This window comes from Sediminibacterium soli (assembly GCF_009939225.1).
In the GTDB taxonomy this organism is placed as follows: Bacteria; Bacteroidota; Bacteroidia; order Chitinophagales; family Chitinophagaceae; genus Sediminibacterium; species Sediminibacterium soli.
Genome location: NZ_JAACJR010000003.1, coordinates 461371 through 519041 on the forward strand (window position 1 = coordinate 461371; position 57671 = coordinate 519041).

General features: G+C 50.3%; 50 protein-coding genes (2 of these 50 only partly in view). 28 read left to right on the forward strand and 22 right to left on the reverse strand.

Annotation, left to right across the window (positions count from 1 at the left end; translation table 11 throughout):
- Positions 1–434, forward strand: partial view of a uroporphyrinogen-III synthase gene (locus GWC94_RS02095; protein ID WP_161833338.1) — the 3' portion only. The gene continues 358 nt to the left of window position 1, outside the view; the window shows 434 of its 792 coding nt (coding positions 359–792); its start codon lies off the left edge, out of view; it ends in the stop codon at positions 432–434.
- Positions 435–498: 64 nt separating this feature from the next.
- On the opposite strand, the gene GWC94_RS02100 is transcribed toward GWC94_RS02095, so the two are convergent.
- Genes GWC94_RS02100 through GWC94_RS02110 form a run of 3 tightly spaced genes read right to left on the reverse strand, consistent with a single transcriptional unit; the run spans position 499 to position 1510 of the window.
- A complete protein-coding gene (locus GWC94_RS02100) occupies positions 499–900 on the reverse strand; it encodes a hypothetical protein (protein WP_161833339.1) in 402 nt (133 codons plus the stop codon).
- Between the two features lie 4 nt (positions 901–904).
- A complete protein-coding gene (locus GWC94_RS02105) occupies positions 905–1243 on the reverse strand; it encodes a hypothetical protein (RefSeq protein WP_161833340.1) in 339 nt (112 codons plus the stop codon).
- 12 nt (positions 1244–1255) lie between these two features.
- Positions 1256–1510, reverse strand: a complete 255-nt coding sequence (locus GWC94_RS02110) for a hypothetical protein (RefSeq protein ID WP_161833341.1) — start codon at positions 1508–1510, stop codon at positions 1256–1258.
- A gap of 146 nt (positions 1511–1656) precedes the next feature.
- Between GWC94_RS02110 and GWC94_RS02115 the strand changes: the two genes are divergently transcribed.
- From GWC94_RS02115 to porN, 5 genes are all read left to right on the forward strand, one after another.
- Positions 1657–3687, forward strand: coding sequence for a thioredoxin domain-containing protein (locus tag GWC94_RS02115; protein WP_161833342.1), 2031 nt, complete (start codon positions 1657–1659; stop codon positions 3685–3687).
- Positions 3688–3892: 205 nt separating this feature from the next.
- On the forward strand, positions 3893–5179 hold the full coding sequence (gene porK / locus GWC94_RS02120) for a T9SS ring complex lipoprotein PorK/GldK (protein WP_161833343.1): 1287 nt from the start codon (positions 3893–3895) through the stop codon (positions 5177–5179).
- A gap of 110 nt (positions 5180–5289) precedes the next feature.
- The gene (porL, locus tag GWC94_RS02125) at positions 5290–6063 is read left to right on the forward strand and encodes a type IX secretion system motor protein PorL/GldL (RefSeq protein ID WP_161833344.1); all 774 of its coding nucleotides are present in this window, start codon (positions 5290–5292) and stop codon (positions 6061–6063) included.
- Positions 6064–6117: 54 nt separating this feature from the next.
- The gene (gene porM / locus GWC94_RS02130) at positions 6118–7671 is read left to right on the forward strand and encodes a type IX secretion system motor protein PorM/GldM (RefSeq protein WP_161833345.1); all 1554 of its coding nucleotides are present in this window, start codon (positions 6118–6120) and stop codon (positions 7669–7671) included.
- A gap of 8 nt (positions 7672–7679) precedes the next feature.
- Positions 7680–8726 carry a type IX secretion system ring subunit PorN/GldN gene (gene porN / locus GWC94_RS02135; protein ID WP_161833346.1) on the forward strand — a complete coding sequence of 349 codons (1047 nt, stop codon included), beginning with the start codon at positions 7680–7682 and terminating at the stop codon, positions 8724–8726.
- A 170-nt stretch (positions 8727–8896) separates the two neighbouring features.
- Here porN and uvrC read toward each other — a convergent pair whose 3' ends face one another.
- The 4 genes from uvrC to GWC94_RS02155 all read right to left on the reverse strand — a co-directional run bounded on the left by uvrC (position 8897) and on the right by GWC94_RS02155 (position 13436).
- Positions 8897–10723, reverse strand: coding sequence for an excinuclease ABC subunit UvrC (uvrC, locus tag GWC94_RS02140; RefSeq protein WP_161833347.1), 1827 nt, complete (start codon positions 10721–10723; stop codon positions 8897–8899).
- A 36-nt stretch (positions 10724–10759) separates the two neighbouring features.
- The gene (locus tag GWC94_RS02145) at positions 10760–11338 is read right to left on the reverse strand and encodes a hypothetical protein (protein WP_161833348.1); all 579 of its coding nucleotides are present in this window, start codon (positions 11336–11338) and stop codon (positions 10760–10762) included.
- Between the two features lie 67 nt (positions 11339–11405).
- The gene (locus tag GWC94_RS02150) at positions 11406–12833 is read right to left on the reverse strand and encodes a porin family protein (protein ID WP_161833349.1); all 1428 of its coding nucleotides are present in this window, start codon (positions 12831–12833) and stop codon (positions 11406–11408) included.
- A gap of 21 nt (positions 12834–12854) precedes the next feature.
- The gene (locus GWC94_RS02155) at positions 12855–13436 is read right to left on the reverse strand and encodes an RNA polymerase sigma factor (RefSeq protein WP_161833350.1); all 582 of its coding nucleotides are present in this window, start codon (positions 13434–13436) and stop codon (positions 12855–12857) included.
- 178 nt (positions 13437–13614) lie between these two features.
- Between GWC94_RS02155 and GWC94_RS02160 the strand changes: the two genes are divergently transcribed.
- From GWC94_RS02160 to GWC94_RS02180, 5 genes are all read left to right on the forward strand, one after another.
- Entirely contained in the window at positions 13615–15273 is a 1659-nt protein-coding gene (locus GWC94_RS02160) for a DUF1800 domain-containing protein (RefSeq protein ID WP_161833351.1), read from the forward strand.
- Positions 15274–15283: 10 nt separating this feature from the next.
- Positions 15284–16846, forward strand: coding sequence for a DUF1501 domain-containing protein (locus GWC94_RS02165; RefSeq protein ID WP_161833352.1), 1563 nt, complete (start codon positions 15284–15286; stop codon positions 16844–16846).
- 116 nt (positions 16847–16962) lie between these two features.
- Positions 16963–17487 (forward strand): hypothetical protein, encoded by a 525-nt coding sequence (locus GWC94_RS02170; RefSeq protein WP_161833353.1) that lies wholly within the window; start codon positions 16963–16965, stop codon positions 17485–17487.
- Positions 17488–17547: 60 nt separating this feature from the next.
- Complete coding sequence (locus tag GWC94_RS02175; RefSeq protein ID WP_161833354.1) at positions 17548–17892, forward strand: hypothetical protein; 345 nt, start codon at positions 17548–17550, stop codon at positions 17890–17892.
- 90 nt (positions 17893–17982) lie between these two features.
- Complete coding sequence (locus GWC94_RS02180) at positions 17983–20415, forward strand: TonB-dependent receptor (RefSeq protein WP_161833355.1); 2433 nt, start codon at positions 17983–17985, stop codon at positions 20413–20415.
- Between the two features lie 140 nt (positions 20416–20555).
- Here GWC94_RS02180 and GWC94_RS02185 read toward each other — a convergent pair whose 3' ends face one another.
- The gene (locus GWC94_RS02185) at positions 20556–23012 is read right to left on the reverse strand and encodes a TonB-dependent receptor (RefSeq protein WP_202628606.1); all 2457 of its coding nucleotides are present in this window, start codon (positions 23010–23012) and stop codon (positions 20556–20558) included.
- Positions 23013–23091: 79 nt separating this feature from the next.
- Positions 23092–23871, reverse strand: coding sequence for a 5'-nucleotidase, lipoprotein e(P4) family (locus tag GWC94_RS02190; protein ID WP_161833356.1), 780 nt, complete (start codon positions 23869–23871; stop codon positions 23092–23094).
- Positions 23872–23946: 75 nt separating this feature from the next.
- On the opposite strand from GWC94_RS02190, the gene GWC94_RS02195 reads away from it, so the two are divergent.
- Positions 23947–24390, forward strand: a complete 444-nt coding sequence (locus tag GWC94_RS02195; RefSeq protein ID WP_161833357.1) for a DUF2721 domain-containing protein — start codon at positions 23947–23949, stop codon at positions 24388–24390.
- A gap of 188 nt (positions 24391–24578) precedes the next feature.
- On the opposite strand, the gene GWC94_RS02200 is transcribed toward GWC94_RS02195, so the two are convergent.
- Positions 24579–26360, reverse strand: coding sequence for an ABC transporter ATP-binding protein (locus GWC94_RS02200; RefSeq protein WP_161833358.1), 1782 nt, complete (start codon positions 26358–26360; stop codon positions 24579–24581).
- 203 nt (positions 26361–26563) lie between these two features.
- Between GWC94_RS02200 and GWC94_RS02205 the strand changes: the two genes are divergently transcribed.
- From GWC94_RS02205 to GWC94_RS02215, 3 genes are read left to right on the forward strand one after another with little or no spacing between them, the layout of a single operon-like run.
- Entirely contained in the window at positions 26564–27613 is a 1050-nt protein-coding gene (locus tag GWC94_RS02205) for a glycosyltransferase family 4 protein (protein ID WP_161833359.1), read from the forward strand.
- A 10-nt stretch (positions 27614–27623) separates the two neighbouring features.
- Positions 27624–28409: an FkbM family methyltransferase gene (locus GWC94_RS02210; RefSeq protein ID WP_161833360.1), complete on the forward strand. Its 786-nt coding sequence runs from the start codon at positions 27624–27626 to the stop codon at positions 28407–28409.
- A complete protein-coding gene (locus GWC94_RS02215) occupies positions 28406–29281 on the forward strand; it encodes a hypothetical protein (protein WP_161833361.1) in 876 nt (291 codons plus the stop codon). Before GWC94_RS02210 ends, GWC94_RS02215 begins: the two co-directional genes overlap by 4 nt.
- Positions 29282–29309: 28 nt before the next feature.
- On the opposite strand, the gene GWC94_RS02220 is transcribed toward GWC94_RS02215, so the two are convergent.
- The gene (locus GWC94_RS02220) at positions 29310–30185 is read right to left on the reverse strand and encodes a glycosyltransferase family protein (RefSeq protein ID WP_161833362.1); all 876 of its coding nucleotides are present in this window, start codon (positions 30183–30185) and stop codon (positions 29310–29312) included.
- 165 nt (positions 30186–30350) lie between these two features.
- Here GWC94_RS02220 and GWC94_RS02225 point away from each other — a divergent pair, with 165 nt between their 5' ends.
- Complete coding sequence (locus GWC94_RS02225; protein WP_161833363.1) at positions 30351–30824, forward strand: ribonuclease H-like YkuK family protein; 474 nt, start codon at positions 30351–30353, stop codon at positions 30822–30824.
- Positions 30825–30904: 80 nt separating this feature from the next.
- On the opposite strand, the gene yihA is transcribed toward GWC94_RS02225, so the two are convergent.
- A complete protein-coding gene (gene yihA, locus GWC94_RS02230; RefSeq protein ID WP_161833364.1) occupies positions 30905–31534 on the reverse strand; it encodes a ribosome biogenesis GTP-binding protein YihA/YsxC in 630 nt (209 codons plus the stop codon).
- Between the two features lie 135 nt (positions 31535–31669).
- A complete protein-coding gene (gene gpmI / locus GWC94_RS02235; protein ID WP_161833365.1) occupies positions 31670–33190 on the reverse strand; it encodes a 2,3-bisphosphoglycerate-independent phosphoglycerate mutase in 1521 nt (506 codons plus the stop codon).
- A 115-nt stretch (positions 33191–33305) separates the two neighbouring features.
- Between gpmI and GWC94_RS02240 the strand changes: the two genes are divergently transcribed.
- The 3 genes from GWC94_RS02240 (at position 33306) to GWC94_RS02250 (ending at position 34970) form a co-directional block, all read left to right on the forward strand.
- Positions 33306–33686 carry a DUF4783 domain-containing protein gene (locus GWC94_RS02240; RefSeq protein ID WP_161833366.1) on the forward strand — a complete coding sequence of 127 codons (381 nt, stop codon included), beginning with the start codon at positions 33306–33308 and terminating at the stop codon, positions 33684–33686.
- A gap of 63 nt (positions 33687–33749) precedes the next feature.
- The gene (gene nadC / locus GWC94_RS02245) at positions 33750–34610 is read left to right on the forward strand and encodes a carboxylating nicotinate-nucleotide diphosphorylase (RefSeq protein ID WP_161833367.1); all 861 of its coding nucleotides are present in this window, start codon (positions 33750–33752) and stop codon (positions 34608–34610) included.
- Between the two features lie 15 nt (positions 34611–34625).
- On the forward strand, positions 34626–34970 hold the full coding sequence (locus GWC94_RS02250; RefSeq protein WP_161833368.1) for a translation initiation factor: 345 nt from the start codon (positions 34626–34628) through the stop codon (positions 34968–34970).
- 15 nt (positions 34971–34985) lie between these two features.
- Here the strand turns inward: GWC94_RS02250 and GWC94_RS16980 are convergent, their stop codons facing one another.
- From GWC94_RS16980 to dnaB, 5 genes are all read right to left on the reverse strand, one after another.
- Entirely contained in the window at positions 34986–35426 is a 441-nt protein-coding gene (locus tag GWC94_RS16980; protein ID WP_161833369.1) for a (4Fe-4S)-binding protein, read from the reverse strand.
- Positions 35427–35525: 99 nt separating this feature from the next.
- Positions 35526–37343, reverse strand: coding sequence for a DNA polymerase III subunit gamma/tau (locus tag GWC94_RS02260; protein ID WP_161833370.1), 1818 nt, complete (start codon positions 37341–37343; stop codon positions 35526–35528).
- An 86-nt stretch (positions 37344–37429) separates the two neighbouring features.
- Complete coding sequence (locus GWC94_RS02265; protein ID WP_161833371.1) at positions 37430–38602, reverse strand: hypothetical protein; 1173 nt, start codon at positions 38600–38602, stop codon at positions 37430–37432.
- 19 nt (positions 38603–38621) lie between these two features.
- Positions 38622–39332: an RsmE family RNA methyltransferase gene (locus tag GWC94_RS02270; protein ID WP_161833372.1), complete on the reverse strand. Its 711-nt coding sequence runs from the start codon at positions 39330–39332 to the stop codon at positions 38622–38624.
- 72 nt (positions 39333–39404) lie between these two features.
- A complete protein-coding gene (gene dnaB, locus GWC94_RS02275; protein WP_161833373.1) occupies positions 39405–40982 on the reverse strand; it encodes a replicative DNA helicase in 1578 nt (525 codons plus the stop codon).
- A gap of 490 nt (positions 40983–41472) precedes the next feature.
- Here dnaB and pheT point away from each other — a divergent pair, with 490 nt between their 5' ends.
- From pheT to GWC94_RS02315, 8 genes are all read left to right on the forward strand, one after another.
- Positions 41473–43890, forward strand: a complete 2418-nt coding sequence (gene pheT, locus GWC94_RS02280) for a phenylalanine--tRNA ligase subunit beta (RefSeq protein WP_161833374.1) — start codon at positions 41473–41475, stop codon at positions 43888–43890.
- A gap of 115 nt (positions 43891–44005) precedes the next feature.
- Positions 44006–44296, forward strand: a complete 291-nt coding sequence (locus GWC94_RS02285) for a hypothetical protein (RefSeq protein ID WP_161833375.1) — start codon at positions 44006–44008, stop codon at positions 44294–44296.
- Positions 44297–44300: 4 nt separating this feature from the next.
- Positions 44301–44588, forward strand: a complete 288-nt coding sequence (locus GWC94_RS02290; RefSeq protein WP_161833376.1) for a cell division protein ZapA — start codon at positions 44301–44303, stop codon at positions 44586–44588.
- Between the two features lie 268 nt (positions 44589–44856).
- Positions 44857–46422: a ribonuclease Y gene (rny, locus tag GWC94_RS02295; RefSeq protein WP_161833377.1), complete on the forward strand. Its 1566-nt coding sequence runs from the start codon at positions 44857–44859 to the stop codon at positions 46420–46422.
- 139 nt (positions 46423–46561) lie between these two features.
- A complete protein-coding gene (gene rplS / locus GWC94_RS02300; protein ID WP_161833378.1) occupies positions 46562–46912 on the forward strand; it encodes a 50S ribosomal protein L19 in 351 nt (116 codons plus the stop codon).
- 376 nt (positions 46913–47288) lie between these two features.
- On the forward strand, positions 47289–47486 hold the full coding sequence (locus GWC94_RS02305; protein WP_161833379.1) for a Sec-independent protein translocase subunit TatA/TatB: 198 nt from the start codon (positions 47289–47291) through the stop codon (positions 47484–47486).
- A gap of 30 nt (positions 47487–47516) precedes the next feature.
- The gene (gene gatA / locus GWC94_RS02310; RefSeq protein WP_161833380.1) at positions 47517–48962 is read left to right on the forward strand and encodes an Asp-tRNA(Asn)/Glu-tRNA(Gln) amidotransferase subunit GatA; all 1446 of its coding nucleotides are present in this window, start codon (positions 47517–47519) and stop codon (positions 48960–48962) included.
- Between the two features lie 39 nt (positions 48963–49001).
- Complete coding sequence (locus GWC94_RS02315; protein WP_161833381.1) at positions 49002–50060, forward strand: lytic transglycosylase domain-containing protein; 1059 nt, start codon at positions 49002–49004, stop codon at positions 50058–50060.
- Between the two features lie 3 nt (positions 50061–50063).
- Here the strand turns inward: GWC94_RS02315 and GWC94_RS02320 are convergent, their stop codons facing one another.
- The 4 genes from GWC94_RS02320 to GWC94_RS02335 all read right to left on the reverse strand — a co-directional run bounded on the left by GWC94_RS02320 (position 50064) and on the right by GWC94_RS02335 (position 55768).
- A complete protein-coding gene (locus GWC94_RS02320) occupies positions 50064–51260 on the reverse strand; it encodes an anthranilate synthase component I family protein (RefSeq protein WP_235918426.1) in 1197 nt (398 codons plus the stop codon).
- Positions 51261–51377: 117 nt separating this feature from the next.
- A complete protein-coding gene (locus tag GWC94_RS02325) occupies positions 51378–51824 on the reverse strand; it encodes a hypothetical protein (protein WP_161833382.1) in 447 nt (148 codons plus the stop codon).
- A gap of 167 nt (positions 51825–51991) precedes the next feature.
- Positions 51992–53254, reverse strand: coding sequence for an adenylosuccinate synthase (locus GWC94_RS02330; RefSeq protein WP_161833383.1), 1263 nt, complete (start codon positions 53252–53254; stop codon positions 51992–51994).
- Between the two features lie 243 nt (positions 53255–53497).
- Positions 53498–55768, reverse strand: coding sequence for a RelA/SpoT family protein (locus GWC94_RS02335; protein ID WP_161833384.1), 2271 nt, complete (start codon positions 55766–55768; stop codon positions 53498–53500).
- Positions 55769–55971: 203 nt separating this feature from the next.
- Between GWC94_RS02335 and GWC94_RS02340 the strand changes: the two genes are divergently transcribed.
- A protein-coding gene (locus GWC94_RS02340; protein WP_161833385.1) for an ABC transporter ATP-binding protein crosses the window boundary here: on the forward strand, positions 55972–57671 show its 5' portion. The gene runs 115 nt beyond the window's last position; the window shows 1700 of its 1815 coding nt (coding positions 1–1700); it begins with the start codon at positions 55972–55974; its stop codon lies off the right edge, out of view.

Below are 57671 nucleotides of genomic sequence, written 5' to 3' on the forward strand. Positions count from 1 at the left end.
GCAAAGTGTTCTACGGCGCCGACGGCACCAACAAGAGCATGTTCGACGTGATCAATAAACACAAGGAGAACGAGAAATTCCTGTACGTATGCAGCGAGAACCAGCAGGATAACGAGATCGTGAACTGGCTCAAAGCCAACCGCTGCGAACACCAGCTGGGCTTTATGTACCGCACCATCAGCAACGATATTGCGATGAACGTAAAAGAGTTCGACGTGATCTGTTTCTTCACACCAAGCGGTGTAAAAAGCCTCTACGATAATTTCCCCGAATACAAACAGAACGGCACCGTAATAGGCGCTTTCGGAAGCAATACTTCCAAAGCGGTAGAAGAGGCGGGTATGCGTCTTGATATCAAAGTGCCTTCTCCGCAACAACCCAGCATGGTGGCTGCGCTGAACCAATTTCTGTCAAATACACCATCTAAAAAATAGCGCTGTTCTCGTTTGTCTGTTAGCTGCGTGAAAGCTGCAGCCGCCTTGTTTTCATCGTGTAGAATCAATTGGATTTATCCCTACGATTTTTTTGTACTTGTTTCATAAATGTATCCCATTTAGGGTGATTATGAAGCACAACAAAACTTATGTCATGCGAAATCAGATCAAAGTCATCAAATTTACCTTTGTAAATTATTCGTTCAAGTTGGGTGATAGCCTCATCATTATTGGATAGCATTGCCCAGCATGTTGCAGCTCTATACCTATGTATAATTTGGCCAGACCCGTTATTCTTTTCAAAAGCTTTCATATATGTAGAAACGGCTGCTGAGTACTCTTTTTTCAAAAACAGAGAATCGGCGACCTTTGTAAGGGGGAAATAATCACTATTGACCTGCGCGTGTAAAGTTAAAATAATCGGTAAGCAGGCACATGTAACAAGAACCGACTTAAGAATTCGCATAATCCTAATCATTTTTTTTCCATCTATAAAAGAATATATAATGATAACCGGAATTCGAAGTTTCATCTACTATCGTGGAATAAAGCTCCAATGATTTTAGTGGTAATTTTTTGAATTCGGCAGACCCAACACGGTATATCTTGTTGTTAAGGATGCAAAGAGCGGCTCCTGAATCTGTCAGGTTTTTCTGTTGAACAGGTATGCCTGAACTCCAGGATCGCTCTTTGTTATAATAGTAGTTTGCTGAATCTTTTTGAGTTGATTGACTATACAATGCACTGCTGGTTAAACAAGTAATAGCCAGCAACAGTAGTGTCAATTTGATGGAGATTTGAACTGTCACAATAAAAGGTTTTTAACAAAAAGCAGCCCACTCGTCGGGAGGCATGCATTTTTGATAGGCTGTAGCATAGTTGAAAAAATTCATTGGACGTAATTCGGTCACATTGGTCTCAACATTATAATAAGCCGCAAATAAATAATAGCAACCATCATTGAATAATATCCAATAATTGCCGTAATATATGTCATCTTTTATGCGCAGGCCATCTATAACAGCTTTTTGCGAGTTCTTAAAGATTAATTCCTTTAAGCCTTTATTCTTTTTCAAACCGATGATGTTGCACGGTACCGCTGTGGACGAATGGCACCACATCGTGATAAAGAAAAATAGAATAGCAATTTTTTTTATGACGGTATAGTTTTGGTGAAGGCGTACATAAATATAAACATTTTTAAATATAAAAATAAAATTTTGTGCTTAACCATCTTATTCACGAAACCAGCCCTTACCTTCTTCAGCATGCTCATAATCCTGTTGATTGGTACCCCTGGGGTGAAGAAGCATTACAACGTGCGAAAAAAGAAGACAAACCCATTCTAGTAAGCATTGGCTATGCTGCATGTCACTGGTGCCATGTAATGGAACGCGAGAGTTTTGAGAACGCAGAAACGGCCGCGTTCATGAATGAACATTTCATCAATATCAAGATCGACAGGGAGGAGCGCCCAGATCTTGATCATATTTATATGGATGCGGTACAGGCAATGACAGGCAGCGGCGGCTGGCCATTGAATGTATTTCTCACACCCGACGCAAAGCCGTTTTACGGCGGCACTTATTTTCCGCCGCAAAAAGCATTCAACAGACCGAGTTGGATGGATGTATTGCTTGGTGTTGCAAATAGTTACCGTGAAAAAAAACATGAGATCGAATCACAGGCGGAAAACCTGACGGAACATCTTCTGTCTTCAAATGCATTCGGCTTGCAAAAAACAGATACAGGCCAGCTGTTATCAGATAATACATTGCAAACCATAGCCGACAACATATTGGCACAGGCCGATAGACAATGGGGCGGTTTTGGCCGCGCGCCAAAATTTCCGCAGACTTTCTCTATCCAATACCTGCTGAGGCATTACCATTTTACAAAACACCGGCCCTCGCTGGATCAGGCATTATTAAGTCTTGATAAAATGATCGAGGGCGGAATTTACGATCAGCTCGGCGGCGGTTTTGCGCGATACAGTACCGACGCAGAATGGCTGGCCCCCCATTTTGAGAAGATGCTCTATGACAATGCGCTGCTGGTCAATGTGCTCGCCGAAGCTTACCAGGTCACCAAAAAAGAGACCTATGCACGGGCGATCCGCGAAACCATCGCATTTATCGACAGGGAAATGACCAGCCCGGAAAACGGTTTTTACAGTGCACTCGACGCCGACAGTGAAGGTGTGGAGGGAAAATTCTATACCTGGGCGTATGATGAGGTATCCCGGCACCTGGCAGCGGATGCCACGCTTTTCTGTGCCTATTATGATATCAGCGAACAGGGCAATTGGGAGCACACCAATATCCTGCGCACGCTGCAGCCATTGAATGAATTTGCCGCAGCCCGGCAGTTGCCCCCGGAACAGGTGGAAGAACGGCTTGCCGCTTGCAGGAAAAAACTGATGGAGATCCGGTCGGAACGCATCCGCCCCCAGCTGGATGACAAAATACTGCTGGGCTGGAATGCCCTGATGAACACCGCCCTTTCAAAAGCCTATGCGGCGCTGGGCGATGAATCGTTCAGAGAGAAAGCCATCAGTAATATGGCTTTTCTCGAATCCCGGCTGCGGCTGGCAGATGGCAGCTGGCACCATACCTACAAAAAAGAAGCAAAAGTGCCGGCTTTTCTCGATGATTATGCCTTTCTGATACAGGCCTGCCTGCATCTGCAGGAGATCACAGCCGATACCGGTTATCTTTTCAAAGCCCGCGAACTCGCAAACCATGTGATCGGCCATTTTGAAGAAGCGGACACCGGCTTTTTCTTTTATACCCATGCCGCACAGCAGGATGTGATCCTCCGCAAAAAAGAAGTGTACGATGGCGCCACACCCAGCGGCAATGCAGTGATGGCGGGTAACCTGCTGTATCTCTCCATCGTGTTCGATATCCCCGAATGGCAGGAACGGGCGGTGCACCTGGTCCGGTCCCTGGCCAATGCCATCACCAAATACCCGACATCCTTCGGTGTCTGGGCTTCAAACTTACAGTTGTTAGTAAAAGGCAGCAAGGAAATTGCCATCGTCGGGCAGCTTTATCCGGAGTTTTTACGTCCTGTGCTGGAAAGGTATATTCCTAACAAGGTGCTGCAGGCCGCCGCCGACGGAAATTCGGCGCTTCCGCTGATAAACGGGAAATCTCCCGGTGCGGGGGGAGAAACGGCTTTTTACCTTTGTGAGGGATACGCCTGCAAGGCGCCGTTTTTTTCAATTAGTGAGCTTTTAGCAATTGTGTAACAAAGAATTCCCGTAATATTGAGTTTACATTAATGGCCCCAAGTCGTATTTTCAAAAGAACCCATTGTAGTAACCCGACTTTAATTTTGTAGTATCTGAGTTTAAATCTACCCGCATTGTAATTTTATTCGGAACATTTTGTTTAACCGGTCTAACTGCCGGTGTAAAACTTATATTTGTCACTGTCTTAAACCGATATTGCAACATGAAAGGCCACCTGACTACCATAGCTTTAGTTGCCTCTGCCTCATTGTGTCTGACATCGTGCTTCTTCAAAAAAGGAGGAAAAGGAAAGGCGTTGCCCGACGACGGCCAGTTACATGGTGTGGCCCCGAATGCACGCCCCAGCATGAACCCGCCTTTTGGTATGGTGTATGTACCCCCGGGAACTTTTCACATGGGCCCCAGCGATGAAGACATCAGCTACAACTATACCTCCCGTAACAGGCAGGTATCCATGCCCGGTTTCTGGATGGATGCCACCGAAGTCACCAATAACGAATACCGCCAGTTCGTAAAATGGACACGCGATTCGCTGGCTTACAAGATCCTGTTCGGCGGTGGCATCAATAAACCCGATGACACCTCGGCGGTTGACTGGAAAAAAGTAGCCACCATCAAATGGGACAGGGCCACGGTGGAGAAAATGAACGAGCTGAACCTGGCTCCCGACAACCGGCTGTACGGCCGCCCCGAGATCGATCCCGACAAGATCATGTTCCATGTGGAGTATTTTGACCTGAAAGAAGCCGCCAAACGCGAAAATGCCGGTCTGCCCCGCAACAACTTCCTCGTACGTTACGACCAGAAAATATACCCCGATACGCTGGTATGGATAAGGGATTTCTCTTATTCCTACAACGAGCCCATGACAAAACGGTATTTCTCGCATCCTTCTTTTGGCGAGTACCCGGTGGTGGGTGTTACCTGGAAACAGGCCGTGGCCTTCTCTCACTGGAGAACACATTACCAGAACGCCTATCTTGAGAAAAAGAAATTCGCGGTTGACGGCGATTACCGCCTGCCCAGCGAAGCGGAATGGGAGTATGCGGCAAGAGGTGGCCTCACCGCGTCTATGTTTCCCTGGGGCAGCCCTTACCTGCGTAACAAGAAGGGATGCCTGCTGGCCAATTTCAAACCCGGCCGCGGTAATTATGCGGAAGACGGCGGTTTCTATACCGTACCTGCCAACGCCTACTGGCCCAACCAGTATGGATTATACAATATGTCCGGTAACGTATCTGAATGGACAGGCTCCTATTTCTACGAGGGCGCCTACAATTTTATGGCAGATATGAGTCCGGATATCCGTTACGAAGCCAAAGATTCTGACCGCCCGAGAGAAAAACGCAAAGTGGTGCGCGGCGGAAGCTGGAAGGACGTGTCTTATTTCCTGCAGGTAAGCACGCGTAACTACGAGTACCAGGATACCGCCAAATCGTACATTGGTTTCCGTTGTGTGATCGACCTGGCGCCCCGGGCAAAAAAATAATCCGTCTGATTGAAACTGTGAAGTAGAGTATACCAATTATCCGCTGCACCCTGCCGCAACGCAAAGGGTGTTACCTATGAAAACTCAAAAACAACCAAAATAAACAAACAATGGCAGCAGCAATTCCACCTAAAGTCTCCCAATGGTTCGATGTATTCGTTTCTATCGCCGCGGCGGTAGTGCTTTTCGGCGCCCTGCAAAAATTGTTACACTCACCCATTGCCGACCTGATGCTCAAGATCGGTCTGTATACCGAGGCGGCCATCTTCCTTGGTTATGGTGTGTTATATGTGATCTACCCGGCCATCGATGATCACGAAGTGCATTTACCGGGCGGTGCCAAAGTTGCGGCAGCTCCTGCCAACGCAGCGCTGGATAAGCTGAACGATATGTTTGAAGACGCCGGCATCAATGCCGACTCACTTTCCAAACTGAGCGCTGGTTTTACCAAACTGAACACTTCCGTAGACCAGATCTCGCAGATGAGCGAGGTGGTGGCTTCTACCGGCGATTTCTCCGTAAAAGCCAGGGAAGCGGGTGCCGCACTCGGCGGTATCAAAGATGCCGCAACAAATGCCGCACAGTCGCTGGCCGGTTTCCAGAACGCGACCGAAGGCGCAAAAATGTTCCACGAGCAGATGCAGTCGCTCAACAAGAATCTTTCTTCTCTCAATACGATCTATGAACTGGAACTGCAGGAAGGTAATAACCACCTGAAAGCATTGAACCAGTTCTATGGTAAACTGGCCGAGGCATCAAATGCCATGACCAGCAGCGCGGAAGACGCGATCAAGGCAAAAGAACAGATCGCGGCACTGGCCAGTAACCTGGGCAGACTGAACCAGCTGTACGGTAACATGCTTACCGCCATGCAGGGCAGGTAATGACACACGCAACCAAACAACTATTGAGAAATTTTCTAAAATAGCTTAAATCAAATGGCATTACCTAAAGAGCCGCGGCAGAAGATGATCAACATCATGTACCTGGTGCTTACTGCGCTCCTGGCACTGAATGTTTCAGCCGAAATTCTGAACGCGTTCAAAACCGTAGACCGAAGCCTGATGACGGCAAACGAGATTATAGAGAAGAAGAACGAAGACATATTCAAATCATTCAAACAGAAACTGGAAAAACCCGAAACCCGCGAAAAAGCACAGATCTGGCTGCCCAAAGCCGAACAGGCAAAAAAACTGGCAGATGATATGTACACCTATCTCGACGGACTGAAAAAAGAACTGAAGCAGGAATCGGGAGTGCATATGGTGGATGGCGTGGAAGTGTACAAGGAAGACGATCTTGAATCCTCCACCCGCATGTTCGTGGAAGACGCACCGGGCGGCAAGGGCAGAGGCAAGGAATTGTTTCAGCGTTTGACCGAGTTCAAGAAGAAACTGATGGAGATTGACCCCGAGATCAAAAAAGACCTTGAGGCCACTTTGCCGCTGGATCTGTCTATTCCCAAAACCAACAATGCCGCCGGCAAGGATAACTGGGCATACAATTATTTTCACATGACGCCTTCTGTGGCGAGTATCACCATCCTCAGCAAGTTCCAGAACGATATCAAGAACAGCGAGTCGCAGGTGGTTGAATACTGTCACAAAGAGATCGGTGAGGTGGAGCTGATCTACGACGAATTCCAGGCTTTTGCCGGAACCAACAGCCAGTACCTGATGCCCGGTGAACAACTGGTGATCACCGCCGGCGTGGGTGCCTTCAGCAAGGCCGCCAAACCAACCGTTACCGTAGATGGCGCAACCGTACCGTTGAAACCCGATGGTACCGCAGAATATACCGCTACCGTGGGTAATTCGGGTGCGGCCAGCAAAAAAGTGGTGATCACTTTCAAAAAGCCGGATGGTACCATATCGAAAGTGGAGAAAGAAGTGAAATATACCGTTGGCGTTCCCTCCGGCCTGGTGGTATCGACCGATAAAACAAGGGTATTTTACCAGGATCTTGAGAACCCCCTGAACGTAACCGGCGGCGGCGGCGACGAGAAAGTGAACCTGACCGTAGACGGTCCGGGCATCACTTCCCGCAAAGTGGGTGCCGGCCAGTACATGGTGGTACCCAAACAGCTGGGCTCGGCCACGGTGGTGGCTACTGATGGTAAGACCACACAGCGGATCACCATCCCCATCAAACGCGTTCCCGATCCGATCGCTACCGTGGGCGGAAAAGCGGGCGGCCCTATTGCGGCCAACGTATTCCGCGTGCAGCGCGGTGTGGCGGCGGAACTTAGGGATTTTGTGTTTGAAGGTGTTAAATACGATGTGGTGTCCTTCACCTTTGTTTGTACAGGTAAAGGTTTTGAGGAAAGCGGTATGCAGTATGCGGAGGTAAGCGGTGCTTATTTCAGCGGCGAAGCACAGAATTTCATGAAAAGACTGCAGGCGGGCTCAACGGTCGTGATCGATGAGATCAAGGTACGCGGCCCGGGCGGTACAAGAACACTTGACCAGAATATTTCGTTTACTCTTCAATAAATGTGTGTATGAAAAAGTTATTATCAGGCGGTTTGTTGCTGATGGTGCTGGTTACCGGAACGGCTGTGCAGGCACAGAACAGCCGGTACGGCAATAATACAAGAACGGCCTCGCGCCCGGACACCACGGTAAAACCCAATAACAACGGGCAGGGTGTGGTGCAGCAACCGGCGGTGCCGCCTACCACCGTTCCCAACCCCAATGCAGGCGCGGGTGCGGTAACTTTCCGCTTCGATACAACCAATCCCGGTGGCTTTGATGCCAAGCCCGAGATTTCGCTGCGTAATAACTATGCCGTAGACCGCAGTTATGTTAAAGACCGTAAACCGCTGGAATACGAACATATCCGAGATGACGACAATCTCTGGAGCGAATTCATCTGGCGCGAGATCGACGCCAGGGAAAAAGTGAACCAGTCGTTTATGTACCCCGGTAAAGACAACAATGGCGAAGACCAGCGTTTCTTTTCAGTGCTGTTGCAGGCGATCAAATACGACAGCGTTACCGCATTTTCGGCCGATAACGACCGTTTCACCATACCGCTTACCCAGGGCCAGATCACTACCATGACGGCGGGCGTGAACGATACCGTACCCGTACCCGACCCGGTAACCGGCGCGGTTGAAAACGTGATCACCAAGAAACCCAGGTTCAGTCCCGATTCGGTGTACACGTTCCGTCTGAAGGAGCAGGTGATATTCGATAAGGAGTCCAGCCGTTTGTTTACCCGCATCATCGGTATTGCGCCTATCGCAAAACAGGTGGTGGGTGGCAAATCGCAGCCCCGTACGCTTTTCTGGATATATTATCCCGATCTGCGAAAAACCTTAGCCAAAGTGGATGTATACAATCCCAAGAACTTCTCGAGCCGGATGACCTGGGAAGAACTGTTCGAAAGCCGGTTCTTCAGCAGCTATATCATCAAGTCGAGCGCCAATAACCCCGGTGATAAGTATCTGAATGCCATGATAAAAGACCCGTTATTCCGGTTGCTGGAGGGTGAAAACATCAAGACCCGTGTGTTTAACTGGGAGCAGGATCTCTGGCAGTATTAACCAAATAAAAGGGACACAACATAAAAAAGGGCTTAAAAAGCCCTTTTTTTTTATTTAAAATAGAGTATTTGTTAATATTTCGTCAACCTACATCTTGCTAAATTCATTCCAATCCTTAACTTCGTTACGGTTTTTCATAGGATATTGGATTTTAAAACGGGGCTGGATTTTTATCCTGGCCCCTTTTTATTTGCGGTTGCTTCAAAATAAGCCCTTAGTAAACCGGCCCGGGATTTCCCCACCACCGCCGCGAGGTTTTCCTCGCTTTGCTCCCGTATTTTCTTCACCGAGCGGAATTCCTTCAGCAGCAGCGCTATGGTCTGGTCCCCGATGCCGCTGATATTCTCCAGCTCATTCTTAAAGGTTCCTTTTGAACGCTGGTTGCGATGGAAAGTGATGCCAAAACGGTGCACTTCATCCCGTATCCGGCGAACCAGCTTAAGACTGTCGCTGTCCCAGGGAAGTCTGATCGATTCCGTATCGCCCGGGAAAAAAAGCTCCTCTTCGTTCTTTGCCAGGCCTACCACGGTTAGTTCGTGGGCAATACCCAGTTCATTGATGCTTTCCATGGCCGCACCCAGCTGTCCTTTGCCGCCGTCGATAATGACCAGTTTGGGCAGGGGCTCTTCTTCTGCGAGCAGTCTTTTGTAACGGCGGTAGACCACTTCTTTCATCGTGGCAAAATCGTTGATGCCTTCCACCGTTTTTACATGGAAGCGGCGGTAGTCGTTCTTGCTTGGCACACCGTCTTTAAAACAAACCATGGCCGACACCGGAAAGCTTCCCTGGAAATTGGAGTTATCGAAACACTCGATATGATCGGGTACCTCGGGCAGCTGCAGGTACTCCTGCAGTTCGTACAATACTTTCTTTTTCTCCATATCGCTCCTGCCTTCGAGGTGCAGTATCTTTTTCTTCCTGATCTCGTCCTTGAAATACTGCACGTTCTTCTCCGACAGTTCCAGCAGTTTTTTCTTGTCGCCCCCCTTCGGAACCGTAATACTGGTGTTTTCTTCGGGATAATCTATGGCAAACGGTACAATGATCTCCGTGGCAAGGCTGTTGAACGAGGTGCGCAGGTTGCCCATGGCAAAAGCCAGCACTTCTTCTTCTGTTTCTTCGAGCTTGGTTTCCAGCGGCACTGTATGTGTTTGCACAATGGTGCCGTTCTGCACCATCAGGTAATTTACATAGGCCCATTTGTCTTCTTTGAGAATGGAGAACACATCGATATTGGACAAATGGCTGCTGACGATCACCGATCTTGCCTGGTAATTTTCCAGGTGCTCTATTTTTTTGCGTGTGAGTTCCGCTTTCTCGAAACGGAGTTCGGTGGCATGCTGCAGCATTTCTTTTTTGAAATGGTTGATCACCGATCCCAGGTTCCCTTTCAGGATATTCCTTACCTGCTGCAGACCATCGGCATAGTCTGCCGCCGACTGCAGGGCCTCGCAGGGACCTTTACAGTTTCCCAGGTGATATTCGAGACAGACCTTGAATTTTCCTTTCTGGATATTCTGCTCCGTAAGGTTGAGCTTGCAGGTACGCAACGGCACATATTGCCGGATAAAGCTGATCAGCTCCCGCACTTTTCCGGCAGAAGTAAAGGGGCCGAGGTATTCGGAACCGTCGTTGATCCGGTTTCGCGTAAGGAATATACGCGGATAGGGTTCTTTTTTGATGACGATATAGGGATAGCTTTTATCGTCTTTAAGGTTGATGTTGAACCGCGGCTGGTATTCCTTGATCAGCGAATTCTCCAGCAGAAAGGCATCCTGTTCCGAACCCACGATGGTGAATTCTATATGGCGTATGCGCTGAACCAGCTCATGGGTTTTGTAATTGGTAAAAGTTTTGGAGAAATAAGAATTTACCCGTTTGCGCAGGTCCTTTGCCTTGCCTACATACAGCAGGGTTTTGCCGTCATCATAATATTTATAAATGCCGGGCTGCTGCGGAATGGTGTGAACGATATGTTGGAATTCCTGTGCGGTCAAGGGAAATCAAAAGTCAAAAGTCAAAAAAAAGGGTGGTTACCTGTCGTTCCAGTTGATGAAATTCAGTTCGGTGAACACCTGTCCATGAATCGTTTTCACCCGGTTTACCTGGAAGCTTTTGTCGGCTTTCCAGTTGCATTGTTCTTCTATGGTCGTATCGCCTGCCGTATACAGGCTTTTTATAAAAATGCGTTTTGCTGCATTGGTCTCCTGGCTAAGCAGCACATCCACGTTTTTCACCGTTACCTTTTCCTGATCGATGGGGGCGTAGTTCAGTGTGTAGCTGTCGGTGCTCATATCCTGGAAAACCGTTTCCCGGTACAGCGGTTTCTGCGCCGGCGTAAAAGAGCGGTCAAGAAATACCCGGGCCCATTGCTTAAACCCGTTTACATCTATTGCTGATGAATCTCTTCGGCCATTCAGGGTGGTGATGCGGTAAATCTCAAAATTGCGCAGATCCACATATTCTATCTGGCTTCTGAAGAAACCTTCCAGCGAAAAAAAGCTGGCCGTATCCGAAACATTGGCAATGGGCTTGGTAGGTGCGTTTCCCGATCCGCAGGCAAACAAAAACAAACCGCCCAGCAGGGCCATTGCTGTAATCAATGATCTCATGGCACAAAATTATCCAATAACGCGGTATGGAATAAGATAAAAAAACTAATCGGGAAACTGATCGCGCTTAATTGATCTGTTTGGTAAAGCCCAGGCGGATGCCATAGTCCATCAGGTGTTCTTTGATGGGATAGGCGTTGGAGTAGGTAGACAAATGCTGGTACCTGATCTGCGGTCCGATCTGCCAGGAAGAAGTGCCCGCACGGTAGGTGAGGTTCAGACCCACACTGGTATTCACATTCCAGCGGCGCATGAACTGCCCGCCATCGGTGTAATGTTTGTAATCGCTGGACAGCACATAACTCGTGTTGTTCAGCATCAGGGTCGGTTGCACGGAGGCTTCGGTGTTCATACCCCAGTTTCTTCCCTGGATGGCATCCCACTGCAGTCCCACGGGTATGGATATCTGATACACCCTGTTCTGCAGCTGCGTGGATTTATAACCCGTATTGTTGTTGTACGGCGAATAGAAACTGATGGTCTCCACACCGCGGTTATTGATTAAGGACAGGGAAGCCAGATCGTTTGTGCGCGACTGGAATGTTTCGATAAAGTACTGGCGAACGTTCAGCTGCACGCCTGTTTTGAATTTCAGTCGGCCACTCACATGGTACAGTGCGGCAAACCCGATCTCAAGCCCAACGGCAGGTCGGTGTCTTACCACGCTGTTCACATCGGCGGTGCCCGTACTCAGCGGAATACTGGCCCCGGCCGCCGGTTGTACCGCGGGCTGGATCACTTCCTTCGCTTTCCGGTCAGACAGCCTTCGGTAGCTGGTGGAAGGGGTTATATAAAACTGGAATCCGAGGCGCGAGTTCCTGCGGGGAAGTTCTTTGGTCTTTACGATCACCTGTCCTTCCGGCAGCAGGTCTTTGGGTTCACGCATCGACAGTTTTTTCCCGGTGGCGATGGTTTCGTCGGTGGTCAGTTTTACTGTGGGCTGGTCCAGGGTTGCATCATGATCGGCTTCAACCGGCGCTTCGGCAGCGATCAGCAGGTAATGATCGGGCAGCACACGCTGCTGTGGTGTAAGAACGGCTGCCGCTTTTGCGGGGCCGGTTGTTCCTGCAGCGATAAGTTCGGGTGTAACAGGAATGGTATTGGCGGCGGTGAAAGCATGTTCCGCAAGACTGTTGTCGAATGTCTGCTCGGTAATACGACCCGATGCCATCTTGCCGAAATAGCTGTTGTCTTTGCTGTCTTCGCGTGTAGCCGATACGATAAGACCGGCTTTTTTCACCGGCTGAGCGGGTATGGCAAGCGATTTGCTTCTGATGACCGGCTGCTCATGCAGCGGCTGGTTGCCGAGCATGGTGGAGACGGTTAATGCCGTGATGATGAAGAGGGAAATAAAGGTGAGCGCCGGCCATGCCTTGTACCCATGCAGTTCCGTGCGTATATTCTTCCAGACATGGTCGGAAGGATACATACGGTGCTGTTTTACTTCGTTTTGTAAAAACTGCTCAAATTCGTCCTGGTACATTTCGTTCTCCATAACATGCAAGCATCTGTCGCACTATCTTGCCTTTAAGGCTGCCAGCCAGTTGAAATCGTCTTTTGGTTTTTCGATGATCTTTTTCTTCACCAAAATAACTTCCAACATAGCTTTTGACCTTGTATACTGGCTGCGGCTGGTGCTCTCTTCTATGTCGAGCATTTCGCCGATCTCCTTGTGACTATACCCTTCCAGCGCATAAAGGATCAACACGGTGCGGTATCCTACCGGCAGCAGCCTGATGCATTCGATGATCTGGCGGGCCTGCATAATAGAGGGTACCGTTTCCTCTTTCACAGCGATGGTGTTTGCATAAGCGATATCAACGTTTTCGTTGAACTTCTTATACTTCTTCAGGAAATTGATACAGGTATGCACCACGATCCTCCTGATCCATCCTTCAAATGCTCCTTTGTTCTGGAACGTATGTATCTGGGTAAATACTTTGATAAACCCTTCCTGCAACATGTCCTCGGCATCTTCCCTGCTTTGGGCAAACCGGTAACAAACACTCAGCATCTTGGGGCTGTAGCGGTTATATAATTCCCGCTGTGCCGCAGCATCGTTGTGTAGACAGCCTGAAATAATGGCCTGTTCCGTCATGGAAGGGATAAATATTACCCTAAATATAGGACATAATCTGTTTCAACATGCTGCTTTCAGGGGGGTTAAAACGTTGAATTCCGGGAAAAACACGGTGCAAAGGGATTTTTTTTGGGTAAAATCACCTGCGGGGCAACGACGTAGAAAATACTTGTATCTTTTTCGCGGAAACCCGCTTATGAACAGAAGAGATTTTTTACCCCCTATTCTTACTGCAAAAGAGCCAGAACCCGGCCTGCCCAGTCCTTCCCCCCCGCCAAACGGCGGTCTGACACAGTACAGCGGCGCCTGGACGGAGAACGAGACCATCCACCTGCTCAAACGCACACTGTTCGGCGCCACGCGCAGCGATATCGATTATTTCAGGTCGCGCGGTTTCCTGGCTGCGGTGGATGAGATACTGAATCCCACGGCACCCCTGCCCGCACCGCCCGTAAAAGAATACACCTCGGTTACGGATGCAGCCATCATCGGCGGCAATACCTGGGTAAACGATACAAACAGCGACGGTACACTGAATTCTCAGCGCCGTGCTTCCTTCAAAAAATGGTGGATGGGCGTGATGCTTCGGCAGGACAGGAGCATCCGGGAGAAAATAACCCTGTTCTGGCATAATCACTGGGCTACCGAATCTTCGGTCATAGGCAATGCGCAGTACGTATACAACCATCATAACCTGCTGCGGACGATGTCGCTGGGCAATTTCAGACAGATGGCAAGGGCCATCACCACCGACCCCGCGATGCTGGTATACCAGAACGGCCAGCTGAATACCCGGCAGGCACCCGACGAGAACTACGGCCGCGAATTACAGGAACTGTTCTGCGTGGGCAAGGGCCCGGGATCGCAGTATACCGAAGATGATGTAAAAGCCGCGGCACGCGTGCTTACCGGTTGGAGAATAGACCCCGCCACAGGCACCGCTTTCTTTACGGAAGCCAGGCACGATACCGGCAGCAAAACCTTCTCATCGTTTTACAATAATACCGTTATACAGGGCAAAACAGGGCCCACAGGCGGCGATGAAGAGATCAATGCATTGCTGGATATGATCTTTTCCACGCAGGAAGTGGCCAGGTATATCTGCCGGCGCATCTACCGCTGGTTTGTGTATTATGATATCGATGCCATGGTGGAAGCGAATATCATTACACCGCTCGCCAATCTTTTCCGTAACAGCAACTACGAGATAAAACCCGTACTGGATACGCTGCTGAAAAGCGAGCATTTTTTTGACGTGCTCGCAAAAGGCTGTCAGATAAAAAGCCCGGTAGACCTGGTGGTATCCATGTGCCGGGAGTTCAATGTAACTTTTCCGCCCGCCGCCGATTACCTCAGCAGTTACGGCATGTACGCCTACCTGGTGAACCAGGTGACGGTTATGCAGCAGAACATAGGCGACCCGCCCGATGTAAGCGGATGGAAAGCCTATTACCAGGCGCCGCAGTATTACGAAATATGGATCAACAGCGATACCCTGCCCAAACGCAACCAGTTTACCGATACGATGGCGGCAAACGGCTATACCTATAACGGCCACCGCATCAATATCGAGGGTGCAGAGTTTGCCAAAACCCTGTCAAACCCCGGCGATCCTAACAAACTCATCGACGATATCCTTACCATACTGTACCGCATTGATATTTCGGCGGCATCGAAAACACAGCTGAAGACCGATATTTTATTGGGCGGGCAATCGAGCGATTATTACTGGACGGGTGCATGGAACACCTATATCACCAACCCCGGCGATATGGCCAATACCACTACGGTAAAGAACAGGCTGCGCGACCTGCTGAAATATTTCATGGACCTGGCCGAATACCAATTAGCTTAAAACCATCAACATGGAAAGAAGAAAGTTTTTGCGCAATGCCGGAGTGCTCCTTCCTTCACTGGTAGGTGGTTTTTCCTTCAGGGCTTTCGGGGCCGATTCGCCCATGATGCAGGCGCTGTTTGCACCCACCACGGAAACCGATCACGTGTTTGTGATCATACAACTCAATGGGGGCAACGACGGACTGAACATGGTGATACCGGTTGAGAACTTCGCCAATTATGCCAAAGCCAGGCCCAATATCTATATACCCGAAAATAAAGTGCTGAAGCTGACCGACAAATCGGGATTGCACCCGGCCATGACAGGGCTGGACAGCATGTACAAGAATGGCCAGCTGAAAGTGGTACAGTCGGTAGGCTACCCGCAACCCAGCTTCTCGCATTTCCGCGCAACGGATATCTGGATGAGTGCCAGCGACAGTAAGGAACTGGTGAATACCGGCTGGGCCGGCCGGTACCTCAATTACGAATACCCGAATTTTCCATACGGCTATCCCAACAGTTCTATGACCGATCCGCTGGCGATTCAGATAGGCTCCTCCACCTCGCTTACTTTGCAGGGGCCTTCCGTGAATATGGGAATGAGCATCAGCAACACCAGCAATTTCTATAACCTGATCAACGGCGTGCAGGACCCCGCTCCCAATACACCGGCGGGTAAGGAACTCACCTATATCCGCCAGATCTCGGAGCAGACGCAGCAATACGCCACCGTGATCAAAGCCGCAGCCACCAAAACGGTGCAGCAGGTGAGTTACCCTGTCAATAATTCACTCGGCGATCAGCTAAAGATCGTGGCGAGGCTGATTGCAGGCGGGCTAAAGACCAGGATATACATGGTGAACTACGGAGGCTTTGATACGCATTCGGAACAGGTAGACGCCACAGATACCACCATCGGCGCGCATGCCAGGCTGCTGAAGAATGTGAGCGATGCGATCAAAACATTCCAGGACGATCTTAAATTTTTGAAAGTGGAAGACCGGGTGGTGGGTATGACGTTCTCAGAGTTCGGACGCCGCATCAAAAGCAATGGCAGTACGGGCACAGACCACGGTGCCGCAGCGCCTTTGTTTATTTTCGGTAAAAACGTGCTGGGCGGCGTGCTGGGCAATACCCCCATCATACCTGCAAACACAACGGTGAACGACAACCTTCCGTTCCAGTATGATTTCCGCAGCGTATACGCAACGGTGCTGGCCAACTGGCTTTGTGTGAAAGACGAGGACCTGCAGCAGATCATGCTGAAAAATTACCAGATACTGCCGCTGGTCAATGCAGGCGTTTGCCGCAAGGCGGTGAATCTTTCTGGCGAAATGCTGATCAGCAATTACCCGAACCCGTTCACCAGTTCCACCATCATCACGTTTACCACCACCGGTGGTCATACGCTGATACAGATCATCGATACCATGGGAAGGGTGGTAAAAACACTGCTCGACAAAGAATATCCGGCGGCCGGCACCTATACCGTAACATTCGATGGAAGTTTCCTGCAGACGGGCGTATACTATGCAAGACTGCAGAACCTTTCGGTGCAGCAGGTAAGGGCCATGATCAAAGCGAGATAGGGGTTGATTCTGTAAACGGCTGTGCAAAGGGATCTTTGTTCATTTCTGGATGCTTTTTCTGTTGACATTTTTACATAGTGGGACTGGTTTATTTTCTTTAAACGCGTATAACGCCTATGCGAAGAATATTTTTCCTCCTCTTAACTGTCTGCATCGCGCAGCTATGCGCAGGTCAGCGCACCACATCACTTACGATGCAGGTCCGTTACGGCAGAACGGCGTATGATATTACACGGAGCAATAATCCCTCATCACTGGGCATGGCGCTGCAGCTCGGATTTCTGAAAGGTGCAAAGCTTCAGCCCCATCTGGAACTGGGGGCGGATCTGTTTCCGGGAGGAAACAAGGTGCTTTATCTGCTTTCAGACGGAACGGCGATCCCATCTGTTTCGGGTCTCACGCATCTGTATGCCGGACTTGCCTGGCATCCTTCAAAAACATACTTCGCATCCCTGTCGGCAGGAACAAGCGTTCTTGATGGCAGGTTTCTTTTTGGTGTCAGACCTGTTCTTTCCGGCTATCTGACAGCCAAACAGACCGTTTCGATGAATCTGTTCTGGCTGCATGTGTTTAACCGTGACCGGCAAACCGGGTATAACCTGGGAACGGCAGGTATCGGTATCGGCATAAAGCTTTTCTGAAGCGGCGAAGAATGTTGGAAATATACAGGAAATTGTATATTTGCAACATTGTAACAAAAATTGCCCGCACCTTCCACGATAAGAAAGATCATCACCGGCCTGTTACTGGCCGTATTTGCATTTGGCATTACGCCAAAGCGCACCCTGCATAATCTTATTGCAACACACAAGGATGGTAAGCTTGCGGTATCGGACAAAAGCTGCGATGATACGGTTCTCAGCAAAGCTGCTTTTAATTGCCAGTGCGATAACCTGGTGGTTGAATCGCCTTTTGTGCCCGAAGTTGCCGGGATAGCGGTTGTTGCACCGGAGCATCCTGCCGTTTACCGGCCTGCATTTTCGCAGGATGTGCATATTGCGCCTTATTTCTCCTTCAGCTTACGCGGTCCGCCGGCCCTTGCCTGATCATTTCCGCGTTTCGGCGCGTGTTTTGCATTTTATTTTATCATCCATTGTTAATGGCGCAGCTGCGCTGTTAATTCAATCATAGCATTTATGAAATCACTGATCGGCAGCCGACGGCTCTTTCTTTTTACACTATTTGCATCACTGGCCGGGGGCGTTTTTGCATTGCCCCCTACCGAGGCCAATTCTTTTCTGAGCGGAAAAGTGTTTGACGATAAAACAGGCCATCCCCTGGCAGGCGCGGTGGTTTACATTCACGAAGCCAAGACCGGCACGGTTACCGATTCTGCCGGGCATTATAAAACGCCCAGCGTTCCCGTGGGCAGGTACCTGGTGGAAGTGTCTTTTGAAGGATATACTTCCATTCTTGAAACAATAGAGATCACCGGCAACCGCACAAGGGAATTTCGCCTTAAGCAAACCTATGCGGAAAGCGATGCCGTAACGGTTACCGGTATTGCATCGGCCATCAAAACAAAACAATCCGCGCAGCCGGTGTCCATTCTCAAACGCAGCGACCTGATGCAGACAAGTTCCACGAATATCATCGATGCCGTTGCCAAAGCGGTGCCGGGGGTATCGAGTTTGTCCACGGGTCCGGCCATTTCCAAACCGGTGATCCGCGGATTGGGATATAACCGGGTGGTAACCGTTCACGACGGTGTGCGGCAGGAAGGGCAGCAATGGGGCGATGAACACGGTATTGAAGTGGATGAATACAGCGTACAGAAAGTGGAAGTGCTCAAAGGTCCCGCCTCGCTGCTGTATGGAAGCGATGCCATGGCCGGGGTAATACACCTGATCACCAATGTACCCGTGGAACAGGGAACGGTGAAAGGCAACCTGATGGGCAGTTTTATCGGCAACAATAACCTGTACGGGAGCAATGCCAATATCGCCGGTCACCTGCAGAACGGCTTTAACTGGAATGTATACGGTACGGCCAAATCGGCCGGCGACTACCGCAACAAATACGATGGTAAAGTGTTCAACAGCCGTTTCAACGAAAAGAATATCGGGGGTTATTTCGGATGGAACAAATCATGGGGCTACAGCCATGTGCTGATCAGTCGCTTTGACCAGACAATCGGTGTGGTGGAGGGAACGCGTGATCCGGCTACCGGCGGATTTATTGTTTTTGGCGAAACACCTTACGAACACACCGCCACCAGCGATGACCTGAACAGCCGGAATGTGTTTACGCCTAAACAGCATATCACCCATTTCAAGATCGCCAGCGATAACAATATTTCCCTTGGTGCCGACAGGCTCGCTTTCAATATTGGCTTCCAGCGCAACCAGCGCAGGGAAATGGGCGACCCGGAACATCCCAACACACCCGGTTTGTTTTTTGACCTGCAGACCCTTACCTACAGCCTTCAGTACCAGTTTGGCGACAGGCACGGGTGGAAGACATCGACGGGAATCAGCGGTATGTACCAGCAGAACCGCAACCTTGCCGGGGAAGTGCTGATACCCGAATACAACCAGTTCGATATCGGCGCATTTGTGTACACCAAGAAAACATTTCACGATAACCTTACCCTTAGCGGCGGTATCCGCGCCGATCAGCGCAGCCTTAACAGTATGTTTTATACCGAGGGCGGTGTTGCGCGGTTCGCGTCTTTCCGTAAAACATTCGGCAATATCAGCGGAAGCCTGGGATTGAGTTATAACGCCAGCGATGCTGTTACACTGAAGCTGAATCTTTCACGCGGCTACCGCGCGCCGAGCGTAAGCGAACTGGCCAGCAACGGCGCACACGAAGGAACCAACCGCTATGAGTACGGCGATAACAACCTGAAAACGGAGACCTCTATGCAGGCCGATGCCGGCGTGGAGATCAATACACCGCATATCAGTTTTGCGCTGAACGGATTTTATAACCATATCAGCAACTATATTTTTTACAGCAAACTCGAATCGGCCACCGGAGGCGATTCAATGGTGAATGTAGGCGGCACGGATATCACCGCCTTTACTTTCCGCCAGGCGGCGGCGTCGCTGGCAGGGTTTGAAATGAAGCTGGACCTGCACCCGCATCCGCTGGACTGGCTGCATTTTGAAAATACTTTTTCGCTGGTTGCCGGGCAGTTCAGCCGGCGTTTTGAAGGGAGCAACAGACTTCCTTTTATGCCCGCACCCAGGCTGCAAAGCGAGCTGCGCGGCAATTTCAACAAAGCGGGTAAAGGCGTAAAGAACCTGTATGCCAAAATTGAAATGGATATCATCGGCACGCAGAACCGCATCTTCACGGCATACCATACAGAAACACCCACGGCAGGCTATACCCTTTTTCACGCAGGTATCGGTGCAGACATTACGAACCGCAGTGGCAGAACGGTATTCGGTATCAACCTGGCCCTCAATAATTTTACCGATGCAGCTTACCAGGATCACCTGAGCAGGCTGAAATACACCGATGTAAACGCCGTTACCGGCAGACGCGGCGTATTCAATATGGGCCGAAGTTTCAGTGTGAAGCTGAATGTGCCGCTGGAGTGGAGGGTGAAGAATAATTAGTGGATTGGCGGATTATGGATTAGCGGATTTTGAATTGTTGGTCTGCGCCTTGGAGGGGGAAAGCGTTTTTACCGCAGAGGCGCAGAGGGTGCGCAGAGAGGAAATAATCCGCCAATCCGTCATCCACGCATCCGTAATCCTCACCAGTTCACGATCAGTTTTGCGGCTATGTTTCTTCCTATGTTATAAATGCCTGAGCGGTTGTTGGGCGACTGCTGGTAGTATTCGAAGTATTTGAGACGGTTCTGGTGCGACTGATAGGCAACATCGAACAGGTTATTGGCGGTGATGCTCAGGCTGCAGAAGGGATTCCCTTTTTTATTCCTGAAGCTGATGCCCGCACCGATATTTACGAGTGCATAGCCGGGTGTTGCTGTTTCGGTATTGTCCACAGCGTAGAAACGGTTCTGTGTGGCATAGGTTTCCAGCTCCGTTTGTAGGAAACAGTCTTCGATCCGTGGTTGCTGATCGATCAGCGTAATGCGCAAGCGGCTTGCGGTGCGGAATGCGGGGATCAGGGGAAGATATTTTGCGTCGTCTCCCAATAATTTCAGGGATGATTTGTCGGTGTTGATACCGTTGATCATTGCCATGTTCTGCTGCAGGTGAAACCATTTCCATACCCGCGGATGAATTATCCAGCCAGCCTCCGCCCCGTATATCCTGGCGCTTCCCTGGAGGTACTGGTAGGTAAAATTACCGGGCACCATCTCCAATGGTTGTCCGTTAGGAGCGAATAATTTCTGCAGGAATATATAATTGCTGATGGCATTGTTGAACAACTCGAGGTTAATGTCCGCATCGGGATAATTCAGGAACAGACCCAGGTCTGCCTGCCAGTTGAACTCGGGACTGAAGTTTCTGTTACCGATATAATAAATGCGCGCACCGGGATCGAGCCCGTCGGAGCCGATCTCGGGAATGGAGGGACAGCGGTATCCACGCGCAATATTGGCTTTGATGGTAAGGGCACCGGAAGCATTATATACAAAGCCCAGGCTTCCCGATGCACCACTGAAGTTTTTCCGGTAGGATGGAAAATTGTGTGTGGCATTCAGTGTATCCGGGAACCTGACCTGTTGGATAAAACCGGTTCCCGAATTACGCGTATAAAAATCCGCCCATCGTATATCCCTTGAGTCGATACGGATACCACCCGTGATCACCCATTTTTTGAAATCTTTTTTTGCGACCAGGTAGGAGCCGATATCGAACAGGTTGTAATCGGGGATAGGGAAATCGGTGGCATCAAGGTTACGGTTATCCTGGTACATGCCATTCACCCCATAGGTAAGCCTGAAGCCGCTCCATTCAGGAAAGGCATATTTCAGTTCGTAGTTGTAAGTGTTGAGTTGTATATCCAGTCCGGGCTGATAGGTGGCGGTAGGGTGGTTGTACTCCCTTCTCCTGTTCTGCTGAAATCCGATCAATGTGCTTAATTCGCTGTTGCCTACCTGCCAGCTGCTTTTGTGGTACAGTCTTGTATGCTGTATATGCTGGTGCAGCGACGAAATGGAATAGGTAAACAGCCTGGACGCAGGCACCAGTGGCCGGCTACGGATATCGTCCGTTGCCGGTTCCTGCACCTGGTAGGTAAATAACCGCGTCAGCGAGTCGCGACTGCCATCGGGAATTTCCTGCAGGTTGTTGTAGAGATTGAACTGGATATAGTTTTTGCTTTTTGGTTTTTCAAGACCGGCCAGCGCGGAAAAATTCCTTTCAGTAAAACCGGTGTTATACACACGCCCATCAACCGCATTGCGGTAGTTACCTGCCTGTTTATCGGAAAAACGCCCGCTCCACATAAAGCCATTTCTTTTGTACTGCAATGAGGCCGTGCCGCCAATCAGTCCGTTGTTGGACTGGTATTCGATAAGTGCATCCCCATGCAGTTTTGCGTCGTTTATTGCCGGAAGACCGGGTATAAGGTTAACCACGCCTGCAATGGCATCCGAGCCATACATCAGGCTGGCGGGTCCTTTCACGATCTCGGCCTTCGCCACACCGTACTGGTCGATCTCCACACCATGTTCATCGCCCCATTGCTGTCCCTCCTGTCTTAACCCGTCGTACAAAGTAAGCACACGCGTATAACCAAGGCCGCGTATCAGTGGTTTGCTGATATTGGGTCCGGTGGTGATGGCGCTGATACCGGGCACGGTTTTAAGCACTGCGTCGATCACGTTCGAACTGGTATTGCGGTTCATTTCTTTTTGCGATACGATAGCGATGGACACAGGCGTGCGTTTGATCCTGGTAGCGGTTGCCACGGCGGTAACCACCACCTGTTCCAGCTCTGTTTCCGTTGGGGAAAGTAAAAAGTCTGCAGTGCCCGGCAGCCTGATCTCCCGCGTGAGATCGAAGTAACCTGTATGCGATATACGGATCGTGTGTTTTCCCGCCGCGCCAGTCATAACAAACACCCCGTTGCTGTCTGCAGCCATGTGATTGGCGGTGCCGGTAAACGAAACGGAGGCGGGAAGCACCCTGCCCGTTTTCCTGTCTTTGACCAGACCGGTGAACACACTGTCCTGGGCATATGCCGTTATCGCTGCCATTCCCATCCCCGCCAGCACTATAAGAATTCTGATTGCCAAAATAAAAATTTAGGCAAATCTAAAAAATAAATTCCTGAGAAAGGAAATATTTTTTCGGCTGGGTTTGGCGCGCTGGCTGTCAGTAGCCTTTCAGTAACCGGAAATAGACCGAGTCTTTCTGCTGTTCCGGCAGGTTGCGCTGGTATTGCAGCAGCGCATTTTCCCATTCGCCGTAGGTGGCGTTGGGCAGAACGATAAACCGGCGTCCCCATTCGGCGCGGGCGGTATCGGTTTCCAGGAACCGCTGCCGTATATCCGCTTTTTCAAATGCCCGGGCAAAATCGTTCAGGTTATCGCCAAGCAGCATCACAATCCGGTGTGTCTGCTGCACGGTTTGCCTGCGGCTTTCTTTGGAGGAGGTATTTTGCAAAAGCAGCATATGTTCCCTGTCGGCATCGGGAAACCGCAGTTTCTGCAGGTTGCGTATCGTGCTTTCCGTTTCCGAAGTATCGCGGTTGCTGATATAAAAGATGCTGATTCCCCTGTCTTTGGCAAAACGAAGGAATTCCGAGGCGCCGGGCACTTCGGTTGCCGCGGAGAGATCCGTCCAGCGTTTCCAGTCCGCCTGCGAATAGGATTTGCCTTCTTTCAGCAGCTGTGCCTCGCTGTAGCTGTTATCGAGCAGGGTTTCGTCGATATCGGTTACGATGGCCAGTCGCCCGCGGCGTTTTTTCTTTACCCGGGCAATTCTTTCGGTGGCGATATTGAAAGCCTGGTAACAAAGCGCCCGGTATTCGGCGGCATACTGCTGCCAGAGTACGGGCAGCAGCTTCCGGTCGTTCCTGAAAACCGGTTTTGGTTCCTGTGCTGCGGCAGACAGGATCAGGAGGGAAAGCGCGGAGGCGAGGATTGCTTTCATGCGGCTTGGTTTGCTGCAAAAGTAGCCCGTTTTGCCACGGGTAAATAAATTGCGGGGAGCTTTGTATATTAGGGAATGGATATTTCGATCAACACACCTGCTTTGTTGTTTCCGGCCATCAGCCTGGTGATGCTGGCGTATACCAACCGGTTCCTGGCACTGTCTAACCGGGTGAGAAGCCTGCACGATAAATACCAGAACCACGAACAGAAACTGATTATCCACGGCCAGATCAAGAACCTGCGTTACCGTTTAAAGCTGATCAAGAACATGCAGGCCCTGGGCGTGATCTCGTTCCTTGGCAGTATCCTCAGTATGTACCTGATGTTCCTGGAAAAGCCCGACCTGGCATCGGTTATCTTCTCCATCGCCCTCCTGTGTTTCGCTGCCTCGCTCTGTCTCTCTTTTCTCGAGATCCGGCTCAGCACCAGGGCCCTCGAACTGGAGCTCAGCGACATGGAAGGCCTCGAAGACCCCTCGGTGCTGGACTACCTGAAGCGGAAATTTGAAAGGGAGTGAAGGGTAATTTGAAAATTTGGGAATTTGACAATTTGAAAATGGTGATAGGGTTAAATGGCTGTATTGCTAAATGGCTGTATTGTTAAACGGTTATGCGATTGAGGAGGCCAACAGTTTAGCAATACAGCCATTTAACCATTCAACCATCCCTCATTTTCAAATTGTCAAATTCCCAAATTCTCAGATGATCAAACCGCCGCAAGCATTTTCCTCTCCCCGATCTGCTGCCTCCACATGGCGTAGTAGAGTCCTTTTTCGGCGAGGAGGTCGTAGTGGTTGCCGGTTTCCACCACCTGGCCTTTTTCGAGTACATAGATCTTGTCTGCATGCATAATGGTGCTGAGACGGTGGGCGATCATTACGGTGATCTGCTCTTTTTCGAGCGAAATATTGCGGATGGTGTTGGTTATCTCTTCTTCCGTAATACTGTCGAGCGCGGAAGTGGCTTCATCAAATATCAGCAGGTGGGGATGGCGCAGCAGCGCACGCGCGATCGACAGTCTTTGTTTTTCACCCCCGCTGAGTTTCAGTCCGCCCTCGCCGATCATGGTATCGATCCCTTTTTCTGCACGGCTGAGCAGGTTGGTGCAGCTGGCTTTTTTCAGTGCTTCCAGCATATCGTCCTCAGTGGCATCGGGATATACAAAACTCAGGTTCTCACGGATCGTTCCGGCAAACAGCTGGGTGTCCTGTGTTACAAAACCTATCTGGTTGCGCAGTTCGTCGAAGCTGATATCGCTGCCGTTGATGCTGTTGTAGTAAATACCGCCCTGCTGCGGACGGTACAGTCCCACCAGCAATTTTACCAGCGTGCTTTTTCCCGCACCGCTTGGCCCTACGAATGCGATGGTCTCGCCTTTCTTTACATCGAAACTGATGCCATCGAGGGCCTTGAATTGTGCCGTGGTATGTTTGAAAGCCACATCCCTGAATTCCAGTTCCGCGATCGCGCCAACGGATCTGGGATGAGAAGGAGTGGGCTCCACTTTTTTCTCCATCAGCGTATGGAAGTTCATGATAGACGCTTCCGCCTCGCGATAGCTCATTATGATGCTGCCGATCTCCTGCAGCGGACCAAAAATAAAGAAGCTGTAAAACTGCAGCGTGATCAGTTCACCCACCGTAAGCACATTGCGGAAGATGAGCCAGAGCAGGATAAAGCTTACCAGCTGCCTGAGAAAGTTGACCATCGTACCCTGTATGAAGCTTAAGGCGCGTATGCTTTTTACTTTGCGCAGTTCAAGGTCGAGTATTTTGTAGGTATTGGTGTTGAGGCGTTTTACCTCCTGGTCGGTCAGGCCCAGGCTTTTGACGAGTTCGATGTTGCGTAAACTTTCGGTGGTGGATCCCGCCAGCGCCGTGGTTTCCTTCACGATCTTTTTCTGGATCACTTTGATCTTTTTGCTCAGCAGGTTGGTTACCACGCCAATCACCAGCGCACCACCCATATAGGTGGGAACGATGCTCCAGTGTTTCTGCATGGCGTATATGCATACGAATACCAGTCCCACCAGGATCATGAACAGTACATTGATAAAATAGCCGATGAATTTTTCGGTGTCCGCCCGCACTTTTGTCAGGATCGATAAGGTTTCGCCGCTTCGCTGGTCTTCAAATTCCTGGTAAGGCAGGCGCATGGAATGCTGTAACCCGTCTGTAAATATTTTGGCGCCGAATTTCTGTACGATCACATTCACCACATAATCCTGGAATGCCTTGGCGATACGGCTTACCATGGCGGTGCCCACCAGCATCAGCAATAATTTGATCACACCCGTTGTAAAATCCTGTCCTGACCTGGGTATCAGTCCGGCCTTATCCTCCGTAAAAGGATGGGTGGCAAAATTGTCGAGGATCTTACCAAAGATCAGCGGATCGAACAGCGAGAAGGTCTGGTTAACAGCCGCCAGCAGCAGCGCCAGCAAAACAAGACCACGGTAGGGTTTGAGGTATTGAAGGAGAAGTTTCATGTAATTTGAAAATTTGGGAATTTGAAAATTTGAAAATGAGGCAGGTGGTTGAACTGAGCTGAACGAGCATGATGCCCATTTTCAAATTGCCGAACTTTCAAATTTTCAAATTGTCGTCAATTTCCGTACAAATTCCCGAAATCTGACAAAGTTTCCGGGGGTGGGGGTAATTGTTGTTAAGCTGCTTATTTTTACCGGCAGGTATGAAGAAAGTACTGGTGGATATGCATCGGCTGAAATACAATCCGTTCAACGGGTTGTACAGCGTTACCGTTAACCTGGGCAAGGCCCTTGCCGCCTTGCCGCACGGGGAGCTGGCGCTGTACTATTACCTGCCAAAAAAAGACTTCGGCTTTTTTGGCAATACGGTCAGGTATACCGGGCATCGCTCTATCGACAAGTTTTATATGCCCGGCACCGGCAAATACGATCTCTGGCATATCACCACCCAGTTATCCTGGTACCGGCCGTTTAACCGGCGCACAAAAGTGATCTATACCCTGTATGATTTCAGTTACCTGATAGAAGATGCAGCCAATATAAAGAGGAACAGCAGGTTGCTGAAGGAAACGCAGCAGCGGATAGACCGGGCGGATTATATAACGGGTATTTCGCAGTTTGCCATCGATGAAGCGCATAAACACCTGGACCTGCGTGGCAAGCCTACCCAGGCCATACCGCTTGGCTGCACCATCAAAAGTTTTCCGGACTTTGACGCACCGAAATACATACCGGCAAAACCGTTCCTGTTCACCATCGGTCTGGTTCAACCCCGAAAGAATTTTCATGTACTTCCACCGTTACTGCTGGATAACGATTATGAACTGGTTATTGCAGGACTGAATGAGTTCGGATATGGAAACGAAGTGGCGGAAGCCGCCAAACGCTTCGGTGTTTCAGACAGGGTAAAGCTGATCGGACCTGTGAGCGAGGAAGAGAAGGACTGGTACTATCGCCATTGCGAGGCGTTTTTATTTCCCTCCTATGCCGAAGGGTTCGGACTGCCGATCATTGAAGCGATGTACCATGGGAAGCCGGTGTTCAGCTCGGATCGCACAAGTTTACCCGAGGTGGGCGGTGATGCGGCCTATTATTTTCATGATTTTGCCCCCGAGGCCATGCGCGGGGTTTTTCAACAGGGAATGGCACATTACGATGCAGTGAAGCCGGTTGAAAAGATCAGGCAGCAGGCAGCCAAATTCAGCTGGGAGAATTGTGCACGCGAGTATTTATATTTATACGGAATGGTCTAAAAAGCAAAGCATGTCGATAGCCAAGTATACGCAACTGGTCAGGCATATCAAAAACTGGCCATTGTATTTCAAAAGGGTACATAAGCAAAATAACACGGCACGTTATATTACAAGAGGTGTTCCCATTCAATTCGATGTGCCTCCCAGGTTTTATGAGGTTTTCCGGGAGGTGTTTATGGAAGATTTTTATAAGATAAACGACCTGGTGCGGCATTTGCCCGCCAAACCCACCATAGTTGATATCGGGGGAAATGTGGGGTATTTTTCCACGCTGATTGCATCAAAAAAAGCAGATGCCAGGATAGTTGCTTTTGAACCTATGAAGGAGAATGCCGCAGTCTTTCAATCCAACCTGTCTTTGAATAAGGGACTTGAAAACCGTATTCAATTGCATAATGCGGCCATAACCGGAAACTATAATGGAACGATCCGGATATTCTTTGATGTGGAATCAGAAAATTCTGTCATAGCATCTGTGATGGATGATTTCTCAACATTGAACACCGCTTCCCGTGAAGTGGCTGCCCTGTCCGTTGAGGAAGCATGTAAACGTTACTCAATAAACCAGATCGATTTGCTGAAACTCGATTGCGAAGGCAGCGAGTACCCCATTTTATATGAAATGCCCGGTCATGTGTTTGACAGGATCAAAACGATCGCGATCGAATCCCATGATCTCGACGAAGGGGAAAGAAATACCGGGGCACTGAAAAAATTTCTTGAAGCAAAAGGGTTCAGCGTGGATAGTGCCGTTGCGGAGAACAACTGTTATTACCTTAAAGCCTGGAGGCCATGAATTCTGTAAGCCGATTTCTGCAAAAGCAGAAGGACCCGGAGAAATATAAAAGCGATCGTTTTCTGCGAAAGGCAGGCGCGATCAGATTTCCCGGGTTGCCTGCAGATGAAAAAGCGGAAATACATTTCAAACACAGCGGTAACTGCGGCGATATTATCTATGCAATACCTGCCATGCTGGCCATTGCCAAAGGTCGCCCTGTTCATTTGCATTTGAACATCAACCAGCCCGGGAATTACGGACGCAACAAGCATCCACTGGGAAATGTGATGCTGAATGAAAAAATGGCGGAGATGCTGCGGCCGCTGCTGCTTAGCCAGGCGGGTGTCAAAACCTGCGATACCTGGTCGGGACAGGAGATCGATGTCGACCTCGACTATATCAGAAAGTATCCTTTTATGCTGAACCGCGGCAATATTGCACGGTGGTATTTTTTGGTGTTCGGTGTTTTTTTCGACCTGTCGCAGCCCTGGCTGGATGTAAGTCACGGCACCGGGTTGGAGAAAACGATCATCGTTGCCAGAAGCCAGCGGTACCATGCACCGGGTATCCGTTATGATTTCCTGAATGCGTATGATGATGTACGTTTTGTAGGCATAGAGGCCGAGTACGAGGATATCAGGAAGCAGGTCAGCAACATACGTTATTGTCCCGTAAATAATTTTCTGGAACTGGCGCGGATCATCGCCGGCAGCGGTTTGTTTATCGGAAACCAGTCGTTCCCTTTTTCCATAGCAGAAGCCATAAAAGCCAACCGCCTGCTGGAATGGTATTTTCAGACGCCTAACGTAAACGTTCAGGGGCCGGGAGGATTTGATTTTTGTTTCCAGGAAAATTTCGAACGACTTGTAAGAGAACGGTATAACAAATAGCCGGTATACTCGGGTTAATTCCCGCAGATCACCGGAGAAGGATATAATTCTTATAATCAAACGGCCGGTTGCCCGTCCATTTTTCCATAAGATCCTTGAAGCGGTCTTTCAGACTGAATTTATTATAGGAGAGATCGTAATCGAATTGCCAGTTCATGCGTTGTATCCTTTCCCGCATTACTTCGGGGTGTGTACCGGGGAATTTTTCCAGTGAATCTATCTGTGAATAGTCAAAATCGCCTGAATGGGCGGTGAGAAATGCTTCATCAACCTGGTCGCCGCCCCAGTAATTGCCGAAATTCCGTTTTTTATCCATCATGATCTTTGGCGGGCGCACCCAGCCGTAATGGTATATGTATGCATCCACCGCCTTCACCCTCAGTTTTTCATCATTCCCTTTGCGGAAACCCTGCGCATCGCGGTAAGAATAAATGGATGGGTCATGCCGCAGGATCCTGATCTCATTGCGGTACCATTTTGATGAGGAAGCGGTATAGTCAAATGAACCGTAAAAATGTTTGTATCTGAACAGCAGTCCATCCACTTCCGCGTTGTCTTTCCATCGCAGCATGGCTTCTTTTACAACGGGAATATATTGTTCGTGCAGCACTTCATCTCCCTGTATGTAAAAACACCAGTCGGGTTTGCCTTCAATGGCATGCAAAGCTTTGTTGGTCTCGTCGGCCAGCACGGCGCCACCTTCCCGAAGCGCCGGGCTCCATACAGTATCGATGATCCGGATCTTTGGGTCGATAGAAGATACCAGCGCTCTTGTTTCATCAGCTGAATCCCCTGCTGCCACCACTATTTCATCGCAAAGCGGCAGTATCGACCGGATGGCTTCCACGATGGGATAATCGAACTTTATCGCATTCTTGATAAAACTGAAGCCGGTCACTTTCATACGGCAAAGATAATCCGGTTGTCGTTGAGGAGTGGCAATCGGCAATTGACAATCTGAAATCGGCAATCGCAATTGCCCGCTTATCCACGCCTGTTAATAATAATATCATCCGAAACCCGCGCAAACAAAAGATTTCCTTGGTAAATTACACAAACCCATTAACGTATGCGCTGGAGAAAATTCAACGGCGAAACCATTCAACTGCCGATCAAAGATGCAGTTGAAGACGCCATCAAAAGGGAGACCGCCAACGGTACCCGCCTCAAGGTCTGCATCGGAACCGATAGCCAGGTAAAAGGCGAGGACACCGAATTTGCCACGGTAATTGTGTTCCTGCGGGAGCACAACGGCGGATTCATGTACATCCACAACGAAAAAACAAAACAGAAGTACCACATCAAGGAAAGAATGCTGGTAGAGGTTGCCAAAAGCATCGAGATCGCCTATGAGCTGTGCAATCTTTTTATCCAGTACCAGGTTGATATGGAAGTGCATGCCGATATCAACACCAACCCGCAATTCAAAAGCAACGATGCCCTGCGCGAAGCGATGGGGTATATACTCGGTATGGGCTTTGCCTTCAAAGCCAAACCCGAGGCGTTTGCCAGCAGCTGCTGCGCGGATAAGGTGGTGAACTAGGTTGAATGGTTGTATTGTTAAAACTGTTTAATGGCCGGTTGATGTGTACAAGGCCATATAACATGAGACAATTAAACCATTTATCTATCCGTAATAGAATTTGTTTCCGAGATATACTGCAGCAATTCCTCCCTGCCGGCAGCTTTCTCGGCGCTGGTAACAAAGAACCTGGGCAGGAACTGCCAGGTCTCTCGCATTTTTTCTGCGAATGCTTTTACATTCCGGTCAACCACTCCGGGCTTTTCTTTGTCTGATTTTGTAAAAACGACGGAGAACGGCACTTCCCATTCGCCAAGCTGGCTGATGAATTCAATATCTATTTTCTGGGGTTCATGGCGACTGTCGATCAGCACAAATACCTGCAGCAGGTTTTGCCGTTTACGCAAATAGCCTTCGATCATCTGCTCCCATTTTCTGCGTTCTGTCAGTGAACGTTTGGCATATCCATAACCGGGAAGATCTACCAGGAACCATTTTTCCCTGGGCGATCTGGCGCTGCGGCTGCTTTCCACTTCAAAATGATTGATCAACTGGGTTTTTCCCGGCGTGGCCGAGGTCTTCGCCAGGCTTCGTTGTTTGGTGAGCATATTGATCAGCGAAGACTTACCCACATTGCTTCTGCCGATAAACGCATACTCGGGCTTATCCGCTTTAGGGCACTGGCTAACCAGGGCGGAGGAAATAAGGTACCGTGCAGATTTGATCTCCATCAGACAAAGATAAAGAACGGAGAAGGGGAATGATGCATATTGAACAGGGAATATCGAATGCCGGTTGGGGAGAACGTTTTTTATGCGTCCGGCCGGAATGCAATATTCCCTGTTCCTCTGTTCAGGTGTATGTGTTTAAATCAGCACATTACCGGTCATCTCCTTTGGTATGGGTAACCCCATCATGGTAAGTATGGTAGGAGCCATATCGCCGAGTTTGCCGCTTTTTACGGTTCCTTTCCATTCCTTGTCTATCACAAAGAACGGAACAGGATTCAATGTATGTGCGGTGTTCGGGGATCCGTCTGCATTGATCATGTAATCGGAATTGCCATGATCTGCCGTAAGAAAGATCGTATAACCATGCTCAAGGGCCGCCGTCACCACGCGCTTTACACAGGCATCCACTGTTTCAGCCGCTTTTATCGCCGCCTGGAAAACGCCGGTGTGTCCAACCATATCTGTATTGGCGTAGTTCAGTACAATAAAATCGGCGGTCTCCTGTTCTATTTCCGGAATAAGTTTGTCGGTGATCTCCACCGCGCTCATTTCGGGCTGAAGGTCATAAGTGGCCACTTTGGGTGAGGGAACCAGTATCCGGCTTTCTCCCGCAAAAGGCTCTTCGCGTCCGCCGCTGAAGAAAAAGGTAACATGCGGGTACTTTTCGGTTTCGGCAATACGGATCTGCTTTTTGCCCGCATCGGCAATCACTTCGCCAATGGTATTGGTAAGGTTATCGTTTTCAAAGATCACATGCACATGGCGGAACTTGTGATCATACAGGGTCATGGTGGTATAATCGAGATTGAGTTTGTGCATGCCGAAATCGGGATAGTCCTGCTGCGTCAGCACTTCCGAGATCTCGCGGCAGCGATCGGTGCGGAAATTGAAGCAAAGCACCACATCTCCGTCTCTGATGGCGGCAACCGGCTGGCCCGATGGCGTAAGGATCACGGTTGGTTTGATGAATTCGTCGGTGATATTGGCTCCGTAAGACTGTTTGACGGCGGCTATGGCATCCGGTGCGGTAGCGCCTTCGGCTTTTACCAGGCAGTCGTAGGCCAGTTTCACGCGCTCCCATCTTTTATCACGGTCCATCGCATAATACCTGCCGCTTACCGTAGCAATCTTTCCCACGGATGAATTGAGGTGGTTTTGCAGATCGGTCATAAAACCGAGCCCGCTTTTGGGATCGGTATCGCGGCCATCGGTAAATGCATGAATATATACTTCTGTTAAACCTTCGTTTTTGCAGATATCACAGAGGGCTTCCAGGTGCCTGATATGCGAGTGCACCCCACCATCGCTCACCAGCCCTAACAGGTGCAGCGGTTTGTTGTTGTTTTTTGCGAGGTGTATGGCCGCTAACAGTTGTTCATTTTTTGCCAGCTCACCGGACCGTACGGCTACATTGATGCGTTCCAGCTCCTGGTATACGATGCGGCCCGCGCCAAGGTTCAGGTGGCCTACCTCGCTGTTGCCCATTTGTCCTTCGGGTAATCCAACCACTTCGCCGCAGGTGATCAGCGTGGTATTGGGATAGGTTTTGTATAACGAACTCACAAAAGGAACATGGGCGTTCTGGATGGCGTCAGCGGATTTTACCCTGCCAAGGCCCCATCCATCCATAATGATCAGGATTGCTTTTTTACTCATGAGGTAAAATTACTGCATTTCAGTTTGCCCGATACCCGTTAACTTTAACAATCCATTACCACAGCAACCAAAACTGGCATGTTTTTGGGAGACCTGTGGTCAGAAAATGCGTGTTATGAAAAAGATATGTTTATTGATCGCAATGGCCATGGGTTTTCTTTCGTTCACACCCCAGAGTGATACAGAGGTGATCGTACAGGCATTCAAAAGCGGGAATGCAACGGAAGTGTCAAAGTATTTCGACGATTATATCGATATCAAACTCCTCGATAAAGCCGAAGTAAAGAACCTGAGCCGTAACCAGGGCAGTATTATGCTGAAATCTTTCTTTGATGAAAACACCATCAAAGGTTTTGACAAAGCGTCTGAGCGCGAGGTGGGCAACACCATGTACATGACCGGTAAACTGAATGGTACCGGCAAATCGTTCGGCGTTACCATACTGTTAAAGGCAAAAGACGGTAAACACCAGATCATCTCGGTGCGTATCAGTTAAGCGCCGGTTAAAATATTTTTCCCGAAGACCCCGCAATTGCGGGGTCTTTTGTTGTTTTGCAGTATGAAATCTTTCGACGAACAACTGGCGCATCTTGTCAGCGAAGCCCTGCAGGAAGACCTGGGCGATGGGGATCACTCCACGCTGAGCAGCATACCTGCCGGAAAAAAAGGGAAAGCGGTACTTAAGATCAAGCAGGCGGGTATACTGGCCGGTCTTGCCGTTGCCGAAAAAATATTTCGCATGGTAGAGCCGGCGGTTGTTTTTACCCCGCATAAAAAAGACGGCGATTCCATGCTGCCCGGCGAAACGGCGTTTGGGGTAGAGGCCACCATTCATACCATACTCAGCTGCGAACGCCTGGTACTGAATTGTATGCAGCGCATGAGCGGTATTGCCACGCTGACACACCGCTATACGGAAAAACTGAAAGGCTGCCATACCCGCTTACTCGATACCCGAAAGACTACGCCCAATTTCCGGCTGCTCGAAAAAGAAGCCGTGCGTATCGGCGGCGGCGTTAATCACCGTTTCGGGTTATACGATATGATCATGCTGAAGGATAACCATATCGATTATTGCGGGGGCCTGGAGCCGGCCATCAATGCGGCATACGCCTATGCCGTCAGGATGGAACAACCGTTGAAGATAGAAGTGGAAACACGCAGCCTCGATGATGTAAGAAAAGTATGCGAGATCGGCCAGGGAAAGGTTTTCCGCATCATGCTCGATAACTTTACAACCGCGCAGGTTGCCGAGGCGCTGCTGCTCATCAACCATGCGTTTGAAACAGAAGCCAGCGGCGGCATCCATCTCGATACCATCGAAGCATATGCCGCAACAGGTGTTGATTATGTAAGTGTGGGCGGACTGATTCACCAGGCCCAAAGTCTTGACCTGAGTCTGAAGGCCGTTTTAGTATAATATCCCGATAAGATCATGAGCAAGAAAAATAAGCCCGATACGAATGGCTTTGTATTCAGTACCAATCCAGATTTCCGCTTTGAACCGGAACCCGATGCGGTGCAGGAAACCCTGGCGCCCGCCCGGCAGCCGCTGCGCATCCGCCTCGACACCAAACAGCGCGCTGGTAAGGCAGTAACGCTGGTAACGGGTTTTGCAGGTACGACAGACGACCTGGAAGCCCTGGGTAAAAAACTAAAGAACACCTGCGGAACCGGGGGAGCCGTAAAAGACGGCGAGATCATCATCCAGGGCGACCAGCGTGAGAAGGTAATGCAGTGGCTGCAAAAGAACGGTTATGGGTTGGCCAGGAAAATATAGGTTCTGAAAAAGATTTTAGCCTTTGAAATGGCCGGTTTTATGGCTGCCATCGCAATAAGGCTTGTTGGCAGACGCGCCGCAACGGCACAATGCGGTCTTTCCCTGCCGGGTTTCCGTATCGCCATTGCTGTGCCGTATCCGGCAGTCTGTGGTAATGATGATCGGGCCGTCCGGCTGAACCTCCACACCAAGCACAGGGGCAATTGTTTCTGGCTGAACAGGCATCTCGTTTCCTGTTTCCTTATTCAGGTAATAAGTTAAAGCACCGCTGGGACATTGCTTTACCTGCTCGATGATCCTGTCGGTAGGTTCCGCGCCCATATCTATCCAGGGCCGTTTGGCGGGATTGAAAACCGATAACAGGCCTTTCCAGCAGATACGGCTGTGGATGCAGGTATCGGGTTTCCATACCACCGTTACCTCGTTATTGGTGTAATTATGCTTGGTTACCGGCACGGGATAAAATTTAAAATGGTCAATTACGATCGCCTGTTGAAAATAAGAAATTGACCGGCTATTTACAGGCGTTGTGTAAAAGCGACCGTTTGAAAAAAATCAATAATCTATTTCAAGCTTCAGTCTTTCCTTCAGTTCACGGATCAGCGGGTATTGCCGGGCGATGTGTTCAAATTTCTGCTTGCTGTTCAAACGCATATGAATAGGCACATCTTCTTTTTCCGAAGCTTCCACCAGCACATCAAAAGCGATGGCCCGGTTGCTGAACGCTTTTTGCAGGTGATCCAGCAGCACCATGCGTTCCTGCTCGATAAAATTCTGGGAGATCACCGTGGAAACCGTTGCCGTAAAACGCACTTCGTTCTCGATGACCAGCCTGGCCGTTTTAAAAGTGCCTACAGAAGAATGCTTCGCCTGTTTTTCGAGGATGGCGATATAACTGTCCCAGGTAACCGCGAGTTTCTCCATCGACAGCAACTCCGCCTCTGCCACTTCCTGTATCTCGTACTGGTTGCCATACCTGGTGCGCAGCGTATCAAGCAGACTGTTCTTTTTGCCATTACCGGCAGCGGAGTGCCTGGGTGCCTGGGTGGCTGCCGGCATCACCGGCGGCGGCATATCCGCTGCTGGTTTTATCCTGGGCTGCGCAGCCGGTTCAGGCTGAACGACCGGCTGTTCGATGTATAATTTGGCCGCGGTTTTTTGCTTTGAGGGGGTAGCCATAAACTGAACAGGCTGCACTTCTTTTGTGCGGAAGGCTACCGGTCCGTCAATTCGTTTTTTTTTACTGACGGTGCCATTGGCCGATGAAAGATCGATGGCCTGCTGCAGAAAATTAAGTTTGATCAGTGTCAGCTCCACATGCAGCCGCTTGTTGCGAGCCATTTTGTAATTGATCTCCGCCTCGTTCAAAATATTCAGTGCGCTGACCAGGTACGAAAAACTGATTTTCCGGGCTGTTTCGGTGTATTTGTCCTGCATGCCTTCCACCGCTTCCAGCAGTGATGCGGATTTGGCGTCTCTGCAGACAAGCAGGTTGCGAATGAATTCTGCAAAGCCATTCAGCACCAGGTCGCCTTCAAATCCTTTTCGGTTGATCTCGTCGTAAAGCAGCATGGCCGCCGCCATATCCTGCTGCTGCATGGCTTCGAGCAGTTTGAAATAATAGTCTTCATCCAGTATGTTCAGGTGCTCCAGTGTGTTCTGGTAGCTCACGCTGCCATTGGTAAAACTGACGATTTTATCCAGTATGCTCAGCGAATCCCGCATGCAGCCTTCGCTTTTCTGGGCAATTACCTGCAGGGCGGCTTTCTCCGCCTGTATGCCTTCTTTTTCTACGATTTCCTGCAGGTGCAGTACCGTATCGTTGTTGGTGATGCGTTTGAAATCGAATATCTGGCAGCGGCTGAGTATAGTGGGGAGGATCTTGTGTTTTTCCGTTGTGGCCAGTATGAAAATTGCGTAGGAGGGCGGCTCTTCCAGTGTTTTCAGGAATGCGTTAAAGGCACTGGCGCTGAGCATGTGCACCTCATCCACGATGTATACCTTGTATTTACCCGCCTGCGGCGCAAAACGCACCTGTTCCACCAGCGAACGGATATCGTCTACAGAGTTGTTACTGGCAGCATCCAGCTCATGGATATTGAGCGAAGTGCCGGCATCGAAAGAAACGCAGCTCTGGCAGGTATTGCAGGCTTCACCTTCTTCTGTGGGATTGGTGCAATTGATCGTTTTGGCAAGGATACGGGCACAGGTGGTCTTGCCAACGCCTCTTGGTCCGCAAAACAGGAAAGCATGCGCCAGCTGGTTGTTGCGGATGGCGTTTTTCAGGGTGGTGGTGATATGCGACTGCCCAACCACGGTATTGAAATTCTGTGGCCTGTACTTACGCGCCGAAACGATGAATTTGTTCTCCATATCCGGAACGCAATATAGCGATAAGCCGTTAGCCGCCGGTGCGGCCAACCGCCGTGTGAACAAATTATTTCCGGCCTCTGCAAAGCCTATTTGTACTCCATTACCGGGTGTCTTTCAAACGGCCTGCTGCGGTCAAACAGGTAACGGAACGTAACCATGCGACGGCTTTGTTTGGCATTAAGGTTTTTGTAGATATTGATCATCTTGGGGTTCCAGTCGCCGGCCCAGCCCATTTCGTATTGGTCATACCAGCCTTTGAACTGGATCAGCAGCGCGCTCTGGTAGATCATGAAACTGTCAACCCCAAGCGCCTGGAATTTGGGAACCACGCCAAAGGCAAGACCCGTAAGCCGTTTGTTGTAGCCGGTCCATTTCATCCATACCAGTTTCAGTTTCTGCCACCAGCCGAATTGCCCGTTAAAATGTTTGAAATACTGGTTTACATCGGGGATATTGATGAACATGGCAATGGGATCCTGCTTGTAATAGGCAAACCATACCGCGCGTTCGTCCATAATAGGTTTCATGGTCCTGAACAATTTGATCACCTGCTCTTTGGTGATCTCCTTGCCTTCTCCGTGCTGCGCCCAGGCTGCATTGTATACCGTGGCAAAATCGCCCGCATATGTAACCAGGTCGGACAGTTTGATGTGTTTGGCCACATAATCGGGCTTGCTGGCAAATTTGGCATGACGTTCAGGATAACGCTCCGGCAGGGGATCGTCTACCTTCATGCTATAGTAATACTGGTTATAATAATTCTGAAAACCGTAGTCACTGAACAACTGCTCGTAATACGCCGGGTTGAACGACATACCGTACATCGGCTCGTCATCAAAGCCTTCCACCATCAGTCCCCACCATTTGTCCCGGTCGCCAAAATTGATGGGACCGTCCATTGCCTCCATGCCTTTTGCCGCCAGCCATTCTTTTGCGGTATCGAACAGGGCATTGGCCGCAGCCTGGTCATTGATGCTGTCAAAAAAGCCAATCCCCCCTGTGGAGAATCCGGTGCCCTTGTTGATGTATTTGGAATTGGTGAATGCGGCAATACGCCCGGTCAGGTTACCCTTATCGTCTTTTGCGAGCCACCGCTTTGCTTCGCCGTATTGGAAGAGTTTGTTTTTTGCAGGATCGAATACTGCATTCACCTCGTGATCGAGCGGACGGATATAATGGGGATTGCCCCGGTTCATAAGCGCGTTCACTTTCACAAAATCCTTTGCATCGGCGGCGCTGGTTACTTCGGTGATCTTCATAGCAAACGAATGTAAGAAATTATACAGATCGCCTGCCGGTCAGCAATACGGCGGCAACCATACCGGCCGTTTCCGTGCGAAGTCTTGTGTTGCCGAGGCCAACCGGAACAAACCCATGGGCTTTGGCCAGCGCTATTTCATCCGGTGTAAAATCGCCTTCGGGGCCAACCAGTAGCTGTGTTTCGCGGGAATATTGCATGCGGATGATTTCCTGTTTTCCGGCGTCTTCTTCGCAATGCGCTACCAGTTTCTGCGGCCATCTGCTGGTGCTAACCAGCTGCTGAACCGCAACAGGCTCGTGCAGCACCGGTAACCAGCACTGCTGGCTCTGAAGCATCGCCGATGCCAGTATGCCCTGCATCCGCTCTGTTTTGAAACGATGGTGTTCTGTACGTGCACAGATCAGCGGCTGTATATCGGTTACGCCGATCTCGGTGGCTTTTTCAAGAAACCATTCCAGCCGGGTGACATTTTTCAGCAGGGAAATGGCGATGGAAATTTTTTCAGTCGGCGCCGCCACCTGCTTCGCGGTATGCACCAGCACCACGGCTTTTTTTTTATCCTCGCTGACAATGGTGGCCTGGCATTGCAGTCCTTTGCCGTTTGTCAGCAACAGCTCTTCGCCCGTCTTCATGCGCAGCACCTGTATGCAGTGTTTGCTGGTTTCCTCGCTCAGCGTAATATGCGGAGAATCCGTGTGTATCGTAGGTTCGTAAAAAAAAGCTAACATCGGTCGTCTTTATCTGATCTGCCTCTGCGTAAAAAATGATCCGCCAATCCGCTAATCCAAAATCCGCCCATCCTAAAACGGCGCATCGTTCTCAAATCCCTCGTCAAAATCGCCACCGTTCATCTTGCTGCCTTTCTGAATAAATAAACGGCTGCTGTCGCCACCACCGCCTGCAGCCGGAGGCGCCGATGGGGTAACCGGTTTCCAGCTTCCGCCCAGTCCGCCGGGCAGCCCGCCGTTATCATCCCATTCTTCAAATTTCTGTATCTCCAGTTTGGCCCTCAGTTTTATCGTTTCAAGCGAGCCGTTACGGTGTTTGGCAATACGGATATGCGTTTCACCATGGGTGCTTTCGCCGTGTTCGTTGTTCATTACCTCGTAGTATTCGGGACGGTAAATGAACATTACCATATCGGCATCCTGTTCAATGGCACCCGATTCGCGCAGATCGCTCAACTGCGGCATCTTGCTTTCTTTACGCGTTTCCACGGCACGGCTTAACTGGCTGAGCGCAATGATCGGTACACTCAATTCCTTGGCAAGTGCTTTCAGGTTACGCGAAATGCTGCTGATCTCCTGTTCACGGTTGCTGCTTTTATCACCGCTGCCGCTCATCAATTGCAGGTAGTCGATGATGATAACGCCCACATGGTGTTTGTTTACCAGCCGCCTGGCTTTGGCGCGGAACTCGAAAATGTTCAGCGCGGCCGTATCGTCGATAAAAATAGGTGCCACTTCCAGTTTTTTAATACCCTTGCTCAGCAGCTGCTCGTACTCGTAATTCTCGAGCTTGCCGCGGCTGATCTTTTCCATCTTGATCTCGCTTTCTGCACTTAGGATACGCTGCACCAGCTGCGAAGCGCTCATCTCAAGCGAAAAGAACCCGACCGGGATGGGTTTGGTGGGATGCAGCGCGGCATTTCTTGCCAGGTTCAGCGCAAAAGCCGTTTTACCCACCGAAGGACGGGCGGCCAGGATGATCAGGTCGGTGGGCTGCCATCCGTAAGTGATTCGGTCCAGGGTGGGGAAGCCGCTCGGAACACCGGAAATATCCTCGGTCTTGGTACGCAGTTCGTCGATACGGTTAATGGTCTTGGCCAGTACGCTTGTAATATCCTCGAAATTCTTTTTCAGGTAGTTGTTCGTAATGTTGAACATCTTGGTCTCGCTGTCGTCGAGCAGGTCAAAAACATCGGTGCTGTCTTCATAGGCATCGCCGATGATCTCGCCGCTGATCCGTATCAGTTCACGCTGTATGAATTTCTGCAATACGATCCTTGCATGCGCTTCTATATTGGCGGTGGATACCACCGAATTGGTGAGCTTGGTTACATAATAGGGTCCGCCAGCCGCATCCAGCTGTTCGCGGAACTTCAGTTCTTCCACCACGGTAAGGATATCGATGGGCATGCTTTTCTGCTGCAGACCCTGCATGGCCCTGAAAATATGCTGGTGGGCCTCCACATAAAAACATTCGGGTTTGATGATCTCCGTTACCGTATCAAAAGCGCTTTTTTCCAGCATGATGGCGCCCAGCACCGCCTCCTCCAGCTCCTTGGCCTGGGGCGGCACTTTGCCATATACCATGGTGCTAAGGTCTATCGAGGTCTTCCTTCTTTTTCGGTCTTTATTCAGGCTGGTCAGATCCATGTTCGGTGCTTCAGTTTGCTTTGGGTTAGGTAAAGTTGCTTCTTCCTGTCTATCGCGATCCCGTGTTACGAAATTGTTACCAGCCAGGTAAGGGGGAGCGAATATAAGGTCAGGAAAAATGCTTCGGGGAATTTTTTCCGGCAAATTTGCTCCACAGGTTATCCATGCTTCATTCACAGCAAAACCCATGCTGTTCACACAAATTACTATGGTTATCCCCCAAATGCAAAAGTTTTCAGACCATAACCGGCATTAATTAACAGGTTGTGTGCAGAAAGATTTTCCGGGAAAAATGCAGGGAAAACGGGAGGATGTTGTAATTGATGCCAGGGGCCTCTGGCGCGGGGTAAGGGCATCTGCCCCGTCTGTAAACCCGCCCGTTTCTTCCCTTTTCTGCCCGGGGATTGCCGGCCGGGAACCGCCTGTCTTACCTAACTGGCAGCCTTCTGCCCCCAACTCATTATTTTTGCTGCCCAAACAGCAAGCAATTATGACGATCAGTTACCACTGGTTACACGAATACCTGCCGGAGACGATAGAACCGGAAAAACTATCGCGCATACTTACCTCGATCGGATTGGAAGTGGAAAGCCTGGAGAAATTTGAAAGCATCAGGGGCGGACTGGCCGGACTGGTCATCGGCGAAGTGCTTTCCTGCGAGCCGCATCCCAACGCGGATAAGCTGAAGCTGACCAGGGTGGATGTTGGCGCAGCCGAACCCCTGCAGATCGTTTGCGGAGCGGCCAATGTAGCTGCCGGACAGAAAGTGGTGGTGGCACAGATCGGAACAACCATTTATCCCCTGAACGGCGATCCGCTGACCATGGAAAAAAGAAAGATCCGTGGCGAAGAGAGCCAGGGAATGATCTGCGCCGAAGACGAGATAGGATTGGGTGCCGACCATGCCGGCATACTGGTATTGCCGGCCCGGGCAGTAACAGGCGCCCCGGCTTCGGATTATTTTGACACCTATTCCGACTGGGTTTACGAGATCGGACTTACGCCCAACCGCATGGATGCCATGAGTCATTACGGTGTGGCACGCGATGTCTGCGCCTGGCTCAGCCATCACCAGGGAGAAGCCAGACCCAGATCGCCTTTTACCAATGCGTTTAAAACAGACGATACCTCAGCCACCATACAGGTTACCGTAGAAAATACCGAAGCCTGCCCCAGGTACAGCGGTGTCAGTCTCTCGGGATTAACGGTTGCCGAATCGCCGCAATGGCTCCGAAACAGGCTGCAGGCCATTGGCCAGCGCCCTATCAACAACATCGTTGATATCACCAATTATATCCTTCACGAAACCGGCCAGCCGCTGCACGCCTTCGATGCGGGCCAGACAGGCAACGCCGTGATCGTAAAGAACCTTCCCGAGGGCACACCCTTTGTTACACTCGATGAAAAAGAGCGGAAACTCAGCGCCGAAGACCTGATGATCTGCAACAGCAAAGGCGAAGGCATGTGCCTCGGCGGCGTTTTTGGCGGGGCCAGGAGCGGCGTTAGCAATACAACCACGCAGATTTTTTTGGAAAGCGCCTGTTTTAATCCCGTTACCATCCGCAAAACATCGCTGCGGCATGGACTGCGGACCGATGCAGCCACGCGGTTCGAAAAAGGAGTGGATATTTCCCAAACGGTGAATGTGCTGAAAAGAGCCGCACTGCTGATCAAAGAAGTTGCCGGCGGTACCATCTCGGGCGAGATCGTGGATTATTACCCCGATCCCAAACCCAAAAAAGAAGTGGTGCTTAAAAACCATTACCTGAAAAAGTTAAGCGGCAAGAACTACCATCCCGATAAGGTAAAAAGGATACTGACCGCGCTGGGTTTTGAAATCATCAAGGAAGGCCAGGACGATCTGCATATCGCCGTTCCCTACAGCAAGCCGGATATTTCCATCCAGGCGGATATCGTGGAGGAAGTGCTGCGTATAGACGGACTGGACAATATCGAGATACCTTCGAGTATTACCATCAGTCCCGCAGTGGAACAGCTGGGCTTTACCGAAGCCCTGAAGAATAAGATTGCGGACTACCTCGTAGGACAGGGTTTCACAGAAATCCTCACCAACTCCATCACCAACAGCAAATACTTCAGCGAGGCGGTACTGGACAGGTCGGTGAAAATGATCAACAACCTCAGCGCCGATCTCGATGTGCTTCGCCCTTCGATGGTAGAAACCGGGCTGGAAGCGATCGCCTATAATATCAACCGCAGGAACCAGCATCTCCGGCTCTTTGAATTTGGCAAGATATACCTGAGCGAGGCGGTTGGCAAGTATTCGGAACAGGAGAGATTGTGCATATACCTTACCGGTCTTGACCACGAAGACGGCTGGCAGGAAAAAGGACAGAAGCAGGACCTGTACCGGATAAAAGGCATCGCAGAAGCCCTGTTTGCGCTTTGCGGACTGGCTTCCGTAACATTTGAAAAAACGGAGGATCCTGGATTGGTCCTGTCGATCAGCCACAACAAAAAACTGGTTGGGGTACTGACGGAAACGGGTAAGAAAAAACTGCAGGATTTTGATATCAAACAGCCGGTATTTATCCTGGATATCGATTTTGCCCTGCTGGCATCGCTGGTTAAAAAGCACCGTATTACCTATGCGGAAGTGAACAGGTTCCCCGTTATGCAACGCGACCTGGCGATGGTGGTCAGCCAGACCGTCAGCTACGATGCCATCGAGAATGCGGTCAGAAAGACCAAGCTGGGCAAGCTCACCGGCATGCGCTTATTCGATGTGTTTGAAAGCGACAAACTGGGTGCGGGCAAAAAATCCATGGCCATCAGCTTCACTTTTTCCGACGAGGAAAAAACCCTTACCGATAAGGAGGTGGACGGTATGATCGCAAAATTGGTGCAGTCGTTTGAAAAAGAACTCGGGGCTGAAATCAGGAAATAAAGGATGCAGGGATCGGGGCAGGAACCGCCGGTGGTTGACTACCGCTGGCAGCTCAACCGTCCGCCAGTCCTGAATCCGCTGAATCGGAATCCGCTAATGCTTATCTTTATCCCGCATGATCGATCTCTCCGAGCAGATAAAAAACATCCAGAACAAACTGCAGCTGCTGCTGAAGCAGCAGGCTGTTTTGCAGAAGGAGAACCAGCGGCTGAAAAACGATCTGCAGGAGGCGGTGTTCGACAATATGAAGAAGACCGAGGCATTGCATACCATACAGCAGCAGGTTGACGTGCTGAAAATGGGTTCTTCAACGCTGTTATCCGATGCCGAAAAGAATACCCTGAACAAACGTATCGACGGCTACCTGAAAGAAATAGACCAGTGCCTGGCGCTGCTGAATACCTGATACCATGACCGATCTCATACCCGTAAATATCGTTATCGCAGACCGCACCTATCGCCTCAAGATAGAAGCAAAGGATGAGGAGATGGTGCGCAAAACGGCGAACCTGATCAATGAAAAGGTCACCGAATTCCGTACCCAGTTTGCCGGCAAGGATACGCAGGACTATGTATCGATGGTACTGCTCTGGTTTGCCACCGACCAGACCCATAGCGGGCTCGATATGGTAAAATGGGAAGAAGCCTCCGAAAAACTCAGCTCCCTCGAAAAACTGCTCGACAAAGCGTTGGGGTAAGGATTTCTGCATTAACGGATTGGTGGATTATGGGTTGGCGGATTAGCGGATTCCGGATGCACGGATTGTTTTGTTAACCCATAATCCACCAATCCATAATCCACCAATCCATAATCCACCAATCCATAATCCACTAATCCATAATCCATAATCCGCCATTCCAATTGCCTTATATTAATTATCTTCGCTGACTATCCATTTACTTATTATGAGAAAATGAGATGTGAAAAGCATATGATTCAGAACTCTTTTAAACCTTGCCAACAACATGGACCAAAACGTCTTATACATTATAATCGGTGCGGCTGCGCTTGTAATAGGGCTTATAGCGGGTAAATTCGTTTTTGCCAAGAACACCCGTAAACAGGTCGAAGAAGCCGAAACACAGGCACAGACCATCATCAAAGAGGCCGGGCTCAGGGCCGAAACGATCAAGAAGGAAAAACAGCTGGAAGCCAAAGAGCGTTTTGTACAGCTGAAAGCAGAGCACGAAAAGGAAGTGCTCGAGCGCAACCGTAAAATCGGTGAGTCTGAGAACAAGGCCAAACAGAAGGAAATCTCCATCAACCAGAAGGAAGCATCTCTTGACAAACAGATCAAGGAGAACGATGTGATCAAGGAGAACCTGAACCGCCAGATCGAGGTGGTGAACCAGAAACGCACCGAACTGGAGAAACACCAGGAAGAACATATCCGCCGCCTCGAGAAAATTGCCGGTCTGAGTGCCGAAGAAGCCAGGTCACAGCTGGTGGAAAGCCTGAAACAGGAAGCGCAGACCCAGGCGCTTACCATACAGCAGGAGATCATCGAAGACGCAAAAGCCAAGGCCAACAAGGAAGCGCGCAAGATCGTTATCCAGTCTATCCAGCGCACCGCGGCCGAAGTGACCATTGAAAATACCGTAACGGTTTTCAACCTCGAGACAGACGAGATCAAAGGCCAGATCATCGGCCGCGAAGGACGCAATATCCGCGCCATAGAAGCCGCAACCGGGGTTGACCTGATCGTGGACGACACGCCCGAAGCCATTGTGCTTTCCTCATTCGATCCCCTGCGCCGCGAAGTGGCGCGTTTGAGCCTGCAGCGGCTGGTGTCAGACGGACGTATACACCCTGCCCGTATCGAAGAAGTGGTGGAAAAAACACGCCGCCAGCTCGAAGAGCAGGTGCTTGAGATAGGGGAGCGCACCATTATTGAAATGGGTATTCATGGCCTGCACAAGGAACTGGTGCGCATGGTGGGTAAAATGCGTTTCCGTTCTTCTTACGGACAAAACCTGCTGATGCACAGCCGCGAAACCGCCAATCTCTGCGCCATCATGGCCGCCGAGCTGGGCATGAACCCCAAACTGGCCAAACGCGCGGGTCTGCTGCACGATATCGGCAAGGTGCCCGATGAAGAAACCGAACTTACACACGCATTGCTCGGTGCCAAACTTGCCGAGAAATACGGGGAGAACCCCGCTGTGGTAAACGCCATCGGCGCCCACCACGACGAAATGGAAATGCAATATGTGATCTCTCCCATCGTACAGGCATGCGATGCCATCAGCGGCGCCCGTCCCGGGGCACGAAGGGAGATCATGCAGCAATACCTGCAGCGTATCAAAGACCTTGAGAACCTGGCTATGGCCTATCCCGGCGTTGAAAAAGCCTATGCCATCCAGGCCGGCCGCGAACTGCGGGTGATCGTGGAAGCGGAAAAGGTAAGCGATGGCGACAGCGACAAACTCAGCTTCGAAATAGCCACCAAGATACAGACCGAAATGACCTATCCGGGACAGATCAAAGTAACCGTGATCAGGGAGAAAAGGGCGATCAACGTAGCGAGATAGGTGGCTGGTGTTTGCTGTCAGAAATGGGTGCCAGGTAACCGAAAAAGCCGCCCCCTGACAGCTAATTGCCAAAACCTGCAATTTTATTTGTTTTTTCCGCCGCCGGCTCCTACCTTTGCCGTCCGCAAAAATTAAAGTTATGAACGCAGCAGTTCAATTCGTACATGATCAGTTGACCACCCAGAAAAGCCATCCAGCTTTCAAAGCCGGTGATAATGTAACTGTTAACTATAAGATCATTGAAGGTGGCAAAGAGCGTATCCAGAGCTTCCGTGGAGATGTGATCAAAATGCAGGGTAATGGCGCTACCGCTTCTTTTACCGTGCGTAAGATCTCCGACGGTGTAGGTGTTGAACGTCTGTTCCCGATCCTTTCACCCAATATCGACTCTATCGTACTGAACAAAAGCGGTAAAGTTCGCCGTGCCAAACTCTACTACCTGCGCGAGCGCAGCGGTAAGAGCGCACGTATCAAGGAAAAACGTTTCTAAGAAATTCTTCCTAATAGGCAAAAGCGGAAAACGACATGTTTTCCGCTTTTTTTTACGTGAAACCTGAGACGTGAGTTATCGTGAGTTGGTGGGTAGAAGGCAGTTCCCGATCTATTCTGGCCAGCGGCCAAAATAGAGTTTCCGATCGATAGCTGAAATCTCCACTACTCACAACGACCGATATTCCCATTCCGAAAGCTCAGAAAGCGTCCAAAAAATCAACCCCATACCTCCTATCTCACGCCAACTCACGATAACTCACCTCGCCTCAGGCCTCACGTCCCACGCCCTCCCACAAATTTCCCGCCGACATTAACATTATTTAGTTGGCTGGTATTGGTTTTACCTTAACTTTGGTTCTCTTAAAACATCAGTTATGGGCAACTTAGGATTCCAGGAGATATTGCTGATTGCAGTAGTCGTGTTGGTATTGTTCGGTGGAAGAAAAATTCCAGAATTCATGCGCGGTCTTGGTAAAGGCATCCGCGAGTTCAACGATGCGAAAAGCAACGTGAAAAGAGAACTGGAAGAAGGCATGAAAGAAAAAGACCAGACACCTACCACGCAACCGTAATCATCTCTCTCGAAAAAAGCATTTTAGCCTTTGTTTCGCTTTAGCACAATCAAAGACTATCATAACGCATTACAGAACGGCCAAACCACCTGTGTGGAGGCCGTTCGTTTTTATGCGGATGCCATAGCGCAGAAACAGCACCTTAACTGCTACATCGATGTATACGTTGCAGAAGCGCTCGCCACCGCAGCGGCATTGGATCAAGGCAGAAAAGATGGCCTGCCGATGGGGCGCCTGCACGGTGTTGTTATCGGGTTAAAAGATGTGCTGTCACATAAAGCGCACCGCCTCTCCGCAGCATCCGCGATTCTGGAAAACTTCACCGCTATTTATGATGCCACTGTCGTGAAAAGACTGATCGATGAGGGAGCAATCATCATCGGCCGCCAGAACTGCGACGAATTTGCCATGGGCAGCAGCAATGAAAACTCTGCATTCGGTCCCGTAAAAAATGCGATCGATGAAACCAGGGTGCCCGGCGGTTCTTCGGGTGGTTCCGCGGTGGCGGTACAGGCAGGGCTTTGCATGGCGAGCCTGGGAAGCGATACCGGTGGCTCCGTTCGGCAGCCGGCCGATTTCTGCGGGATCATCGGGTTAAAGCCCACGTATGGACGTGTCTCGAGGTATGGACTGATCGCCTATGCTTCTTCTTTTGACCAGGTAGGTATTTTCGGAAACACAGTGGAGGATGTGGCACGCATGCTTTCGGTGATTTCCGGAGCCGATTCATTCGACAGCACGGTTTCGCAGTCGCCCGTGCCCGATTATTCCAGGGAGATCGCGGAAAAATCCGCCAGGCCGTATTCGATCGCCTATTTCAGGGAAACACTCGAGCATCCCGGTCTGGATCCGGCAATAAAGGCAGAAACCGAGGCGTTTATCAAAAAATTAACAGCATCCGGGCATTCTGTAAAAGCAATTGATTTTAAGCTGCTTGAATATATTGTTCCAACCTACTATATTCTTACCACGGCGGAAGCTTCCAGCAATCTTTCCCGTTTCGACGGGGTACGGTATGGGCACCGGTCAGCGCAAAAGGACCTGGACCTGACCGATCTCTACAAACTGAGCCGCAGCGAGGGTTTTGGCAGGGAGGTAAAGCGCCGTATCATGCTGGGCACTTTTGTACTCAGCGCCGGTTATTTTGACGCGTATTTTACTAAAGCCCAACAGGTTAGAAAGATATTAAGCGATCAGACAAAATCCATTTTCGCCTCGTTCGATATGATCATCTCACCCACGGTGCCGGCGCCGGCATTTGCTATCGGTCAAAAAAACGATGACCCTGTGGAAATGTTCCTGGCAGATATTTATACCGTATTTGCCAACCTGGTGGGTATACCCGGTATTTCGCTTCCCCTGTTCAAACACCCCAACGGCATGCCATTCGGCCTGCAGGTAATGGCTTCTCATTTTGATGAGGTATCTTTGCTGCGCTTTTCCAGGGACCTTATGGAGGTTGGCGGAAAAGCCTGACCGGGCCCGATACTTGCGGGTTCCGGCAAAACAACGCTCATGAAATGGTTTGGCCTCAATATCAATAACCCCGTTTCCATTGCCAGGCTTGGCCTGGTGGCTTTTGCCGCCCTGGCAGGAAGCATGGCTACCATGTCGTTTGTTCCCTCCACCAGCGCTTCGGTAAGCGATACCACGCTTGTTGACGATAAATCGGGTTTCAAAAGTCTTTTTACCACGAGTCGCTTCGACGCTTCCAAACCCTATACGGCACAGTTGAATCCCAGGGCGGTATCCTTTGTACAGGAATACATCCGCAAGCAGGGAAAAGAACTGGAGAAAATGCAGACCTGGGGTAAACCTTATTTTGATCTCTACGACAATATCCTGGCTATTTATGGCATTCCGCGCGAAATGAAATACCTCAGCGTGATCGAAAGTCACCTGCGTTCCGGACTGGTATCCTGGGCCGGCGCCGTGGGCCCCTGGCAACTGATGCCTTATGAAGCCAAACGCTTTGGCCTGCGCACCGGCGGGGCGGTTGACGAACGGACGGATTTCTACAAAAGCACCCATGTGGCCGCCAGGCTGATGAAGGAGCTGTACAGCGAATTTGGCGACTGGCTGCTGGTGGTGGCAGCGTATAACGGCGGCTCGGGCAGGGTAAGACAGGCGATCAGGAAAGCGGGCAGCCGCGAGTTCTGGGACCTGCAGTATTACCTGCCGGAGGAGACACGCAACCATGTCAAGAAATTTATCGGTACGCATTATATCATGGAGGGCAGCGGAGGCTGGACTACCATGACGGCCAGCGAAACAGAGCTGCAGAAAGCATCGATCGTAAACCAGGTGGCGCAGGTAGACGCGGCCGACCAGGAAAATACGGTGGTGGTGGAAGTCAGCGGCCGTTATAGCTCGGTAGTTATCTGCAACGGGCTGTTAATGGATGTGGCACAGTTCAACAAATGGAACCCGGGATTTGACAAAACCTTGTCGGAGGGGAAAAAATACTCCATGCGCCTGCAGAAAGACAAAGCCGCGGTTTTTGAGGCGCGTAAAGGCAATCTGCTGATGGAATCTGTTCGCATACTGCTCGAGGGCAGCACCGCTTCGCGGTAAGTGTCAGGTATTTTCCGGTATAAGCACTTTTCGGATCGCTTCCGCTTTCAATAAACATTCCTCGTATTCTTTTTCCGGATCGCTGTAGGCAGTAATACCGCCGCCCGCCCAATAACTGAGGTAGTGTGTTGCGGCATTGTAAAATACGCTCCTGATCACCACGTTAAAATCGAAGTCCTTTTCCGGGCTGATATAACCAACAGCTCCGGAATACAACCCGCGGTTGCTGCTTTCATACTGGTCTATCAGTTCCATCACCCGTTTTTTTGGAGCGCCGGTCATACTGCCCATGGGAAAACAGGCTTTGATGATATCGGTAAAACCGGTTCCCGCCTTTAACTCGCCGGTAATGGTGGAGATCATCTGGTGTACCTGCGGGAAACTGTAGATGCCAAACAGCTCTTCCACCTGCACGGAACCTTCGGTGCAGACCCGGCTCAGGTCGTTGCGAACAATATCCACCACCATTACGTTCTCGCTGCGGTCTTTTTCGCTTTGCAGCAACTGGTCGCGCAGAACGGCGTCTTTTCCCGGGTCTGTGGTATCCCTGCGGAAAGTTCCTTTGATGGGCTGCGATAAAATGCGGTTGCCCTCTTTACGGATAAATCTTTCCGGGCTGGCGCATAAAAGGTACCGTTCTCCGGATCTGTAAAAACAGGAAAAAGGATTGGGCGATATCGCCGTCAGCTGCGTATAGGCCTGCAGCGGATCGATCTGAGCCTGGTCCGAAAAGAATTCCTGGCAGAAATTGATCTCGTAACAGTCACCACGGTGTATATGCTGCAGCAGGCGCTGCACCCGGTCGAGGTACTGCGCTTTGCTGATGCGGGGCTGTATGGTGCCGGTATGGTTAACAGAAGTTACAGGAGAGGGCTGCTCCGTTATCTGCCTGAACAATTCGCCGGGATCATTGTCCAATGAAGCGATCATCAGGGTTCCGTTCTGCAAACGAAGCAGGGTTTGCGGCCGGAAAAAAGAAACCACCGGAAACTGTATGGCATCAGCATGGGTGCTGTGCAGCTGTTCTGTTTCGTTCTTGAGATCGTACCCGAGATGTCCGAAAAGCCAGTCGTTCTGCAACCGGGTAAAATCCGACAGTCGCGGCAGGATATCCGTATCGGCCGAGAAAACCTCCACCGCGCCCACGCCGGCAAGGCATTCGGCAGAATGGTAGCCGGAACTATACTGGTGGTTATCCAAAAAAGCACAAATGTTGAACCGGTTGGCCCAGTTCAACATTTGTGCTTTGCAGGTAGCCATATTCCCGACGGGAAAAAAAGCTGTGTTTCTTTTCACAATCTATTTGGGATATGATGATCAGAAATCATCGTCTTCTTCATCGTCGTAGCCGCTGTTCTTGTCGTTGAACAGATCGAATTCCTTGAAATCGTCGTCCAGTTTGAAATCGTCGTCGTCGCCGCCTTTTTTACCCGCAGCGCCGCCGCTTTTCTTGCCCTTGCTCTTCGGGATATCGAACTCATCAAAATCAGGATCCCAGTTATCTTCTTCTTCCGGTTTATCCCAGTCATCGTCCATCTCTTCCACATCGTCATCGTCGTCGTCATCCTCCTTCGATTTTTTGGCAGAGGGTTTCGCAGACGATTTTTTGGACGGATTTGCATCCATACCTTCCTCATCGTCTTCGATGTCATCGTCGTCGTCTTCCATCTGCTTCTTGCTTTTTGAAGATGGCTTTGCGTCCGTGTCTTTCGGCGCTGTTTTTTTCGGGGTGGATTTGGGATCCTTATCAGATTTCGCTGCCATAGTTCTAATAAGATTGTTGCGTAAAATTTCAACGCAAAATGATATTAACCAAAAAAATTTTTTACGTACAAATGAAGTGCCAGAGAAGATTGGTTTTTGGTCTTTGTTCTATAGTCTGTGGTTATATCCTGGATAACTGCAAACTGCAGACCAAAGGCCACCAACTGTTAAATGTGTACAATCTGTTCCCTGCCCGGCCCGTTGGAGACGTGTTTCACCGGGGCGCCGATATATTTATTGATGAAGTCGATATAGCTTGTCATGGTTGCGGGTAATTTTTTCGCATCCTTGATCGCGCTGGTATCCGTATTCCAACCTTTGAATGATTCCAGAACGGGGTCTATTTTCACTTTTGTCATCTGGAAAGGAACTTCCCTGGTTTCTTTTCCGTTGATCGAGTAGGCCGTGCAGACTTTCAGTTCTTCAAATGCGTCCAGTACATCCGCTTTGGTCATAATTACCTGGGTAACGCCATTGATCATACAGGCATAACGCAATGCCACCAGGTCAATCCATCCGCAACGGCGGGGGCGTCCGGTGGTTGCGCCGAATTCGTTGCCGACTTTCCTCAGTTCCTCACCCGTGGCGTCTTCGAGTTCGCTCGGGAAAGGTCCGCCGCCCACGCGGGTGCAGTAGGCTTTGGTAACGCCCATAACCTCGTTGATCTGTTTGGGCGATACACCCAACCCGGTGCAAACGCCTGCCGAGATGGTATTCGAGGAAGTTACAAACGGGAAAGTGCCGTAATCGATATCGAGCATACTGCCCTGCGCTCCTTCGGCAAGCACTTTTTTGCCTTCGGAAATTTTATTGTTTACAAAGTATTCGCCGTTCACAATATTCAGTGTGCGCAGGAACTCGAGGGCTTCGAAGAATTCTTCTTCCCATGCCGAGATGTCTTCTATGAAATGGAAATTATCGAGCAGTTTCTGGTGTTTCAGCCTGAGTTTGATGTACTGGGTGGTAAAGCTTTTATCCAACAGATCGCCAACACGCAGCGCGTTCCTGCCGGTCTTGTCCATGTATGCAGGGCCGATGCCTTTTAAAGTGGAGCCGATCTTGCTTTCGCCTTTGGCCAGTTCGGAAGCTTTGTCGAGTGCACGGTGCGTGGGAACGATGATATTGGTACGCTCCGAAATAAACAGGTTTTTTCTTACATCAATACCATGGGCGGCCACCGCGTCGCATTCGCGTTTAAGTGTAACCGGGTCAAGCACCACGCCGCCGCCGATCACGTTGATGGTATTCTGGTGAAAAATTCCGGAAGGGATCTGGTGCAGCACCATTTTCTTTCCTTCCACGTACAAAGTGTGCCCGGCATTGGGGCCACCCTGAAAACGGGCGATGATATCGTATTTAGGCGCAAAATAATCAACGATTTTTCCCTTGCCTTCGTCACCCCATTGTAAACCAAGAATTACATCAACCATAACTGTGTTTTGTAGGCGGCAAAAATAGGAGTTTGTGAGAAGAAACCGGAATTTTCGTAAAAGGGAATGCGGGGATGTCAGACGTGAGTTGGCGTGAATTGATTTGGGAGAGGGTGGTAGTTCGTGGGCAAGTCAGGGCTGGCAGGACCGGCAGTCAACCAAAAAAATCCATATATCATCCCCCCCCCAAAAAAAACAACTAACTCACGATAACTCACGCCGACTCACGGCAGTTCACGCCCCTCAACCCAGCTCCCTCTCATTTCCCGTATCAAACCTGTCTACCGTCTGAATGCCGTTCAATGCTTTGAGGCGGGAAACGAGTTCTTCGAGTTCTTCCTTGTCGTGAACGAATACCTTGATCGTTCCTTCGAACAGGCCCTCCTTCGATTCGATGGTAAGACCCGCGATATTGATACGCATATCGCCGCTGATCACATTGGTGATCTTGTTGATCACACCCACATCGTCCAGGCCAACGATCCTGAGACCGGTGAGGAAGGATATCTCCTTGTTCTTGGCCCATTTGGTTTTTACCACGCGGTGGCCGTAATTCGACAGCAGTTGCGCTGCATTGGGGCAGTTGGTCCTGTGGATGATCAGGCCCTTGCCGGTACTTACAAAGCCAAACACATCGTCTCCCGGAATGGGGTTGCAGCATTTGGCCAGCGCGTACATGATCTTATCGCTGCTTTCCCCGAAGATGATCAGCTCCGAATCTTTTTTGCTGATCGGTTTGGCATGCGACTGGTCCACCGTTATTTCTGTTACCACGGGTTTTGGCCTGGGTATCTCCAGTCTGTCGCCGAGTACATGAAAATCCTTCAGTTCCCTGAGGTCGATTGCTTTTGTGGCGATCTTGTAATTGAGATCGAGAGAGGAAGGGACTTTGTAAAACTGAACGAGTTCTTCGATGTTGTACTGGCTGTAGGCTGCGCCCATGGCTTCCAGTTTCCGCTGCAGCGTGTATTTACCGTCGTCGGCGATCTTTCTTTTTTCTTCGCGCAGGGCATCCTTGATCTTGCTTTTGGCCTTGGCCGTTACCACGATATTGAGCCAGTCTTCGGAAGGTTTCTGTTTGTTGCTGGTAATGATCTCCACCTGGTCGCCGCTGCGCAGTTTATGGCTGATGGGTACCAGTTTATGGTGCACTTTGGCCCCGATACATTTTGTACCGATGGCGGAGTGGATGGAAAAGGCAAAGTCAAGCGCGGTGCTGCCGGTGGGCAGCATCTTTACCTCACCTTTGGGCGTATACACGTAGATCTCTTCGGCAAGGAACGATGTTTTGAAATCCTGCAGAAAATCCACGCCATCGGTATCCTGCGTGCTCAGCACCTCCCGTATCTGGCCAAACCATTTGTCAAACCGGTCTTCATCGTGGCTGCCTTCCTTGTATTTGAAATGTGCCGCGAGGCCTTTTTCGGCGATCTCGTTCATACGTTTGGTGCGTATCTGCACTTCCACCCATTTGCCCTGGGGGCCCATCACAGTGGTATGCAGGGCTTCGTAGCCGTTGTTCTTCGGGTTGCTGAGCCAGTCGCGCAAACGTTCGGGCGAAGGGGTGTACTCGTCGGTAATCATCGAATACACTTTCCAGCAGTCTTCTTTTTCCCGCTCAGCGGGTGCATCGAGAATAACACGGATGGCAAAGAGATCGTACACTTCTTCAAACGCCACACCTTTTTTCTTGATCTTGTTCCAGATAGAATGGATGCTTTTCGGTCTGCCATATATCTCGAAATGAAAACCTGCGTTCACCAGTTTGTCTTTGATAGGCCGGATGAACTCATTGATATACCGGGTGCGTTCCCTTTTTGTTTCCGCCAGTTTCCGGGCGATGTCTTTGTATGCTTCCGGCTCCATGTATTTCATGGAGAGGTCTTCCAGTTCGGTCTTGATATTGTACAGACCCATGCGGTGCGCCAGCGGTGCATACACCCAAACCGTTTCCGAAGCGATCTTGAGCTGCTTCTCGCGTTTCATATGGTCCAGCGTGCGCATGTTGTGCAGCCTGTCGGCAAGCTTGATCAGGATCACGCGGGGATCGTCGGTAAGCGTCAGCAATATCTTCTTGAAATTCTCCGCCTGCTGGCTGGTATTGGTATCCATTACCGTGGAGATCTTGGTCAGGCCGTCCACGATCCTGGCTATTTCGGTTCCGAACTCGCGCTCCACATCTTCGAGGGTGATATCGGTGTCTTCCACCGTATCGTGCAGCAGGGCGCAGATAGTGCTGCGCACGCCCAGGCCGATCTCTTCCACGCAGATCATGGCCACGGCAATCGGGTGAAGTACATAGGGTTCACCACTTTTCCGGCGCATGGTTTTATGCGCTTCGGCCGCCATCTCAAAAGCCTGCCGAACCAGTTCCTTGTCGCCTTTTTTCAGCTTAGGGCGCAAACTTCTCAGCAGGGCACGGTAATGCCTGATGATCTCGTTTTTTTCCTGTTCGGGGCTAAGATTGTATTTGGCTAAGATCGGCTCCTGTATCGTTTCCGGCACTTGCTGCATGGAATACGAATGTACGAAAAAGTCGGGGAGGTGAAACGTCGGGATGACCGTGAGTTGTCGTGAGTTACCGTGAGTTTGACCTTCCGCAGACAATCCGAAAGGTACTCCCCCACGTCTCACGCCGACTCACGCCAACTCACGGCAACGCCCGATGATGAACGGTCACTTCCGTTCCCCAACTCTCCCTACCTTTGCCCCTCATCATGAGCGAAAAGGCTAAAAAGAAGATTTTTGATTTCTCGTTGCTGGGGAGGGTTTTCCATTTTGTGAAGCCTTATCGTGCATCTTTCTATACCAGCCTGGCACTGGCCATGGTGATGGCTGTATTTGCCCCTGTAAGACCTTACCTGATACAGGTTACGGTGGATAAAGCCACCGGCAAGAACGTACACGCACCGCAATGGCTGGAATGGATGTTCCGGACCGACTGGTCAGATGCAACCCGGTTTATTATTGCGGTCACAGTTTTCCAGATCATCTTCCTGTTTGTTGAGACCACCATACGCTTTTTCTTCAGCTTTATCACTTCCTGGATGGGACAGAGCGTGGTAAAGGATATCCGCACCGCGGTGTATGAGAAAATACTGGGACTGAACCTGCGGCAGTTCGACAATACGCCGATCGGGGTGCTGACCACCCGAACGATCAACGATATTGAAAGCATCAACGATATTTTTTCCGATGGCCTGATACCGATCATCGCCGACCTGCTGACGATCGTGATTACGCTGGCAACCATGTTCTGGATCGACTGGCGGCTGACGCTGATCAGCATCATCCCGTTCCCGATCATGTTGATTGCCACCTATTATTTCAAGGAAAGCGTGAACAGGAGTTTTATCCGGGTACGCAATGCGGTGGCGGCGCTTAATGCGTTTGTACAGGAGCATATCACCGGTATGCAGGTGGTGCAGGCATTTGCGGGCGAGGAACGGGAATTCGGTAAATTCAAAAAGATCAATACCGAACACCGCAATGCAAACATCAAGGCCATCTTTGCCTATTCGGTTTTTTTTCCGGTGGTGGAAGTGGTGCTGGCGCTGAGTATGGGCCTGCTGGTATGGTGGATCGCCGGCCGTTCGCTGGATGCGGGTCTGCTGGTGGCGTTTATTTTATACCTCAACCAGATATTCAGACCGCTTCGGGTGATCGCCGATAAATTCAATGTGTTGCAGATGGGTATGATCGCGGCGGAAAGGGTGTTGAAAGTGCTGGATAATACCGACCAGCCCAAACCCGCGGCCCCGGATGCCTACCGGCCTGAAAAGGTGGAGGGCCGCATCGATTTCAAACATGTCACATTCGCATATGTTGCGCCGAACAATGTGCTTACAAACATCAGCTTTCATGTGGAAGCGGGAGAAACCGTAGCCCTGGTAGGACATACCGGCAGCGGTAAAACATCCATCATCAGTTTACTCAACGGACTGTACACCATCCAGGAGGGCGAGATACTGATCGACGGGAGGAATATTGCCGGGTTTGACCTGGAAAGCCTGCGAAGGAATATCGGCGTTGTGCTGCAGGATGTGTTCCTGTTCTCGGGTTCCATCCTGGATAATATCACCTTGCGTAACCCGGCGATCAAAAGGGAAGAGGTGGTTGCGGCCGCGAAAATGATCGGGGTGCACGATTTTATCATGCGGCTTCCGGGCGATTACGATTACAACGTGATGGAAAGAGGCAGCACCCTCAGCCTGGGGCAGCGGCAGCTGCTGTCTTTTATACGGGCCCTGCTCTATGATCCTTCCATACTGATACTTGACGAAGCCACTTCTTCCATCGACACGGAAAGCGAGCTGCTGATCGAAAAAGCGATCGAGACCATGATCTCCGGCCGTACCTCGGTGGTGATCGCACACCGGTTGTCCACCATCCGCAAAGCCACCAAGATCATCGTGCT

Excerpts from the sequence above, each read along its gene's own strand:
- GWC94_RS02145 (WP_161833348.1), bottom strand. The coding sequence starts at position 11,338 with ATGAGATCATTGATTACAGCAATGGCCCTGCTGGGCGGTTTGTTTTTG.
- GWC94_RS02215 (WP_161833361.1), top strand. The coding sequence starts at position 28,406 with ATGAATTCTGTAAGCCGATTTCTGCAAAAGCAGAAGGACCCGGAGAAA.
- GWC94_RS02165 (WP_161833352.1), top strand. The coding sequence starts at position 15,284 with ATGGAAAGAAGAAAGTTTTTGCGCAATGCCGGAGTGCTCCTTCCTTCA.
- GWC94_RS02170 (WP_161833353.1), top strand. The coding sequence starts at position 16,963 with ATGCGAAGAATATTTTTCCTCCTCTTAACTGTCTGCATCGCGCAGCTA.
- GWC94_RS02265 (WP_161833371.1), bottom strand. The coding sequence starts at position 38,602 with ATGAAGATCACCGAAGTAACCAGCGCCGCCGATGCAAAGGATTTTGTG.
- nadC (WP_161833367.1), top strand. The coding sequence starts at position 33,750 with ATGAAATCTTTCGACGAACAACTGGCGCATCTTGTCAGCGAAGCCCTG.
- GWC94_RS02305 (WP_161833379.1), top strand. The coding sequence starts at position 47,289 with ATGGGCAACTTAGGATTCCAGGAGATATTGCTGATTGCAGTAGTCGTG.
- GWC94_RS02330 (WP_161833383.1), bottom strand. The coding sequence starts at position 53,254 with ATGGTTGATGTAATTCTTGGTTTACAATGGGGTGACGAAGGCAAGGGA.
- GWC94_RS02180 (WP_161833355.1), top strand. The coding sequence starts at position 17,983 with ATGAAATCACTGATCGGCAGCCGACGGCTCTTTCTTTTTACACTATTT.
- GWC94_RS02325 (WP_161833382.1), bottom strand. The coding sequence starts at position 51,824 with ATGGCAGCGAAATCTGATAAGGATCCCAAATCCACCCCGAAAAAAACA.
- GWC94_RS02260 (WP_161833370.1), bottom strand. The coding sequence starts at position 37,343 with ATGGAGAACAAATTCATCGTTTCGGCGCGTAAGTACAGGCCACAGAAT.
- GWC94_RS02210 (WP_161833360.1), top strand. The coding sequence starts at position 27,624 with ATGTCGATAGCCAAGTATACGCAACTGGTCAGGCATATCAAAAACTGG.
- dnaB (WP_161833373.1), bottom strand. The coding sequence starts at position 40,982 with ATGGATCTGACCAGCCTGAATAAAGACCGAAAAAGAAGGAAGACCTCG.
- GWC94_RS02160 (WP_161833351.1), top strand. The coding sequence starts at position 13,615 with ATGAACAGAAGAGATTTTTTACCCCCTATTCTTACTGCAAAAGAGCCA.
- GWC94_RS02335 (WP_161833384.1), bottom strand. The coding sequence starts at position 55,768 with ATGCAGCAAGTGCCGGAAACGATACAGGAGCCGATCTTAGCCAAATAC.
- GWC94_RS02290 (WP_161833376.1), top strand. The coding sequence starts at position 44,301 with ATGACCGATCTCATACCCGTAAATATCGTTATCGCAGACCGCACCTAT.
- GWC94_RS02225 (WP_161833363.1), top strand. The coding sequence starts at position 30,351 with ATGCGCTGGAGAAAATTCAACGGCGAAACCATTCAACTGCCGATCAAA.
- porK (WP_161833343.1), top strand. The coding sequence starts at position 3,893 with ATGAAAGGCCACCTGACTACCATAGCTTTAGTTGCCTCTGCCTCATTG.
- rplS (WP_161833378.1), top strand. The coding sequence starts at position 46,562 with ATGAACGCAGCAGTTCAATTCGTACATGATCAGTTGACCACCCAGAAA.
- GWC94_RS02220 (WP_161833362.1), bottom strand. The coding sequence starts at position 30,185 with ATGAAAGTGACCGGCTTCAGTTTTATCAAGAATGCGATAAAGTTCGAT.
- GWC94_RS02195 (WP_161833357.1), top strand. The coding sequence starts at position 23,947 with ATGGATATTTCGATCAACACACCTGCTTTGTTGTTTCCGGCCATCAGC.
- porM (WP_161833345.1), top strand. The coding sequence starts at position 6,118 with ATGGCATTACCTAAAGAGCCGCGGCAGAAGATGATCAACATCATGTAC.
- rny (WP_161833377.1), top strand. The coding sequence starts at position 44,857 with ATGGACCAAAACGTCTTATACATTATAATCGGTGCGGCTGCGCTTGTA.
- GWC94_RS02155 (WP_161833350.1), bottom strand. The coding sequence starts at position 13,436 with ATGACGGAACAGGCCATTATTTCAGGCTGTCTACACAACGATGCTGCG.
- gpmI (WP_161833365.1), bottom strand. The coding sequence starts at position 33,190 with ATGAGTAAAAAAGCAATCCTGATCATTATGGATGGATGGGGCCTTGGC.
- GWC94_RS02315 (WP_161833381.1), top strand. The coding sequence starts at position 49,002 with ATGAAATGGTTTGGCCTCAATATCAATAACCCCGTTTCCATTGCCAGG.
- GWC94_RS02270 (WP_161833372.1), bottom strand. The coding sequence starts at position 39,332 with ATGTTAGCTTTTTTTTACGAACCTACGATACACACGGATTCTCCGCAT.
- GWC94_RS02205 (WP_161833359.1), top strand. The coding sequence starts at position 26,564 with ATGAAGAAAGTACTGGTGGATATGCATCGGCTGAAATACAATCCGTTC.
- yihA (WP_161833364.1), bottom strand. The coding sequence starts at position 31,534 with ATGGAGATCAAATCTGCACGGTACCTTATTTCCTCCGCCCTGGTTAGC.
- GWC94_RS02240 (WP_161833366.1), top strand. The coding sequence starts at position 33,306 with ATGAAAAAGATATGTTTATTGATCGCAATGGCCATGGGTTTTCTTTCG.
- GWC94_RS02150 (WP_161833349.1), bottom strand. The coding sequence starts at position 12,833 with ATGGAGAACGAAATGTACCAGGACGAATTTGAGCAGTTTTTACAAAAC.
- GWC94_RS02190 (WP_161833356.1), bottom strand. The coding sequence starts at position 23,871 with ATGAAAGCAATCCTCGCCTCCGCGCTTTCCCTCCTGATCCTGTCTGCC.
- porN (WP_161833346.1), top strand. The coding sequence starts at position 7,680 with ATGAAAAAGTTATTATCAGGCGGTTTGTTGCTGATGGTGCTGGTTACC.
- GWC94_RS02250 (WP_161833368.1), top strand. The coding sequence starts at position 34,626 with ATGAGCAAGAAAAATAAGCCCGATACGAATGGCTTTGTATTCAGTACC.
- porL (WP_161833344.1), top strand. The coding sequence starts at position 5,290 with ATGGCAGCAGCAATTCCACCTAAAGTCTCCCAATGGTTCGATGTATTC.
- pheT (WP_161833374.1), top strand. The coding sequence starts at position 41,473 with ATGACGATCAGTTACCACTGGTTACACGAATACCTGCCGGAGACGATA.
- GWC94_RS02285 (WP_161833375.1), top strand. The coding sequence starts at position 44,006 with ATGATCGATCTCTCCGAGCAGATAAAAAACATCCAGAACAAACTGCAG.
- GWC94_RS02100 (WP_161833339.1), bottom strand. The coding sequence starts at position 900 with ATGCGAATTCTTAAGTCGGTTCTTGTTACATGTGCCTGCTTACCGATT.
- GWC94_RS02200 (WP_161833358.1), bottom strand. The coding sequence starts at position 26,360 with ATGAAACTTCTCCTTCAATACCTCAAACCCTACCGTGGTCTTGTTTTG.